Genomic DNA, 54,475 nt, shown 5'->3' on the forward strand with positions numbered 1-54,475 from the left:
CCCTTGGCGGCGAGCTCCTGCGCCAGCGCCATCGTGAAGCCGTGCATCCCGGCCTTGGCGGCCGAGTAGTTGGTCTGGCCGGCCTGGCCCTTGGCGCCGTTGACCGAGCTGATGTTGATGATCCGGCCCCAGCCCTTGTCCACCATGTCGCCCACGACCTGCTTGGTCACGTTGAACATGCTGTTGAGGTTGGTCTCGATCACCGAACTCCAGTCCTCCGGCGTCATCTTGAGGAACATGCGGTCACGCGTGATGCCCGCATTGTTGACCAGCACATCGATGCTGCCGTGCTCCGCCTTGGCCTTGGTGAAGGCCTCGACGGTGGACTGCCAGTCACCGACATTGCCGACCGAGGCATGGAACTCGTAGCCCTCGGCCTTCTGCTCGGCCAGCCATTTGGCGTGGTCGCGGGTGGGGCCGCAGCCGGCGATGACGGTGAACCCGTCCTTGGCCAGGCGCTGGCAGATGGCTGTTCCGATGCCCCCCATGCCCCCGGTGACGTATGCGACTTTTTTGCTCATGAAGATTTCCTTGATGTATGCGAGCCTGAACAGGCATTGTTCACTTTATAGAAGTTTCTAGCCAAGGCCCGATCAGGAAAACACTGAGCCTCGATTGCAACGGGGTGTCACAAGCCGTCCATATACTGCGCCCCCATGCTCTGTCACTTCGCGTATTCGCTTCCCCCCGAGGGGGTCAGCCCGCCTTGGGGCGGCCCTGCGGCGGCCTGATTCGATGTCATCCATCGAGTTGAGACGGATCGCCAAGTCGTGGGGCGAAAGCACGGCCCTGCACGCGGTGGACCTGCAGATCGAGCCGGGTTCGTTCTGCGTGCTCCTGGGCCCTTCGGGCTGCGGCAAGTCGACCACGCTGCGCATCGTCGCCGGGCTCGAGACCGCGACCGCCGGCCAGGTGCTGATCGACGGCCGCGATGTCACCGCGCTGCCGCCGTCCCGGCGCGGCATCGCGATGGTGTTCCAGAACTATGCGCTGTTTCCGCACCTGAGCGTGGCCGACAACATCAGTTTCGGCCTCTCGGTGCGCAAGACGCCGGCGGCGGAGAGCGCGCGCCGGCTGCGCGACGCCGCGGCGCTGCTGGGCCTCGAGGCGCTGCTGGAGCGCAGGCCCTCGCAGCTCTCGGGCGGCCAGCAGCAGCGGGTGGCCCTGGGCCGCGCGCTGGTGGCGCAGGCCAAGGTCTGCCTGATGGACGAGCCGCTGTCCAACCTCGACGCCCAGCTGCGCCAGGACATGCGCCGCGAACTGCGTGACCTGCAGCGCCAGCTCGGCCTCACGGTGGTCTACGTCACGCACGACCAGACCGAGGCGATGAGCATGGCCGACCAGGTGGTGCTCCTGAACCGGGGCCGAGTCGAACAATCGGGCATGCCGCGCGAGCTCTATGCGCGGCCGGCCACCACCTTCGCGGCCCGCTTCATCGGCACGCCGCCGATGAACCTGGTGGCGCTGGAGGCCGGCCGCATCGCCGGCAGCGACGTCGCCGCCGGCCTGCAGGCCGCCACGCTCGGCATCCGGCCCGAGGCCATCGCGCTCGATGCCGCAGGCATCCCGGCCACGGTGCAGAGCGTGGAGTACCTCGGCGCCGACCTGGTGCTGCGCTGCGCGGTGGGAAGCCAGGTGCTGCTGGTGCGCACCGCCGGACAGCACCGGGCGGAGCCGGGCGACCGGGTCGGCCTGCGCTGGGCGCCACAGGACGCGCATGGCTTCGATGCCGGCGGCAAGCGAATCGATTGAGCTTTCATCCAAAGGAAAAAACCACCATGCAACGGAAGACCTTCATCCAGACCCTGGCCCTGCCCCTGATGGCCGCCGGCGCCCTGCTCGCCGGCACCGCGAGCGTTCACGCGCAGGCGCCGGTGGAGCTCCAGTTCTACTACCCGGTGGCCGTGGGCGGCCCGATCGCGAAGACGATCGACGGCTTCGCGGCCGGCTTCATGAAGGAGAACCCGGGCGTGAAGGTGTCGCCGATCTATGCCGGCACCTACCAGGAGACCATCGTCAAGGCGCTGACCGCGCACAAGTCGGGCACGCCGCCGGTGACCTCGGTGCTGTTGTCGACCGACATGTTCACGCTGATCGACGAGGATGCGATCGTTCCCTTCGACGATTTCGTGAAAACCCCCGAAGACAAGGCCTGGCTCGCCGGTTTCTACAAGGCGTTCATGATGAACAGCCAGGCCGGCGGCAAGACCTGGGGCATCCCGTTCCAGCGCTCGACGGTGGTCATGTACTGGAACAAGGAACTGTTCAAGGAAGCCGGCCTCGACCCGAACAAGCCGCCGACGACCTGGGCCGAACTCAAGGAGGCGGCCACCAAGCTCACGAAGAAGGACGCCAGCGGCAAGGTCACGCAGTGGGGCGTGCAGATTCCCTCGAGCGGCTTCCCCTACTGGCTGTTCCAGACCCTGACCACGCCGAACGACACGATCCTCGCCAACGAGGCCGGCACCCAGGTCAAGCTCGACGATCCGAAGGTGATCGAGGCGCTGCAGTACTGGGTCGACCTCGGCAAGGCCGGCATCCACCCGCCGGGCGTGGTCGAGTGGGGCACGACGCCGAAGGACTTCTTCGAGAAGAAGGCCGCCATCATCTACACCACCACCGGCAACCTGACCAACATCAAGGCCAACGCCAAGTTCGACTTCGGCGTCGGCATGATTCCCGGGAACAAGCGCAAGGGCTCGCCCACCGGCGGCGGCAATTTCTACATCTTCAAGAAGTCGACGCCGGCGCAGCAGGACGCCGCGTTCAGGTTCGCCAAGTGGATCACCCAGCCCGAGCGTGCCGCGCAGTGGAGCATGGACACCGGCTACGTCGCGGTCTCCCCGGCCGCGTACGAGACCGACACGCTGCGCAAGTACGGCCGCGACTTCCCCGCCGCGCTGGTGGCGCGCGACCAGCTGCCGGTGTCGGTGGCCGAGTTCTCCACCCATGACAACCAGCGCGTGACCAAGGCCCTGAACGACGGCCTCCAGGCCGCGCTGACCGGCAGCAAGACGCCCGCCCAGGCGATGCAGGACGCGCAGCGCGAAGCCGATCGCATCCTGCGTTCGTTCAAGTAGGCCGGGGCGCCGGCCACGCCATGACGCACCCCGGCAACACCGCCTCGCGCAACGCCGTCCATGCGTGGCTGCTGCTGTTGCCGGCGTTGCTGCTGCTGGTCGCGTTCACGCACTGGCCGGCGGTGTCGACGCTGGTCGACAGCTTCTTCTCGACCCCCAAGGGCAAGCGCCCGAGCGTCTGGGTCGGGCTCGAGAACTACGCCGTCATGACCGGCGACCCGGTGTTCTGGAAGGCGGTGCGCAACAACCTCTGGTTCGCGGGCGCGACCATCCCGCTGTCGATCGCGCTGGCGCTGGTGATGGCGCTCTGGGTCAACGAGCGGATCGCGGGCCGCGCTTTCCTGCGCATGGCCTATTTCACGCCGACCGTGCTGCCGATGATCGCGGTGGCCAACATCTGGCTCTTCTTCTACACCCCGCAGTACGGCCTGCTCGAGCAGATCACCGGGGCGCTCGGCCTGCCCTCTCACAACTGGCTCGGCAGCCCCTCGACCGCGCTCGGCGCGGTGACGCTGGTCGCGATCTGGAAGGAAGCCGGCTTCTTCATGATCTTCTACCTGGCGGCGCTGCAGACGCTCAACCCGAGCCTGCGCGAGGCGGCGGCGATCGAGGGCGCCTCGCGCTGGTACTTCTTCCGCCGCGTGCAATGGCCGCTCCTGATGCCCACCACGCTGTTCGTGCTGGTCAACGCCTTCATCAACGCCTTCCGGATGGTCGACCACCTGTTCGTGCTGACGCGCGGGGGCCCGGACAATACCTCGATCCTGCTGCTCTATCACCTCTACGAGGTCGGATTCAGCTTCTGGGACACGGCCTACGCCTCGGCGATCACGGTGGTGCTGGTGGTGGTGCTGGCGGGCATCGCGCTGTTCCAGTTCTTCGTGCTCGACAGGAAGGTCCACTACAAATGAGCGCCGCCGCTCCGGCCCAGCGCCTCGCCTACAACGAGCCCACGCTGCTCGACACGCTGGCCGCCTGGTGGCTCGCGCTGCTGTGGATCCTGCCGCTGGCCTACGCGGTGTGGACCGCCTTCCATCCGGCCGAGTACTCGACCCGCTTCGCGCTGCTGGCGCCCCTCACGCTCGACAACTTCCGCCGCGCCTGGGAGGCGGCGCCCTTCGCGCGCTACTTCCTCAACACCACCCTGCTCGTCGCGATGGTGCTGGCGGTGCAGCTCGTGCTGGGCACGCTGGCGGCCTATGCCTTCGCGCGCTACGAATTCAGGGGCCGCGGCATCGCCTTCGCGCTGGTGCTGGTCCAGCTGATGATCATGCCGGACATCCTGCTGGTCGAGAACTACAAGACCATGGCCCGGCTCGGCCTGGTCGACACGCTGCTGGCCATCGGGCTGCCCTACTTCGCCTCGGCCTTCGCGATCTTCCTGCTGCGCCAGACCTTCATGGGCATCCCGAAGGAGCTCGACGAGGCCGCCCGGGTCGAGGGCGCCGGCGCCCTGCAGATCCTGTGGCGCGTCTACGTGCCGCTGGCCCGCCCGGTCTATACCGCATTCGCCCTGGTGTCAGTGAGCTTTCACTGGAACAATTTCCTCTGGCCGCTGATCATCACGAACAGCGTCAACGCGCGGCCGCTGACGGTCGGGCTGCAGGTGTTCTCCTCGGTCGACCAGGGGGTCGACTGGTCGGTGATCACCGCCGCCACCCTGATGACCTCGGCGCCGCTGCTGATCGCGTTCCTGCTCTTTCAGCGTCAGTTCGTGCAGAGCTTCATGAGGGCCGGCATCAAATGAAACTCGTGACCTGGAACACCCAATGGTGCTGCGGCCTCGACGGCGTCGTGAGCCCCCAGCGCATCGTCGATGGCGCGCGCGCGATGGGGGATTTCGACGTCCTGTGCCTCCAGGAGATCGCCTCGGGCTTCGGCGCCATGGCAGGCAGCCCCGGCGACCAGCCGGCCGAGCTGCAGGCGCTGCTGCCGGGCTTCCAGCTCTTCTTCGGCGCCGCGGTCCATGACTTCGATGCCGACGACGGCCGGCCGATGCGATTCGGCAACCTGATCGCCACGCGGCTGCCGGTGGCGCATGTGCAGCATCACGTCCTGCCCTGGCCGGCCGACCCGTCCGTGACCAGCATGCCGCGCATGTGCACCGTGGTCACGCTGACCAGCCCCGAACTGGGCCCGCTGCGCGTGATGACCACGCACCTGGAGTACTACTCGCCGGCGCAGCGGCTGGCGCAGGCGCGCGCCCTGCGCGCGTTGCACAAGGAGGCCTGCGAGCAGGCCGCGGCACCGCCTGTCGACGACTTCCCTGGCTCGCCGTTCCGGCCCAAGCGCCACACGCCGCAGGCCATCCTCTGCGGCGACTTCAACACGCCCGCGTCCGACCCGGCATATGACGCCATCCAGCAGCCTTTCACCGACCCCGCCCTGTCGGCCCAGGCACCCGCCTTGCGGTTCCAGGATGCCTGGCCGCTGGCCCACCCCGAGCGGCCGCACGACCCGACCTTCCGCCTCTTCGACCGCACCTACGGTCCCGATCCGATGGCCTGCGATTTCGTCTTCGTGAGCGATGAACTGGCGCCGCGGGTGCGCAGGGTCGAGGTCGATTTGCAGACCCGCGCCTCAGACCACCAACCCGTGCTCCTCGAAATAGATTGAGCTCGCCCCCAGGTTGCCCGCACTTCGTGTCGGGCGCCCACCCCCTACCGGGGGCGCCGCCCACGGCCCGGCAAAGCCGGTCCCGTGGCGGCCCACGAACAGGCACGCTGCGCGCGGCCGAGAGCCAACCTGGGGGTTAGCGTTCGATCGTCAGGGCGACACCCATGCCGCCGCCGATGCACAGCGAGGCAATGCCCTTCTTGGCGTTCTGGCGCTGCATCTCGTGCAGCAGCGTCACCAGGATGCGGCAGCCCGAGGCACCGATGGGGTGGCCGATGGCGATCGCACCGCCGTTCACGTTGACCTTGTTGACGTCCCAGCCCATCTCGCGATGCACCGCGCAGGCCTGGGCCGCGAAGGCCTCGTTGATCTCGAGCAGGTCGAGGTCCTGCGGCTTCCAGCCGGCGCGCTGCAGCGCCTTCTGCGAGGCCGGCACCGGACCCATGCCCATGAAGGCCGGATCGAGGCCGGTGCTGGCGTAGCTGGCGATGCGCCCGAGCGGCTTCAGGCCCAGGGCGGCCGCCTTCTTGGCGGTCATCACCATCACGGCGGCGGCGCCGTCGTTCAGGCCCGAGGCATTGCCCGCCGTCACGCCGCCGGCCTTGTCGAAGGCCGGGCGCAGGCCCGCGAGGCCCTCGGCGCTGCTCTTGCGGTTGATGAACTCGTCCTGGGCGAAAACCACCGGGTCGCCCTTCTTCTGCGGGATGTTGACCGCGACGATCTCGTCCTTGAACTTGCCGGCATCCTGCGCCGCGGCCGCCTTGGTCTGGCTGCCGAGCGCCAGTTCGTCCTGCGCGGCGCGGCTGATGTCGTACTTCTTGGCCACGTTCTCGGCCGTGATGCCCATGTGGTACTGGTTGTACACGTCCCACAGGCCGTCGACGATCATCGAGTCGACCAGCTTCCAGTCGCCCATGCGCTGGCCGTTGCGCGAGTTGGGCAGCACGTGCGGCGCCAGGCTCATACTCTCCTGCCCGCCCGCGATGACGATCTCGCTGTCGCCCGTGGCCACCGCCTGCGCCGCCAGCATCACCGCCTTCAGGCCCGAGCCGCAGACTGCGTTGATGGTCAGCGCCGGTGTCTCCTGGGTGATGCCGCTCTTCAGCAGCGCCTGGCGCGCCGGATTCTGGCCGCTGCCCGCGGCCAGCACCTGGCCCATGATGACCTCGCCGATCTGATCGCTGCCGACCTTGGCGCGCGCCAGCACTTCCCTGATCACGAGGGCGCCGAGTTCGGTCGCCGGGATGTTGGCCAGCGAACCGCCGAACTTGCCCACGGCGGTACGTGCGGCTGAAACGATGACGATGTCTTCCATGGTGTGTTCTCCAGTACTAAAGAATCACCCCCAGCCTCGCCCACTTCGTGTGGCTCTGACACCCCCTGAAGGGGGCGCACCCGGCGGCCCGGCAGAGCCGGTTCCTCGGGTGCCCCGGCCTCGGGTGTGTCGGTTTCATGCGATGCAGGTCGTGCAAAGGGTGGTGGGGGACTAACAAGAAAAGGAATCAGGCTTTCGCCTTGACGTAGCGGCCCGGCGCCGGCTCGCTCGCCTGGTAGGCGCTGCCTTTGCCATAGGCCTTGGGGGCAGGGATCTGCTTGCCCGCGTGGGTCTTGAGCCAGTCGGACCAGTCGGTCCACCAGCTGCCGGGATGCTCGGTGGCGCCGGCCAGCCATTCGGCCGGCGTCTTCGGCAGCTTGCCGTCGGCGCGGATCCAGTGGCTGCGCTTCTTCTTGGCCGGAGGATTGATCACGCCCGCGATGTGGCCCGAGGCGCCCATCACGAAGCGCTTCTTGCCGCTGAGCAGCTGCGTCGAGGCATAGGCGCCGCCGATCGGCACGATGTGGTCTTCGCGCGAGCCATAGATGTAGACCGGCGCCTCGATGGCCCCGAGGTCGACCTGCTCGCCGGCCACGGTCAGCGCGCCCGGCGCCGCCAGCTTGTTCTCGTGGTAGGTGTGGCGCAGATACCAGCAGTACATCGGCCCCGGCAGGTTCGTGGCGTCGCTGTTCCAGTAGAGCAGGTCGAACGGCGGCGGCGTCTCGCCCTTGAGATAGTTGCCCACCACGTAGTTCCAGACCAGGTCGTTCGGCCTGAGGAAGCTGAAGGTGGAGGCCAGCTCGCCGCCCTTCAGCAAGCCGCCCTGCCCCATCTGCATCTCGCGGAACTGCACGAAGTTCTCATCGATGAAGATGTCGAGCACCCCGGTGTCGGTGAAGTCGAGCAGGGTGGTCAGCAGCGTGACCGAGGCGGCGGGCTGTTCGCCGCGCGCCGCGAGCACGGCCAGCGCGGTGCTCAGGATGGTGCCGCCGACGCAAAAACCCAGGGTGTCGATCTGTCCGCCCTTCTTGTCCTGGCCGGTGATCTCCTGGGTCACGTGGATCGCCTTGATGGCGGCGTCCTCGATGTACTGGTCCCAGGTGTATTGCGCCATCGACGCATCGGGATTGCGCCAGCTGACCACGAACACGCGGTGCCCCTGCTCCACCGCGTAGCGGATCAGCGAGTTCTCGGGCTGCAGGTCGAGGATGTAGAACTTGTTGATGCACGGCGGGATCAACAGCAGCGGCCGTTCGTAGACCTTGGCTGTCAGCGGCTTGTATTCGAGCAACTGGAACAGCGCGTTCTCGAACACCACCGCGCCCTCGGTGGTGCCGACATTGCGGCCGACCTCGAAGGCGCTTTCATCGGTCATGCTGACATGGCCCTGCTGGAGGTCATGCAGCAGGTTCTGGATGCCCTTGGCAATGCTCTCGCCCTGGGTGTCGAGCGCCTTCTTCTGCGCCTCGGCATTGAAGGCGAGGTAGTTGCTGGGCGACGAGGCGGCCATCCATTGCTCGACCGCGAAGCGAAGGCGGGAGCGGGTCTTTTCGTCGGTCTCGACCGCTTCGGCCATGCCCAGCAGCGTGCGCGCGTTCAGCAGGTAGATCGCGGCCGAGAAGGACGAGACCGGGTTGCTGCCCCAGGCAGCGCCGGCGAAGCGCTTGTCGGCGTGGGCCTGGGCCGCGAAGCCGTTGTGCCAGAGCTCGGAGGCTTCGCTGACGTACTGCTCCTGCAGCAGGCGGAGCTTGTCGCCGGACATGGCGAACTTAGGGATATTCCAGGGCGCACCCGCCGGCCGGGTTCCCGAAGCGCCAAGCGCCTGGAAGGATTCGAGCGCCTTCTCCCAACCCTGCGTGAGCGCCTGCTGAAACGGCGCGAAAGTCTCGGCCCCGGCGGCCTGTGTGTGTTTCATGGTGTCTCCTGCTGCCTCGCCTCATAGGATCGGGTTTTGAGTATGCTGTATTCGCAGGGGCCCCACCAGTGCGGCCCGCCATTCCTTCCTGAAAACATCGTCTATGCACCTCGTCGTGATCGCCTGGCTCTATGTTGCACTGATGATGGCGGTCGCAGAGGCCACCAACACCACCGGAACCGTGCTCGGTGCGATCTTCACCTTTCTACTCTACGGCCTGCTGCCGGTGGCCCTGGTGGTTTACCTGATGGCCACCCCGGCACGGCGCCGCGCGATCAAGGCGCGCGAAGCGGCCGAGCGCGAGGCCGCGATGCAAGCCGCCAGGGCCGCTTCAGACCCGCCAGAGGCAGGCGGCGAAACGGCCGCTGACCCGGTCGCGACGGTGCGAGAAAAAACGTAACGGGTTGTGCACGGTGCACCAGGCCTCGCTGCTGTCGTTGCCGTGAAGCCGCGTGATGCCGGCCGCCTTCAGGCGCTGGCGCGCCAGCCCCGCGAGGTCGGCCATCCACTTGCCCGGCGTGCCGGCCGGCCGGAAGCACGCGCTGGCCGCTGGCGAGACGGCTTCGAAGGCGGCGCGGACCTCGTCGCCGACCTCGAAGGCGTCGGGTCCGATGCAGGGGCCGAGCCAGGCCATGAGTTCGGAAGCGCCGCCCTCGGCCTCGAAAGCCTCGACGCTGCGCTCGAGCACACCCGCCGCCAGCCCGCGCCAACCTGCGTGCGCGGCCGCCACGCGGCGGCCGCCTTCATCGGTGAACAGCACCGGCAGGCAGTCCGCGACCATGATCGTGCAGGCGATGCCGCGTTCCGTCGTCGTGCAGGCGTCGGCGCTGGCGCCGTCGACGCTCTGCGCATCGAGGGTCAGCACCTGGGTGCCGTGCACCTGCTCCAGGAACACCGGCTGCGCGCCAAGGGCATCCCGGAGGCAGGCCCGGTTGGCCTGAACCTTCTCGGGATCGTCGCCGACATGGCCGCCGAGGTTCAGCCCCTGGAAGCTGCCGACCGAAACGCCGCCCTCCCGCGTGGTGCATACCGCACGCACATTCGCGGGCGCTGGCCAGTCCGGCACGAGCCAATCGGGCATGCTCAGGCTTCCGCGTCGGGGCAGTTCGATGGCTGGGCGCGCTGGAAGGCGTCGAGCTGCATGCAGGCGTCGAACGCCGCCATCGTGCGCGGCAGGCCGCTGAAGTCGCAGTCGAAGCGCTTGCCATTGAAGATCTGCGGCACCAGGCAGCAGTCGGCGATGGTCGGCGTGCTGCCGTAGCAATAGGTGCCGACCGGATACTGGGCCAGTTGGCGTTCGAAGGCCAGCATGCCCTCGCGCACCCAGTGGCGGTACCAGGCGTTCTTGGCCTCGTCGTCCAGCTTCAGCTCCCGCACCAGGTACTTGAGCACGCGCAGGTTGTTGAGCGGATGGATCTCGCAGGCGATCGACTCCGCCAGCGCCCGCACATGGGCGCGGCCGACGGGATCGCTGGGCAGGAGCGCGGGCTCGGGCTGGATCTCGTCGAGGTATTCCATGATCGCCAGCGATTGCGTGAAGCGCTCGCCGTCGTCCTCGAGCAGCGGCACCAGATTGTCGGGCGAGATCGCGGCGAAGGGGCCGGTCTTGTGCTCCCCGCGGGCGATATGGACCGGGATGTAGTCGTAGGCCAGCCCCTTGATGTTGAGCGCGATACGCACGCGAAAGGAGGCGGAGGAACGGAAATAATTGTGCAGCTTCATCATCCGGCTAGCATAGCCGCGCCGCCCCGCGCAGGCCACCGCCGGGCAATTCGCCCGGTCGTCTGGCACACTGCTTTTTTCGCTGAAAAGGACGTTTCTCCCATGGCCTCCGAGTTTGTTTTCACCCCTCACCCGGTCGTATCGATCCCCGTCGTCGGCCAGGCCCCGCGCTTTCCGGTGCATCGCATCTACTGCGTCGGCCGCAACTACGAAGAGCATGCCAAGGAAATGGGCTTCACCGGCCGCGAACCGCCCTTCTTCTTCATGAAGCCGGCCGATGCCGTGGTGGTGGTCGAGGCCGGCAGCACCGGCACCATGGCCTACCCGACGCTGACCAAGAACCTGCACCACGAGATCGAGCTGGTCGCCGCGATCGGCACCGGCGGCAAGAACATCGCGGCAGCCGACGCCCACAAGCACATCTTCGGCTATGCCGTCGGCCTCGACATGACGCGCCGCGACCTGCAGAACGACATGAAGAAGCAGGGCCGCCCCTGGGACATCGGCAAGAGCTTCGAGCAGAGCGCACCGATCGGCCCGATCGTGCCGGCCGCGCAGGCGGGCGACATCGAGAAGGCCGAGATCTCGGTCCAGGTCGGTGGCGTCGACCGCCAGCGCAGCAACGTGAGCAAGCTGATCTGGAACCTGGCCGAAACCATCGAGCACCTGTCGGCCGCCTGGGAACTGCAGCCCGGCGACCTGATCTTCACGGGGACGCCCGAGGGCGTGGCCGCGGTGGTCGCGGGCGACACGCTGGTCGGCGAAATCACCGGCCTGCCCAAGCTGACCGTCCGGATCATCTAGACAATGATCCTGCGCGTCCCCATCAAGCATTGCAAGAACTGCGGCACCGCGGTCGTCTACCGCGTCCCGGACGACGGCGACACCAAGGAGCGCGCGGTCTGCCCGGCCTGCAACACGATCCACTACGAGAATCCGCTGAACGTGGTGGGGACCATCCCGGTCCTCGGCGATCGCGTGCTGCTGTGCAAGCGCAACATCGAGCCGCGCTGGGGCAAATGGACGCTGCCGGCCGGGTTCATGGAGCTCAACGAGTCGACCGAACAGGGCGCTGCGCGCGAGACCGACGAAGAGGCCGGCGCCGAGTACGAGATGGAAGGCCTGTTCGCGGTCATGAGCGTGGTGCGCGTCGGCCAGGTCCACCTGTTCTACCGTGCCCGGCTGCTGAGCGAGCGCTTCGATCCGGGCCACGAAACGATCGAGGCCCGGCTCTTCGCCGAGGACGAGATCCCCTGGGAAGAGATCGCGTTCCGCACCGTGCGGGAGGCGCTCACGCGCTACTTCGACGACCGGCGCCGCGGCAGCTTCGATCGCGTCCACACGGTGGACATCGTATGAATCGCAGGCTGCAGCGGCAGCTCGTTCTCGGCCTTGCCGTGGCGGCAACGGGCGCCGGGGCCGAACAGGTCGGCGAAGTCGACACCGCCTTCAAGCTGATCGGGCCGGACCACAAGATCGTGGTCGAGGCCTACGACGATCCGAAGGTGAACGGCGTCACCTGCTATGTCTCGCGCGCCAAGACCGGCGGCGTCTCCGGCGCGCTCGGCCTGGCCGAAGACAAGGCCGAAGCCTCGATCGCCTGCCGGCAGGTGGGACCGGCCGGCGTGATCCAGCCGCTGCCGCGGCGCGAGGAGGTCTTCAGCGAACGGCAGTCGATTCTCTTCAAGCGGCTGCGCGTCGTGCGCATCGTCGATGCCAGGCGCAATACGCTGGTCTACCTGGCCTATTCCGACCTGCTCATCGATGGCTCGCCGAAGAACAGCGTCACCGCCGTCCCGATCGATCGCGCCACACCGATCCCGCAGAAGTAGCGCGGGCGCCCCGGGTGAGCCGCAGCACCGGCTGCAACCCCTGGTCACGCCCGCTCCTTCGACGGCGTGCTAAAAATACGGTCCGGTCGCCGCGGCGGGGAACCCTTCGCGGCGATCACGTTCCAAAAAACAGCCATGCAAGCCCAGAACTCACTTTTTCGCGCCACCGCCATCGCGGCCGTCGCCATCGCGGCCGCCGCCCTGGCGGCCTGTTCGACCCCCAAGGGATCGGGTCCGACTTTCTACCCCTTGCCACCGTCGGGCCAGACGGCCCCGCCCACCGCAACGCCCGCACCGAAGCCCCAGGCCTTCTTCATCCGGCCGTCGAACGGCCGCACGCTCTCGGGATTCGACGGCACCCGCAACAAGGGCCTGGACATCGCGGGCAACCTGGGCGACCCGGTGCTCGCGGCGGCCGACGGACGCGTCGTCTACGTGGGCGGCGAACTGCGCGGCTACGGCAACATGGTGATCGTCCAGCACAACGACACTTTCCTGACCGCCTACGCCCACACCAAGACCATCCTGGTCAAGGAGAAGGAGGTGGTACGCCAAGGCCAGAAGATCGCCGAGATGGGCAACAGCGACGCCGACCGCGTGAAGCTGCATTTCGAGATCCGCAAACAGGGCGTGGCGGTCGATCCCGAGCCCTACCTGAACGGGACCTTGCGCTAGCGAGCGCCGCAGCGCGCTACGAATCGCGCTGCACCAGGTAATTCACACTGGCGCGCAGCCAATCCAGATCCGGACTCGGTGCCGCGCCGGCGAACGCGGACAGGTCGAACTCGTTCGCCGCGGCGTCGGCGAGCGCAACGGCCGACTGACGCGCCCATTCGATGCTGCCGGTGCCCGCCACGATGTCGTGCATCCGCAGCACTTCGCGCGGCAGGCGACGCTCGCGCGGGCGCGCAAGAAAGTTGCTCATCCAGTCGCGCTCGCCCCGGCTCGCGTGCGACAGCGCGTGCGTCAGCACCAGGGTGCGCTTGCCCTCGGACAGGTCGCCGTCGATCTCCTTGCCGTAGCGCTCCAGGCTCCCGCTCAGATTGAGAACGTCGTCCGTGATCTGGAAGGCCAGCCCCAACAGGTATCCGAAGCGATCGAAGCGACCGAGATTCGCATCCTCGGGATCGGCCACCAGCGCGCCGATCCGCAAGGGGTGGATGAAGCTGTACCACGCCGTCTTCTTCAGCGCCAGTCGCAGGTAGTCGTCGGACCCTACGGAAAGATCGTTGTCCCGCACCCAGCCCAGTTCGATGGCCTGTCCTTCCAGCGTCTCCATCAGCATGTGGTCGATCTCGTCCAGGATGCGCAACGCGCCGGCCGGCCCGAGAGACTCGCCGGTGCGGCGCAGCAGCCGCATGGCCAGCGCATTCATCGCATCGCCGGTGTTCACGGCGAGCGGAATGCCGGCCTGCCGGTGCATGGTGGGCACGCCGCGGCGGACCTCGCTGCCGTCCTCGATGTCGTCGTGCACGAGGAAGGCGTTGTGCAGCATCTCGATGCCGGCCGCGGCGGGCAGCGCGTTCTCGCTGCGCCCCCCCAGCGCGCGCGTGGTGGCGATGCACAGCGCCGGCCGCAGGCCCTTGCCGGCCCGCGCCATGAAGTCCTTCACGAGTCCATACAGGTGCTTCTGCGGTTCCCAGTCCGGCACCCCGGCCGCCAGCGTGTCGACGATCATGCCGCGATACCAGCCCAGCCGCTCGACGAAGCCGCCCGGGCCCACGATGTCGCCGACGCCGGGGACGTCGTCGGCGACGCCCAGCGCGTTGCCGAGCGGCGTGGGCACGTAGGCGGATCCGCGCCTGACGCTCTGATCGACTCCGTATCCCTCACCCAGGCCTTGCACCGCCTGGTCGACGGTGTCGAGTGCATCGGCGACGGGCGCCAGGAAGGGGCCCACGACCTCCATCAGCGGGCGCACCTGGTCGAGCAGCGGCGACGCGGCGCGCAGCGCCTGCGCCGCGACCTGGGTGAGCGATGCATCCCAGGGCAGTCCGGCCCGATGGCGGGCGGCGTCGTGAAGCCGCCATGGCGTCAGCAGTTCGACTTCCTGAAGCGGCCAGATTTCACAGCGCGGACCATCGAAGGCCGCAGCGTCCAGCAGCGCGTTCACCGCGCGCCGCGCCGCCTCGTTGGCGCCTTCCATCGTCGCCAGGTCGGTGTGCGTGCGCACGTAGTCGGACGCTAGGAACAGGTTCGCAAGGCCGGTGGCCGCGGTCGGCCGCAGCTTCCAGGTATCGACCAGATTCACCAGCAGCGGCTCGGCGTTCGCGAGGAAGCCGGGACGCGTCGGGTCGGCGGCCGTGTCCGAATCCAGGAACCAGGAGTGGAGGTCTTCGTCGCGCAGGATTTCCTGCTCGGTGTTGAGCGAGCGCTTGAGCTGCCGCCAGGTTTCGCGAGCGACCTCCTCGCGCGAGCACTGCATGGCCGGCCGGCCGTCCGGGCCGGGCGTCGTCCAGTCGGAGACGTCGACCGAGATGATGTCCTTCACGTGCCCGCACGCGAGCATCGTCGGCACCACGCTGCGCCAGAAAGGGAATTGGGAGATGCTGGTCAGGGCCCACTCGGTGTCGATGTGGATCACGTGGCCATGCACCTCGGGCACGTCGCGGTACAGGTAGTACTGCACGCCGTTCATCCATTCGACGTTCGGTGCCAGCGTGCGCAGGTTGGCGAGCGAGGGATCCGCGGCCAGCAGGTCGGCGTTCACCAGCGCCGCCATGCGTTCCAGCGGCACGGCGGCGATGTAGTGGTCGCCGTGCACGACGGTGCGCACGCCCCGCTCGAGCACCACGACGCCGCTCACCTTGTTGCCGGCGCACAGGATCTGCTCGACCTCGGCGTTGAAGCGGTACTGCACGCCGCTCGCCTGGAGCCAGCTCAGCCAGGGGTCGACCCAGATCAGGTTCGTCGGGCCGTCCAGCACCCGATCGGCCGATCCGCCGGCCGGGTTGACGATCGTCAGCATGAGCTGCGTGAAGATGTCGCCGATGGTCCGAGCGCTGGCGCGCCGGGCCTTGGCCGCCACCAGCGAGCGCGTGATCCCGTCGCCGAGGAACTTCTGATAGGCCGCGGAGCGCTGCTCCGCGCCGATGAACTCCCACCAGCTGATGCCCTCGTACTCGTCGAGTCGCCGCTGTTCGCACGAGGTCATGATCTGCCAGATCCGTGAGCCGAAGAATGCCAGGTCGTCGGGCGTGAGCCCGGTCATCGGGCCGAAGGCGAGCAGGATGTCGCGCAGCACCGTTCCCGCATCGCCGGGAGTTTGCGGAAAGTTCGCCGGCACCACGAAGGTCGGCTGGTCATACTGCGTGAAACCCACGCGCGTGGTGGCCACCAGATGATCGGCCACCGGACGGCCGTCGAACGACGGGATGCGCCGCATGGTGTCGACCACGTGCTTGTAGAAGCCCGGGAAGAAGCGGAAGCCATGTTCGCCGGGCAAGCGATGCTCGATGTCCGCCACGCCCCTGTCGGCCAGCTCATGCCCGGCCCCGCCGTCGTCGTTGTCGCTCACCGGGATGCTGCGTGCCTTGCCGCCCGCGATGTCGCGGCGTTCGAGGACCACGACCTCGAAGCCGCGCTCGATCAGCTCGTGGGCGGCACTCATGCCGGCCACGCCGCCGCCGAGGATGATGACCTTCTCGGGCTTCATGTCTTCGTTTTGCCGGGCCCTTGCTCGTTCGATTCCGGAGGAAGCTGCGCTTCTTTGGACGCGCCACCTTTGTTGGGCTCCTGTTCTTCGTTGGGCTCCTGTTCTTCGTTGGGCTCCTGTGCTTCGTTGGGCTCCTGGATTCCGCCACGGATCCTGATCACGCGGATCGCTTCCTTCTCCTTGATGCGCAGGACGATCTTCTCGTACACGCGGAAGACAAACTCGGGCTCGGGCGTCACTTGCAGGAAGCTCAGGGACACATCGGTGGCGACGACGAGTTCGACCGGCTCCGCACCGAGCGCCACGACGATCCCCGCGCGATTGGGAAGCGTCGACGACCGCAGCAGCGGACCGCCGCCGAGGAACGGAATGATGCGGTCCTGCGGCAGCACGAGGGACCCGGCGTTGGGCGACTGCACGGCGGTGAAGAACGCATGGTCGAACACCACGGCGAAAGGACCGAAATGGCCGGCTTTCTCGAGCTCGCCGATGCAATCCGACACCGCCCTCACGAGCAGTCCGCCCAGCAGCTCCGGGTCCTGGGCGTCGTCGAATTCATGGGTCTTGCCGTCCGCCAGACCCTGGCTCGCCTGGCCGCCCATGATCTTCGCGACCGCCAGTTCCGGCGGCGGCTTCTGGTCCGGGCCCTTGAGTCCGTTGAACACCACGTGGTCCTCGAGCCGCGCGAGCACGTTGGCGGCCCTTCGGAACAATTGCAGCGCGCTGGCCATGTCCGGATCGGCCATCTGGGCGCCTCGCAGATACACCCTCACCTGCAGCGTGGCCAACTGGACCGTCGACTTGTCATCGATCGACAGCCTTGGATGGCCCTGCTTGCCGTAGGCGATCTTGTCGATCGACACATAGTCGGTGCTCGGTGGCAGCGGACCGACCAGGGGAAGGAAGCTCGCGCCCACCCGCGCCCGGGCCGCCTCCTCCTGGATCACCTTGCGCACCCGCGCCCACTGCTCGTCCGTCCATGGCACCTGCTGGTTGTTATCTGTCATCTCAGCTCCTTGTGTATTGCCTTCAAGAATTCAGGGGCGGCTGGCTTTCGAGGCGCGGCGCATAGATGTCGCACTCGACGCGCAGTTCGTTCATCACCACGCGCCCGAAGCCGAAGCACTGCAAAAGATTGATCCATTGCCAGCGCGGGTCGGCGGTGACATAGGTCGGCGTGGCGAAGAAGGCCGGAGCGCCGGTGTAGACCCCGCGCACCACATCGGCGTAGCCCTTCTGGCCGATATCGAAGACGCCGCCCGACTGCTCGAGCAGGAGCGCGCCGTCCGGCGTCTCGTAGGTGATCTTGATGTCGACCTCGCCGACGCCGTCCGGACGGATGCACATCCAGTCGCCGCCCTCGGGGCGAACGCGTCCCTTGAGCCGTGGCCCGTGCGCTTCGCCATGGACGACGAAGAAATTGATGCGATAGCCCTGAGGCGTGTGCCCGAGCACCTCGGCGCGCAGTTGGACCGTCAGAGCGCCCAGGAATTCAAGGCCGTAGCCGAAACGCGGCGTGCCGGCCGTGCAGTACGCCGGAAACGCAGACGCCGGGGCTGGCCCGGACGCCGCCGATGCTGGCATGCGCGGTGGCGCGGCGTCGACAGCGGCGGCGGTCACCGACCTCCAGCCGCCGTCCTCGGGCGCTTCGGCGATCAATTGCCCCGCCCGCCGCAACTGCGCCCGATAGTCCAGGCGCTGCCCCGGCCTCAGCGCAGGCAGGTATGCGATGAAGGACTGGGTACCGGCACCCCCCATCGCGGGCGCGGCATGGACGAGTTGCACGCGCCCTGCGTCGATGCGCAATTCCAGATCGACCACGTTGCTGGGGTGCCACGAGGTCGCGGTGATGACGACCATCGAACGCACGCCGGGCGCGATCTCTCCCGCCGGTGCCGGCACGGCCGCCGTTCCCAGCCGCAACTGGCACGGCACGCGCAGGGGCGCGTCGCGAAACTCGCTCATGCAATCTCCTCCTCGCTTGCCCGCGGGCTCTTACACAAGAATGTCTCTGAGATCCCGTTCGACCCATTCCTCGAGCGAGCGCGCCTTTTGCCGGCGCGCTTTCGCCATCGCATTGCGCAGCGAAGCCTCGGCGCCCGCCGCATCGCCGCGGCGGAACTGGATGGCGGCCCGCAGGCGATCGATCTCCGGCTCCCACATCCGCTCGTTGCGGGCGTTGGCTTCGACCTGCGCCGCGTCGAGCAGCTGCCAGGCCCGTTCGTCGTCATGCATCAGCATGAAGGCCTTGGCGCACATGGCGTTCATCGGCACCAGCGTCAGGCGTGACCCGGTCCCCATGAACTCCTCGAGCCCGTGCTCGATCTGCGAGCGCGCCTGCGCCTCATGACCCTGCACCGCCAATGCCGCCCCGCGATACGTCAGCGCCACCGCGTGCCAGAGGACGAAGCCCTCGTCCTTCGACAAGGTGCACAACTCGTCAGCCACTTGCAGTTGCTCGGCGACCTCCATGTCGTGCCAGCCGAAACAGAGCCCGCTGTGCAATTGAAAGGCCAGCGCGGCGGCCCGGCTCGGCGTATGCCCGAGTTCGCGCCCCAGGCGAACCATCCGCTCCCGCTCCTCGCGCGCCTCGTCGACCTGCCCCAGCATCCACAGCGCGGTGGCACGTGCGGTGCGCACCGCGACCGACGAGGACAGCTGGAATGTCGCGGCCAGTTGGCGTTCCTGCTCGAGATCGAACAACGCCAGGCCGGCATCGGCCTCCTGAACCGCCTGTTCGAATTCGCCGCGGTACAGGTGCGTGTAGGCGGTGGCATGACGGCCGGTGATCCGGATCATCGGGGCCGCCGTGGCCTCGGCCATCGCAAGCACCGCCTTGGCGGTGGTCGCCGCCTCGTCCATTTCGCCGCGCAGGAAATAGTAGGTCCAGAGGCCCCAGACAGGCGGATAGATCTTGTCGAACCGACTCAGTCGCGTGGCCAGCTCGCGGGCCCGCTCGCACGCGTGGCGCACATCGTTGGCGCCCCAGCCCTGGACGGTCATGAGGACCGGCGCGATCTCGTTTTGCAGATCGAGCTCGCACTCCAGCCAGCGCGACTCCTCGGGCATGCGCGAGACGCTGCCGATGGCGCGCTGAAAATGCGCCGCGGCCTCGCGCATGGCCGTGCGCGCCAGCGCCCTCTGCCCGGCCTTGCGCCAGAACTCGACGGCCTGCTCGTCATTGCCGGCAGCCGACACATGGTGGGCGATCAGCTCCGGCTGCTCCGCAACGATGTCCGGGAAGTGCTCCTGCAGCACGGCCGCGATACGCGCGTGACAAGCCTGGCGCGTGCGCCGCAACAGCGATTCATAGGCCGCATCGCGAACCAGCGCATGCTTGAAGACATACAGCGCGCTGGCGCCCGAGCCCGTCTTCCACACCAGTCCCGCATCGATGATTCGTTCCAGATCTTCGCAGAGCGCTTGTTCGTCGCGCCCGCTCATCAACTGGATCAGCGAATGGGAGAACTCCCGGCCGATCGTCGCGCCGAGCTGCGCCGTCGCCCGGGCGTCGCCCAGCCGATCGATGCGCGCCATCAGGGAGGCATCGATGCTCGCCGGAATGAGGCCACTGCGGAATGGGCTGGTGAGTTCCCAGGACAACTCGTGCTCTTCCACCACCCTGCCCTCGATGACGGAGCGCACCATCTCCTCCACGAACAGCGGCACGCCGTCGCAGCGCTGCGCGATCTCCCGCAACACTTCGCCCGGAACCCGCTTGCCGTGGGCCACGTTGCGAACGACCGACTCCACCTCGTCGTCGTCGAGGCGCGACACATCGATCAGCGGAGTCGCATCGCCCGACGGCCATGCGGGCTGGAACTCCGGGCGGGCGGTAAACAGTCCCAGCAACGGAAGCTCCCGCACGGACGATACGAACAGCCGCAAGAACTCGATCGTCGAGGGATCCGCCCAGTGCAGGTCTTCTGCGATCAGGATGGTCGGACTCCTGGAAGCGAGTGCATGCAGGACGTCAACGAGGATCGCGAGGGTCCGGACACGTTGCCGCACCGGCGATATCTCCAGCGCGGGATAGCGCTCCCCCGACGGAATGGACAGCAGCGCGGCCATCAGCGGCGGCGCGTCGGGTGCATCGACGCCGAGTTCGGCCAGCCGCGCCTCGAGGCAGTCGAGGCGCTCGTCGGCCGCCAGCGCGCGATCCAGCCCGAGCCGGTGCACCAACAGATTGGTCACGGGCAGGAAGGCGCTGTTCTGGGCATAGGGCGTGCAGGAAGCGGCAAGCACGACGATGTCGTCGTCCGCGAACTGACGCGTGAACTCCGCCACGAGTCGCGACTTGCCGATGCCCGGCTCGCCGCGGAGGGTGACGAAACGTGCGGAACCCGCCTGTGCCGCCGCCCAGTGCGACGCCAGCAGGGCATGCTCGCGCCCTCGGCCGACGTAGGGCGTGCGCATGTCGACCCGCCCCAGGCCCGACTCGAGGCCGCCGGCCTGGGTGACGCGCCAAAGCCGCACGGCGGTGGCGACGCCCTTGAGCTCGTGTTCGCCTCGCGGCTCACCATGGAAGTGCTCATGGGCGATGCGCCACGTGGCTTCGGTGACCCACAGCGTGTCGGGCTCCGCCGCGGCCTGCACGCGCGACGCGATGTTGGGCGCGTCGCCCATCGCGACGTTCTCCCGGCGGGCGCCCGTGCCCACCGGGCTGACCACGACACGCCCGGTGTCCGCCCCGGCGCGAATCTGGAGCCGCGCACCCGGGGGCCGCGCTGCGGCGTGGTTCAGCTGCTCCATCCCCTGCAGGATGTCGAGCCCGCAGGTGACGGCCCGCCGGGCATCGTCTTCGTGCGCACGGGGGAAGCCGAAATAGATCTGGACGCCGTCGCCCAGGAACTGGGAGATGTAGCCACCGCTGCGCTCGGCCGCTTCCTGGCAGACGCGCTGAAAGTCGGCGAGCAGTTCATGCAGGTCTTCGGGATCGAGCGTCTGGGAGAGAGCGGTCGAACCCACGACATCGCACATGAGCACCGTGATCTGCCGCCGCTCGCCGTCCACCCGCTGGGCGAAGTCCAAAAGCATGCCGCACCCGCCGCAAAAGCGTGCGCTTTCCGAGTTCGCAAAAGCGCACGAGGGGCAGTTCAACGTCCGCTCCCCGGCAACAAGTCGGCCCGCTGTCGCTCTTGCCAGACCTCGGTCTCCTGCGCGAGCAACGCATACGCCCGCGCGACGAGATCGCGCGGATCGGCTTGGAGGGCATCGGGAACAGCCACAGCGGCGCCGGCCTGTTCACGCAGATCGCGAGCCGACGCGCAGGCAGATTCATGCACGACGGGCGAGCGGGAGAACGGCATACCGCCTCGGGAGTCCCTCCCTACTTGTCGCAGGAGGTGCATGGCCGGACTTTACCGAAGATTACCGTCTGATACCAGTTCTATGCAGAATTTAGTACTCGATAGTCATCGGCAACGGTGTGAGGCGGGTTGACGTCCGCACCGATTTCAGGCAGAGCGACTCTACAGGTTCTCCTCGCCAGCGATCTGCTGCAGGCTCTCGTAGATGAGCCGGCGCGGCACGACCTTCCGCCCCAAGGCCGCCTCGATGGCCGCCACGGCCCGCATGGCCAGGAGCGAGTGCCCGCCGAGATCGAAGAAGTTGTCGGCGCGGCCGATCTGCTCGACGCCGAGCAGCGCCGACCAGATGCCGGCGACGACCTGCTCGCCGTGCGTTGCCGGCGCCACGAAGCTGCGGCCATCGGCCAGCACGACATCGATGACGGGGGCCGGCAGCGAAGCGCGGTCGACCTTGCCGTTCGGCAGCATCGGCATCGCATCGAGCGCCACGAAATGCTGCGGAATCATGTACTGGGGCAGGCGATTGCGCAGGTGCTCGCGCAGCGTCAGGGGCGTCGGCGACACGCCGCCGCGTGCCACGCAGTAGGCCACCAGCCGCACGTCGTCTTCGCTTTCGGCTCGCGTCACGACCACGCAATGAAGCACCTCGGGATGGTCGAGCAGCGCCGACTCGATCTCGCCCATCTCGATGCGGTGGCCGCGCAGCTTGACCTGGTGATCGGTGCGACCCAGGTGCTCGAGCTGCCCGTCGTGGCGCCAGCGGCCGAGGTCGCCGGTGCGGTAGAGCCGCGCTCCTGGATCGTCGCTGAACGGATCGGGCAGGAAGCGCTCGGCCGTGAGGGCGTCACGGCGGAAGTAGCCGAGGGCGACGCCGGCGCCGCCGACGTAGAGCTCGCCCGGCACGCCGATCGGGCACACATGGCCGTGCGCGTCGAGCACCCAGACCGTGGTGTTGTCGATCGGCCGCCCGATGGCGATGCCGGCGCGAGGCGATTCGACCTTCCAGGCCGTGGTCCAGACGGTGGTCTCGACAGGGCCATAGATGTTCCAGAGTTCGGCGCAGCGTTCCATCAGCTGTTCCGCCAGGTTCGGCGGCAGCGACTCGCCGCCGACCAGCGCGCGGAAGCCGGGCGCCCCGCTCCAGCCGCTTTCGATCAACGCGCGCCACGCCGAAGGCGTGGCCTGCAGCAGCGTCACGCCGTGCCGTTCGAGCAGCGCGCGCAGCGCGGCCGGCATGTGCACTTGCCGCTGCGAGGCGATGACCACCTTCGCCCGCACCACCAGCGGCAGCAGCAGGTCGAGCACCGAAGGGTCGAAGGACGGGCTGGTGATCGCCAGCACGCAGTCTTGCGACGCCAGTCCCGGCAGCTTCGCCATGCCGGCCAGGAAATTGACCACGCAGCGGTGCGGCACGCCCACGCCCTTGGGCTGGCCGGTGGAGCCCGAGGTGTAGATCATGTAGGCCTCGTCGGCCGGCGTGGCATCGAGCGCCGGCCGCGGCTCGAGCGCGTCGCCCGGGCTGCCGGCCGTCAGGTGCTCGTCGTCCACCCGCAGCATCGGCAGGTCCAGCCCGTCGAGGATGGCCATTGCGCTGCGTTGCGTGAGCACGGCGGACAGCTGCGCATCGGCCGCCATGAAGCGCAGCCGCTCACCGGATAGTCCGGGTCGAGCGGCACGTAGGCCGCACCGGCCTTCATCACCGCCAACTGCGCGATGAGCATCGCGGGGCTGCGCTCGATGCACAGGCCGACGCGCTGGCCGCGCGCAATGCCGCGCGCGCGCAGCACCCGCGCCAGCATGTTGGAACGGACTTCAATATCGCCGTAGCTGAGCGCTTCTTCACTTTCGGCGTCGATGACGGCCACGCGCGTTCGGATCTCGGACGCGCCCAGCGCCAGGTAGCGGTGCACCAGTTGCTGCGCGGACCGCGGCGTCCCGGTGCCATTCCAGTCGTGGCGCAAGAGGCTCATCTGCGCCGGCGACAGCATCCCGTGCTCCGACAAGCGGCGCTCGGGCTGCGCGAGCAGCCGCTCGACCAGCGCCAGGTAGTTCTCGAGCATGCGCGCAGCACTCGCCGCGCCGTAGAGATCGGTCGCGTACTCGAGGTGGATGCGCTGTGAGAACTCGGTATCGATGTGCATCGACAAGTCGAACTGCGCGGTCGTGCGCTCGAAATCGAATTCGTCGACCTCCAGGCCGAACAGTTCCGGCTTGCCGACCGGCGCGTTCAGCACGTTGAAGAGCACGCGCACCGCGCCCTCGGGACGCAGCGTGCGGTCGTGTCCCAGCGCGTCGATGAGTTCGTCGAAGGGCGCCTCCTGGTGCGCATAGGCCTCGAGGGCATTCCGGCGCACGCGGTGCACGAGCTGCGTGAAACTGGGGTCACCCGCGAGGTCGGTGCGCATCACCAGCGTGTTGACCAGCGTGCCGACCAACTGCTCCGCGGCGGCGCGATGCTGGTTCGCGATCGGCACGCCAATGGCGACGTCATCGCTGCGGGCTTGCCGCGACAGCATCAGCGCGAAGGCCGACAGGTAGATCACGAAGGGCGTGACGGCCTCGCGGCCACCGAATTCGCGCATGGCTTCGCGCAGCCGCAGCGGCAGGTCGGCCGAGACGCGCGCGCCCTTGAAGCTGGCCTTGGCCGGAGGCGGGAAATCGGTAGGCAGCTCGAGTTCAGACATCCCGCGCAGGCGTTCGAGCCAGTACGCCAGATGCGGGCGCCGCGCCTCGACCGATTCGGGCCGGCGCTGCCAGGCGGCGTAGTCGGCATAGTCGATCGCGCGGGGCGTCGATTCCGGCTTGCGTCCGGCCGCCAGGGCGCCGTATGCCGCCAGCGTCTCGCGCATGAGCAGCGCGCCGGCCCAGTTGTCGGTGATGGCGTGGTGCAGCAGCCAGAAGAGCACGTGCTCGCGCTCGCCAAGCCGGATGAGAGTCGGCCGGTGCAGTGGCGCCTGCGAGATATCGAAGGGTTGCGCAAGGCGATGCGCCAGCAGCGCGCGCGCCTGCTCGTTGCGCTCGCGGCCTGGCAAATGGCTCAGGTCGACAAAGTCGATCGGCACCGAGAGCCTCGGCACGATCCATTGCATGGGCTCGTCCTGCCCCATCACGAAAGCCGTGCGCAAGCCTTCGTGCCGCTCGATCATGAGGTCGAGCGCCTGTTGGCACAGGGCCGGGTCGAGCGTGCCGCGCAGCCGCAGCGCGATCGGCACGCTATAGGCCGTCGATGCCGGGTCGAAGTTCTGGATCACCCACATGCGGCGCTGCGAAAGCGAGGCCGGCAGCGGCTTGTCGCGCGCCACGCGCGCCATGCCACCCTCGTGCGAGGCGACGGCCCCTCCGCTCGATGCGCCCTGCCGTTGCACCTGCGCTGCCATCGCGGCGACGTTCGCGTGCTCGAACAGTTCGGCGAGCGGCAGCACCACATCGAAGCGCGCCTGGATGCGAGAGCGCACCTGCGTCATCCGCAACGAGTTGCCGCCGAGTTCGAAGAAGCTCTCGTGCACGCCGAAGGCGCGTGTGCCGAGCACCTCGCGCCAGATCTCCCAGATGGCCTGCTCGCGCTCGTCGCGCGGAATCACGGTACCGGGCCGCGCCCCGGGACCGGCCTGCGCATCGGATGCCGTCTGTGCACGATCGAGACAGCCCGGCCCGGTGCGCTGGCGCTCGCGTGCTACTTCTTGGCAGCAGCAGGCTCGATCGACAGCGCTACCGCCTCGGTATAGACCGCATGGACCTGATCACCCACCTTGATCATCTTGAGCTGCTCGGGATCGCGCACGATGAGGTCAACCTCGTACTCCGTCCCGCGCAGCGTGATCATGTGGGTCTTTCGGTTGACGACCACCACGTTGGCAGTGACCTCGACCTTTTCCCCCATCGCACCGCCCGGGCGTTGGCCTGCCGCCGCCCTGTCGTCGCTCTTGGTCTCGGTTCTGCTGCGCAGTTCCTTGCCGTCCTTCATCAGCGTCAGCGTCAGCGCTTGCGTGTAGCGAACGCTGACCTTGTCACCGACCTTGAGCTGCTCGAAATTGCGCGCATCGGGACCGACCTCGAGGGCAACCAGCTTGCCGTGAGAATCCTTGATCGTGACATGACGTTTCTGCAGATCGATCGCGTCGACCACACCGGTGGCCCTGACGACTTCCGTGATGGTTCCCGTGCCGGGTGTCGTCGAGGCCGAGACCTCATGGCCAGGTTTGTCCTTCGAGATTGCGGGCTGCAGCAGCGTGCCCAGCAGCGCCGTCGCTGCAAGCGAAACCAGGATGTTCATGAGCCTATCCCCTTGGTTGATTGAGACTGCTGCTCAGCATGTACCCGGGCCGGTCTCCCCAGATTGACGGATATCAATCGTGCCCGGTCTTTGAGTTTGATTGCCCAGGTGCTGGCGCGCCGGGCCTCGACCGAAGGCCGGGCGGATTGACCGTCAGCGCCCCATCCGACTGTCGTAGCTACGCGAAACGCGATCGATCAGCGCCGGATCGCGCGAACCGGTGGCGTCGAACTGCACGCGCACGCTGCCATCCGCCTGTTGGCGCACGCTGGCGGTCACAGTGCCCCCACCGATGCGCCCGACGATGGTGCCGCTGCTGCGGTCCTCGACGCTGATGGCCAGGCCCTGGTCGCGCATGGCACCGGCCGCCGCGCCGAAGGAGCGGTCGAAGCTGGCCGGGGCCGACGTCGCAACGGGATAGCCGTAGTACGCGCAGCCCGAGACGGCCAACACGGCGGCGCAACTCGCCGCCCGCGCCAGGCGCATCAGGTGGACGGCCCCACGCCGCTGCGTGCCGCGTCCGTCGACCTGCTTTCCGTCATCCATCGTGAAGCTCTTCATGCTGTCGCTGCATCGGTTGGCCCACTACTGCGCCCCGCCCTTCTCGGCCTGAGCCTTGATCATCTGTTGCAGGATCGCCATCAACGCGGCACCGGTCAGGCCGAACATCAACACCCCGTTCGCTGCCTCGAGCGGGCCCAGCAGTTTCCAGGGCTTGGTCATCACCACATCACCGTAGCCCAGCGAACTGAAGTTCACTGCAGAGTGGTACACCGCCTCGTACAACTCGCTGAACTCGCCCAGCAGCATGAACAGCAATCCCCAGATCATGATCTGGAGGAAGTTGCCCAGGATCAGCACGACCATCACGACCAGGAGCGAGCGAATCTGGACGAAGGGCCCTGCGATGATGGCCTCGCGGTGCGATTGGTGGGAGTAGTAGCGAACGCTCCAGAACGTGAAAGTTGCCTGCAGCACCAGGCACAGCAGGATGGTCGGCAGCCCGATCGCCAGATTGATCAGCATGGTGCGAATCCTCCGTTCAGCCTGGTCTGAAGAACAGCGCGTCGGATCTGGCGGCTCGCCAGTGTTCCAGCGCCCACACCGTCGCCCAGGCATAGAGCGCCACGGCGACGAACAAGGCGACGCGCATCGCCGATGCCTTGAGCACATCCTTGCCGCCGGCGCTGTCCTCGATGGCCGGCCCCAGCAGGAGCAGCATGGTCACCAGGGACTGGAGCCAGAAGGATGGCGGCAAGGCACTGGGCCGGACCCGGAACAGCCGCGCCCCGGCCCACAGCGCGGCCGCGGCCATCCACAGCATCAGCATCCACAGGTTGGGGCGCAGCGAAAGGCCGAACCAGAGGCATCCGGCGATCGCTGCGCCCATGAGCGTGGATCCCACGAGCTCCTGTCCGGCGGACCGGGTGTTCGTGGCGCCGGCCTGCTGCCCCAGGGCCACCGACTTCATGATCGCTGCGACGTAGAAGGAGGGGTTGGTCAGCGCCAGCACGAAGACCGGCATGACGACCACGACGGCGCGCAAGGCGGTCCAGCTCGCCGACTCCCGGGTGGGGACCTGCGGTGCAGCCCTTTCGCCGGCGGGCACGGGGAGATCGGGGAAGAGAGCGTGCGAAGCGCCGCTGACCAGCACGCCGATGCAAAGCCCCACCGCGAGGGTCACGCCGATCTGGAATGCGAGGGCCTGCTCCACCACCCCGATGACCGGAATCAAGGTGATGGCCATCACCACGATCGTCGTCAGCGGATTGGCCTTGCGCGCGCCTGAATAGAACACCGTGTAGAGCAACGCCCCTGTCAGCAGCACGCCGGCCAGCGCGTAGTTCTCGAGCACCGGGACCACCAGCACACCGGCCATCATCAGGGCGGCCACGACGAGGGCGAAGGCGATGCCCTTGAAGAGCGGGATCGGCGGACCCGGCTTGCACAGGATCAGCACGGCCACCACGCAGACCGCGTAGGGCGCCTTCAGCGCCAGGCCGTAGGCGACCAGCACCGCGAGACCCAGGCCGATGGCCAGCCGCAGCACGGCCTTGTCGGCCCGGCCCATGCGGCGCCGCCTAGTAGACATAGGACAGCATGCTCATCATGTGGATGAAGGCCGTTCCCAGCCAGTTCATCAGTCCATGATCGCCGGTGTAGACCAGCACCTCGGCCYGTCCCCCGACCCGCGCGGCGCGCAGCTGCTCACGCTCGGACGGATCGAATTCGATCGCCACCGGAAAGCGCTGCGCCTGCCGCAGCCAATCGCGGCTGTTGTCGATCGTCGGCAGCGTCCCGGGCTGCGCCGGCTGCCCGCTGGCGACCCCGCTGCCGACGCTGCGCACCCGGCCCTTCAGGACCTTGCCCGGCATGACATCGAGCACGATCGCCACCGCGTCGCCGGGCTCGATGTTGCCAAGGTTGTTCTCGGTCATGTCGGCGCTGATCCAGAGGTCGTGCATGGTGACCAGCGTCAAGAGCGGCGCGCCAGCCTGCACGAACTGGCCGACGTCGGTGCGCAGGTCGGTCACGAGGCCGTCGGCGGGTGCGATCACTTCCGTGCGCTGCATGTCCAGCTCGGCCTTTTCGACGGCCGAGCGGGCACTGATCAGTTGCGCGTTCTTGTCGCCGCTGTCGCCCGCGGCTTCCCGGGCGCGGATCAGGTCCACCCTGGCGGCCTGCTCCTGGCTGAGTGCCTTGACCCGGCTGGCCTGCGCGCTCTGGACTCGGCGGATGGAAATCGCACCTGGATCTTCCGCGAAGATCTGCTCCAGTCGCGTGGCATCCTGCTGGGCATAGACATAGTTGGCCGCGGCCGCCCGCAGCGAGGCCTGGGCTGCGTCCACCGAAGCCACCGACGCATTGACCGAGCGCCGAACCGACTCGTAGTCGGAACGGCTGCGTTGCAGTGCGATCCGGTATTGCTCGGGGTCGATCGCGAAGAGCTGCTGTCCGTGCTGCACGCTGTCGTTGTTCTTGACGTGCACCTTCAGCACCCGGCCCGACACCTCCGCCGCCACCGGCACCACGAAGGCCTGCACCCGGGCCTGCGACGTATAGGGCGTCAGGCGATCCGACACGAAGTACCAGGCCAGGCTGGCGACGATGAGCACCAACACGACGATCGCGCCGATGCGGGCGCCCTTGCCGGTCTCCGGCGGCGGCTGCGTGGGCTGCGTGGCGGCTTCGCTCATGGTCTTGTCCCCTCCGGAGTGGGCAGCTCATCGGCTCCGGGCGGCGGCAGCGGGACTGCCAGCAGCCCCTTCCAGTCGCTGCGCCGGCCCATGGTCTCCTGCGTCGCAGCGTCGAGCACCGGCCGGCTGCGGGCCGCCTCCCAACCGCCACCCATGGCCTTGTAGATGGCGATCAGGCTCTGCGACTGGCTGCCGCGGCTGGCGACCAGCTGGTCCTGCTCGCTGAAGAGCGTCCGCTGCGAGTCGAGCACGCGCTGGAAGTCGATCAAGCCTTCGTTGTACTGCCTGTCGGCGATTTCCAGCGAACGCTGCGCGGCCTTCACCGCGTCGGCCAGCAGCACGATCTGCTCGCCGGTCTTGGCAAAGCCGACCGACGCATCATCGATCTCGCGGGCGGCCCGCAGCACCGTGTCCTGGTACTGCTCATAGAACTGCTGGAACCTCGCGTCCTGCAGCAGCACGGTGTTGGTCAGCCGTCCATGGTCGAACACGTTCCACACCAGGCTGGGTCCGATGGCCCCGCTCAAGACCTGTGACGATCCCGAGACCGACGTGGCCGACAGGCCCAACGAGCCCAGCAGCGAGATGGAGGGATAGAGATCTGCCACGCTCACACCGATCAGGGCGGACTGCGCCGCCAGCTGCATTTCCGCCGCCCGCACATCCGGACGGCGTCGCAGCAGTTCGGCCGGCAGGTCGACGATGACATCCAGGCCGGCCTCCGGGATCCGCCCCTTCCCCTCGTCCATCTCGGGCAAGGGGCCCGGGGGGCGGGCCAGCAGGATGCTCAATGCGTTCTGGGTCTGGCGCAGGACGATCTCCAGCTGGGGCACGGTCGAGAGGGTGCCCAGGTACTGGGCCTTGGCCTGCTGGACGTCCAGCTCGGACTCGTTGCCGCTCTTGAAATGCAGCTCCGTGATCTGCAGGCTGCGCCTTTGCAGCTCGGCGTTCTCGCGCGAGATCCGCAGCCGCAGTTCCACCGTGCGGATCGAGCTGTACAGGCCGGCGACCTGGGCCGCCATCAGCACCTGCATGTCGTCGTATTGGGCGATGCTGGCGAGATAGGCGGCGTCCGCCGACTCGATGCTGCGCCTGAACTTGCCCCAGAAGTCGAGCTCCCAGCTCACCCTCAGCGCGGCATTGGCAGTCACGGCACTGGTGTCGCGCCCGCCTGAACGCTGCTCGCCCACGCCGAGCACCTCGCCGGTCGCCTGCTGCACCTGCGGATAGCGCGTGCTGTCGGCGATGCCGAGCTGGGCCCGTGCCTCCATGATGCGCATACCGGCGATCCGCACGCTGGGATTGACGCGCTGCGCCTCGGCGACGAGCTGGTCGAGCACAGGGTCGTCGAAGTTGCGCCACCACGCCTGCAGCAAGCCATTGCGCGGGCGCCGCGGATCGGCGGCGAGGGCTTCGAGCGAACCGCCCGACCAACCGGACAGCCAGGGCACCCGTGGCCGTTCGAAATCGGGGCCCACCGTGGTGCACCCCCCGAGCATCGCGGCCGCGCCGGCCAAGGCCATCACTCGCACCCTCGATCCCTTCGAAGGCATCGTGCGCATCGGTTCAGGATACGGTCGGCAATTCGCTCTCGATCTCGATCTCGACGACATCCGGATCGGTCGCCACCCACCGCATGAGGATCTGATAGCCCAGGCTCAGCGCGGTGGCGCCCACGAACATGCCCAGGATCCCGGCGCCTGCCAGGCCGCCCAACGCACCAATCAGGACGATCGGCATGGGGGCATCCACCCCCCGGCCCAGCAAGAGCGGCTTCAGGACGTTGTCGAGCATGCCGGCGACCAGCAGGAGCACGCTATGGATCACGGCCGGCACGGTGTCGTACGTCCCGCTCAGCCAGATGTAGGCGATGACCGGCACGGTGACCAGGAGCGCGGGCACCTGCGCAATGCCCAGGATCAGCACGACGATCGCCAGCACGCCGGCAAAGGGAATACCGGCAATGATCAGAAAGATGCCCACGACCATGGCCTGAATGAAGGCCACGCCGACCACGCCCAGGGCCACCGCGCGAATGGTCTGGGTCGCCAGTTCGGCGAACTCCACGCCCCGCCGGGTGCCCGCGATGCGTCCGAGGATCGACTTCGCGGCTTCGCTGCCCGACTGTCCGAAGGCCATGATGATGCCCGCGATGATGAAGGAGAACACGAAAAGCAGCACCGACCCCGCCATGCTGGCCACCATCTCCAGCGCCTTGGTGGCCAGTTCCCCGAGTTGCGGCTGCAGCTTCTTGACCACCGATGGCAAGTCCTTGTTGGCCAGCGACCAGAAGCTGCTCACTTGCTTGCCAACGACGGGCCACTCCGCCACGCCGGGCGGCGGGGGAGGAATCTTCAACTCGTTGTCGCGCACGGTGACGACGGTCTCGTGGACCGAATCGCCCAACGAGCCCAGCACCACGGCCGTGGGCCCCACGATCAGCGTGATGCCGCCCAGCACCAGCAACGTGGCCGCCAACCCCTGTTTTCCACCCAGCCTGCTGGCCAGCGCCTGATGGCCCGGGTACATCGTCACCGCCAGGATCAGTGCCCAGGCCATCATGGAGATGAAGGGCGAGAAGATCCGGTAACACAGCAGGGTCAGGGCCAGTACCAGACCGGCCCGGATGAGCACATCCATGAGCTTCCTGGACATCCGTGTTTCGCGTACGAGATCGGGCTGGGAGAGCGTTGCCATGGGGTCGGCCTTCGAAAGTAGACGACGGAGCCATTGTCCTGCGGTGCCTTCTCTCCGACTTGACAATTCTCAAGCGCGCGGCACTCAGCACATTTAGATTTATCGCCACTCGTGCGGATGTGGCAGGATGCTGGCCCCGGGACACTCGACTCCGTATGCAACTCGGTGATTTGCCTGTAGGCGCGCGACACGAACATGTGCGCTGGACGTTGGTCGCGGTGGCAAGCATTGCCTTCGCCTTTCTTGGCGCCTGGTTGTTGCAAAGCGCGATTCCGCGCCACATCGTTCTCGCGTCCGGCCTGCGAGACGGCATGTACCACCAGTACGCGCAGCGCTACAAGGAAATCCTGGCACGCGACGGCGTGATGGTCGAGGAACGCATCACGGGCGGCGCGGACGAAAACGAGCGCTTGCTGCAGGATCCCAACTCCGGCGTGGACGTGGCCTTCGTGCATGGCGGCGTGGTGCGCCCGACCGAGCATGGGACGCTGGTCATGCTTGCCGCCCTGTACTACGAACCGCTGTGGGTCTTCCATCGTGACAGCGTCGTACACCAGAACCTCGATGAACTTCGCCACAAGCGGCTCGCAGTGGGCTCATTGGGCAGCGGCGTGCGCGCGTTCATGGAGCCCTTGCTCGCGGCGAACGACATCACCCGCTTGAACTCCGACCTAGTGCCGCTAGTCAATCTGGAGGCCCTGCGCGCGTTGCAGGCGGGACAGGTCGACGCCGCATTCCTGATCGGGCCCGCGCAGTTTCCGGCGATCTGGCAGGCCTTGCACGACCCGGACTTGAAGCTGATGAGCCTGGCCCGCGCAGAAGCCTATCCGCGCAAGTTCCCCTACATCACGAAGCTGACCTTGCCACCGGGAACGATCGATCTCGCGCGGCACATTCCGGAGCAGGAGGTGAAGCTGATCGGCACCAAGGCGATGCTGGTCTCGCGCGACGGCTTGTCGCCGGCGATCGTCAACCTGCTCCTCGAAGCCGCGCGCGAATTGCACGGGAACCAGGGCTATTTCGAGGCGGACGACGAGTTTCCAAACACGGCAATGGTGGACCTGCCCGTGTCGGCCGATGCGAATCGCCACCACCGCTTCGGGCCCAGCGTACTCCACCGCTATCTGCCGTTCACCGTCGCGGCCTATCTCGAACGCCTGGTCGTGCTGCTGGTGCCCGTGCTGTTCGTGATCGTTCCCTTGACCAACTTTCTGCCGCGACTGTTCCGCTGGCGCATACGGTCGCGCATCTACCGCTGGTACGGAGAGTTGGCACTGCTCGAACGCGATGTCCGAACACGCACCGGCGCCTTGCCCGTCGAGCAATGGCTGGCCGACCTGGGCCGCATCGAGCAGGCTGCCACGCGGATCCGCGCCCCATTGAGCTATGCCAGCGAAGCCTACACGCTGCGCGAGCACATCGGCTTGGTTCGCCAGGCCGTGATGGCCAAGTCACAAGGCGTTGACGCGAACACGGATGGCGATCCAGGAAATGCCAAGACTGAATCTGAGCGGCATGTTCTTCAGTCCCGCACCGAGCCTGTCCAGGAAGGCCCGTCGCCAGATACGAGTGCATGAACCTTTTAGTGTTCACTTTTGCATTTCGCGTCTAAACTGCCGAGTCGTACGGGCCAGAGCTTGAGTCACCAGTCAGGTCGACGTTATTGCACTGTCAGGTGGCGAATTGTCTTCTCGTACGGACTCGTCGGTGTCTTGTGCGAATTGATATGGAGCCACTAACATGAAAATTGCCATAGCCGCGTTGGTCATCGCAGTCTCCGGGTGCGCCAGCCAACGAACATCATCACCACCACCACCATCGTCAGCCGTTCGTCCCATCGGCCAAAGCCAGCTCGCCCCGATGGCGGCCGCTACATGCGTCGCGCAGAAATGGGCGACGAGTGCCGGGCAGACGGTCTATATGCAGTACGTGTACGCGAACGACACGGCATTCGATGTCTTCGTTCCAGGCCAGCAGCCACCCGACGGCTCGGCCGCCATGGTTCGCCCAGCCGCCAGTGGACCCGGTTCGATGGTGAGTTTCCGCGGCCCCGAAACCGCTGCGACGGGCGCCGTCGGCCAGTGCTCCTGAGAGCCGAGAGCCGCCCTCACCAACGCCACCGGCCCGGTGGCCTCGGACCAGCGCTTCCGCCGCAGGCGGAGGCGCTACCAGGTCATTCAGATTCTGGACAAGAAGTAGGCATCGCCGGGCCGGGTCAGGCCGTGCACTTCGAGGACTTGCCTGTGTGGCTCGGCGGCTTGAGGGTGCTCGTCCTGGGCGCTGTCCATGCGCCTGCAGCCGGAGCGGCCGCGTTCTCGAAAACACGGACAACGACGCTCCGGCAGCCGGCGTCCGAGATCGATGCCCGCGCACAGCCGCTTTGAGGCGACCGGCGATCCGTCAGTACTTGATATCCCGCTTGTCCTGGCGACCGTCTTGCTTGGTGTCCCGCTTGTCCTGCCTGCACTGGCTGTTGCTCTTCTGGTTTTCGGCTCGGCAGTCGACCTTTCCCGAGCGCGCGTCCTGTTTGGCACCCTGGTTCACGTCCCTGCCTTGCTGGCGCTGCTGCGACTGATCGGTGGCCAGGGCAGCGCCCGATAGCATCAGGAGGCCGGCTGCCGCCAGCATCCCGCCCGTCCGGCTCCAAAGTCCGTGTCTCGATTCGACCATTTGCATTCTCCTTTTCGCTTGGTTGAAAGCGGGAAGCATGGAAAAGCGAACTTCCATTGCTGGAAATTCATGATGGCACCAATCGCCACCGAAGAGAACAAATTCCATGCATCAGCATGCTTGGGGGCAGTTTTCGCCCAACCACCTGTCACGCCGAGCGTCTAGGCCGTACCACGGATCTACGCGGCAGAAACTGCCGCCCCAGTGGCGGCGGCCTGTGTGTTCTGGAGGCATTCTTTACTCCAGTCCATCCTTCTTCATTTCGGCCAGCGCCCAGCCCTTGTGCGAAGTGAAGAAGAACAGCCGCCACTTGCCGCCCTCGAAGCGCCAGCGGCTGAAGCTCGGATCGCTCACGTCCTCACGCTTGTACTTGCCATCGGTCTTGGGAGGGATGAGGGCGACCTGGCGCAACGCTACGCTGGCGGTGCCGTCGGGCATCATGCGCACTCGCTTGGCCTCCCATTGGAGGTCGGTGTTCTTCACGTCGTATTCGAAGGTGGTCTGCACCGCCTTCTTGCCCTTCATGCGTTCGTAGTAGTCCTGCGCTTGAGTGAACCAGACGTCCTCCGTCATCAACGCCAGCCACGCTTTCACGTCGTGCCGGTTCCAGGCCTTCTCGAACTGAGCGATCGAGTCGCGCAGTGCAGCCTCGGTGCCGGCGGCCTCCTTGGCCTTCTTGGGTTGTGCGCCCGCGCCCTGCCCGAGCACCGTCCCCACGACGGCCAAACCGATCAAGAGGACGCGTCGCTTGTCCATGTGGTGCCCCGCCCGAAGTGGAAGAGTTCACGATGAGCGCCGAAGCGGAAAACGTCAATAGCTCGAAGGAGCTCAACGCCGAACTACACCGCTGAAACGAAAAAGCCCTGGCCGTTTCCGGTCAGGGCAAAAGGTCGGTGGTCGACCTTGGAGAAAGGGTGCATGCCCATTAGGTCCACCAACTGCGCCGGAGTTCCAGAAACTGGAAAGCCGCCCAAACGGGCGCGGTCGGGTTTGTCAAAGACCCGCGAATTGGCCAAACGCAAAGACAAACGGGTCACGCCTTGTGAGCGTAAACCGTTGATCTGACTAACGTTTTGGGTCGGTGTGAAAGGATTTCGAACCTTCGACCCCTTGCACCCATGAGGGGGCAGTTTTCGCCCAACCGCTTGTCAAGCCGAGCTTTTTCGCGCCCACCCTTGACAAACGAGGCGGCCGAAAAATCGCCGTCCCGAGCACGCATCCCCCTCGGAGCGAGGCGCGTTTGTCAGGCCGCCCCAGGGACAATCGCCTCGATGATTCGCTCCCTCACACTTCTCCTCCTACTCGCCCTCCCCCTCGCCGTTTCCGCCGCGCCGCGCACTTGCTTGGTGGTCGGCGTTTCCGACGGCGACACGCTCAAGGCCCGCTGCGGCCAGCCCGGCAGCTATGAGGAGATCAAGGTTCGGCTGAACGGGATCGACACCCCCGAAAGACGCCAGCCCTTCGGCGAGCGCGCCAAGCAGGCAATGTCCGACCTGGTCTACATGAAGGACGTCGACCTCGACTGCATCAAGACCGATCGCTACGGTCGCAGCGTGTGCAAGGTGATGGTGACGCCCGCCTCGGCGCCGCGCGGGCCCAGGACGCTCGATGCCGGCCTCGCCATGGTCACGGTCGGGATGGCCTGGTGGTACAGGGACTACTCTCGCGAGCAGACCGCCCAGGAGCGCGGGCAATACGAGTTCGCCGAAACGGAGGCCAAGGCGAAGCACGTCGGGCTCTGGCGCGATGCCGAACCGGTACCGCCTTGGGACTGGCGAAAGGCCCAGCGCGGCGACTGATCAGGGTTCTCCCCGAGGCCCGTGGACAGACCTGTGGAAAACCGCATGCGAAACCTCGGGGATCGACTCCAGATGGGGCCTCCGACGCGATGCCCAAAAAACAGGCACTGTGGCGACCAGACCATTTCGCCTACCTAGATCGGTCCGGCGTCGAACACCTCGACCGGTGCCAGCCGCAGGTGTTGCCGCGCCTCGGGTGGCGCGGACTCCCTTGTTGATCCCCTCGGGAGCCAACCAGTCGGTCGCCGACTCGGCCGGGTTGTAGATGTGGGCGCGATCGACTATCACTGACCAAGGGCATGACCCAATGCCTGGCGTTGCTCGCGCGGCACTCGCCCGCATCGCACTTCCACGGTGCCGCAAAAAGAGGCAGAACATCATGCTTTTCATTGGCCATTGGCGCGTTCTTTCCGGCAATCGCAATGCCGTCATCGAGCGCTTCGCGAAGACGGGTGGGCAGGCCCCACAGGGCGTCAAAATGCTCGGGCGCTGGCACGACGTGGCGAACGGCACGGGATTCAGCATCAGTGAGGCGGACGACGCCTCCGCGATGGCGCGTTGGGCTCTGGAGTGGTCCGATCTGATGGAATTGGAAATACACCCGGCCCTGAACGACGAGCAACTGGGTGCCGTGCTAGCCGGTCTGCAACGCAAGTAGCTCGTTCCCCAGATGCGCAGGCGAGTGGCGAACGCTCGCAGGCCCCGCACCAGCTCCGCCTAGTGCGGTCTTTTTCATGTGAGGCTGTGCGCCTGCTGATCAGGAGTGGGCGCGCGGCATGCGGGTACTCGACCACAAGATGGGGCGGACCCGCCTCGGCCTCTGCGTGTCAGTCCCGGGATCGGCCACGACATTGAGCGCCCCGCTGGAGCCCGCGCCGGCGCGCCGCCGTCCATTCTGGCGATTCTGGTGAACCCGCTTGCCTCCCGTCCGCGGGTCTGCCTCGCCGGGCCCGATGTGTTCGCCCAGATGCTGATTTGCACCAGGAATCACCGGCGCGAGCGTGTCGCGCGCTCGGCATGGAGGCGCTGATCCCCCGCTTGGGCGGGCTTTTTCATGGTGTCGCGACGCCTTCGCCAGAGGTCACGCCAGTCCGGCATGCGAGGGATCGGCCCGAAACACCTCAACGCCCGGCGGCCGAGCACCGTGACCATGTGGACGCACGCAGGCTGAGGTTGGCCCGTTGCGGCTGCGGGGAAGCTGCAGATGATGTAGCCGGCGTGGTGAAGAACCTTGAGTTCCTGCTGAACTCTCGGGTTGACGATCTCAAGAGGCATCTCCGCATCGGCGAGCGCCTGAAGCAATTCCATCGACATGACAGATCTCCCCAATCTTGCTGAAGTCGGGCGGACGGCCGCCGGCTTCGAGACTGCCTAGACCGCCCAGACAACCGAGGCTGTTTCGAGGACCAGTGCCGGCGACCGTCCGATTCTCTGAACACTACCGGCCGAGATGCTCCCGTACCGCCTCGGACGAGGTCCCTACCGCTGCCACCGCAAGGCGGAGCTCGGCCTCGGTCACGTCATAGGCCGCGGTCCAGTACCGCACGTCGTGGTCTTCGTTCACATTGATCTCGGCCCGGTCTTGAGGGCCGCGGTTGCTCAGGTCGTCGGCCATACGTCGCTCCTTTTTTCGTGGAAGCACAGCGTGCGGCTTCAGCAGGTCGGGGCAGGTAAGACAACGCTGCATCTGTCTGCGGGAGAGAGTCGCGCGCCCGAGATCCAGCGGGTGGCAGACCCCATTGAGACACGCTTTCGCAGGGTATTGCCTGGGAGTACCCTGTCCGTGCCGGAGACGGTGCGAGTACGTCCAGCGAACGCAACGTCACCGACGCGCTAGAGGTTCTCAGGAGGCCGCTGAAGAAGGTTTGGATCGTCGCCTCAAGGTTTGGCTTGAGGAGTATCACAACCGTCCCCGCCCCATGGGCGACGCTCACATTCCCTACGACTCGTGACTGGACCAGGCGGATATTCAAATGGGGCCATATCGCGCGCCGAGCGACGAACCTCGCTAGAGCGCGCACACTGGTCGCTGTCTGTCTTGCCGCGAAAGGTCTGTATGCCCCCGGGCGGGGGAGATGCGCATGTCTCTTTTCTTGGAAGCCGCCGAAGCCTTGGTTGCCGACTATCTAAACGGACGCAGCATGCCGGAGGCTGCTCACAAAGCCGCAGTGCAAGCGGCCCGAACGCGGCTACTCAACGGACAGGTGCCCATCCTTGATGAGACGCTGTCCAGCTATATTGACAGCGCGGTGAATGAACCGATTGCGAAGAGCTACAACGATCCGGCGTCTGAATAGCCCCCTGTCACTCCGATTCAGGATTCCTAGTGGTCGCGAGGCTGTAGTCCGTCGGCGTATCGCTCACAAGTGGCGCGTCCCCAGAATGAAGTACGAGCATTGCGTCAGTGACCCTTATGGTGTGGCATCTGCACCAGAGACCGCAGACACCAACGACACCGGTGTTTCGCCCTCAAGACAACGGCCTGCGTCCCGGCCGCACAAAACGCCCCAGGGCTCACGCTCTGCCAGGATCCCCGCAAGGGGGAAATGCCGCCCAAAGAACCCGACCCGCGCAAGCTTGGCGGGTTTTTCGTTCAGCGCCACGCGCATCCGTCTGACAGTGCTGCACACCGGAAGATGTGCAATGATCTACGACCCATCAAAAAAGGGGGGGCGTCATGAAATCCCACCGAAGCGCCTCGGATGTGGCACTGATTTGGGTCATCGTGTTTGTGCTTCTCGTGTCCGTCGGCGCTCTGGCCTTCAAGTTCTTGACTGAAGAGGATCCTGATGGGGTCTTTGGTACGAGGCCCGCTACGACCCAAGTGGCCGCACAGAACAGATCCACCGGGACATCGAGCAGCTAAGACGATGGCGGACTGCCGCCGAGTCGCGCCAGTTCCTCGCGCCCTTTTTGTGTGATCTCGGCGACGATCGCCGGTCCTTGTACGGTGGTGCCGTCCGGATCTCGATACGGGAGAGGAACTGCTGCTTCCACTAGGCCGGCCGCCTTTCGTTCGCCATCAACCCCAAGAGTGAGTACAACTTGCGGGAACCAATTTTCCTGATTGACGCCTTGCTGCACCACGAGGACGTGAAAGTCACGAAGCGGGTCTACCGTCGCAGGGTGCCGTCTTCCAAGCCGCTGCCCTCGGCGATCGGAGGGCGCGACGCGGCCTGAAAAGGCCCGGGTTTGTCAGACGACCCAAGAATTTGTCAGTCGCAAAGACAAACGGGTCACGCCTTGTGAGCGTAACCCGTTGATCTATCTGACGATTTTGGTCGGTGTGAAAGGATTCGAACCTTCGACCCCTTGCACCCCATGCAAGTGCGCTACCAGGCTGCGCCACACACCGAAGCTCTCGATTATAGCCGCTCGAAATCAGTGATTCGAGCCGAGCAGCTCGCGAATTTCGGTGAGTTCGCGCCGCAGGTGGAGCAGTTGCGACAGATCGACCGTACGGCGGACCGGTTCGTGCGTCTCCAGGTCGTCCTGCACCGCGGCGTCGAACTCCTCCTGGTCGATCTCGATCGCCTCCATGCCCTCGAGCGGGACCTCGCCGGACTTGCGGCGTTCGCGCTCGGACTGGACGAGCTCCTGCAGCTTGTTGCGCGCGCCGCTGATCGTGAAGCCCTGGTCGTAGAGCAGGTCGCGGATGCGGCGAATCATGAGCACCTCGTGGTGCTGGTAGTAACGTCGGTTGCCGCGCCGCTTCATCGGGCGCAGTTGCGTGAACTCCTGCTCCCAGTAGCGCAGCACGTGCGGCTTGACGCCGCACAACTCCCCCACCTCACCAATTGTGAAGTAGCGTTTGACGGGAATCGGCGGGAGGGTTTTCTCCATTGAAATCAAGACAGTGCGAGCGAAACCTCATAGGTTACTCCACCGGCGCTCCGAGTACCAATGTTATTCGGAGCCCAGGCTCCATTCGACCTCTCGCGGGGCCGTATCGTCGATGCTTCCGTGGATCTGTTCTTTCAGCTTGGCGCTCGCGTGAAAGGTCGCGACGCGCCGCTCGCCGATCGGAATCGCCTCGCCGGTGCGCGGATTGCGGCCCGGCCGCGGCGCCTTGACGCGGATCTGGAAGTTGCCGAAGCCCGAGATCTTGACGTCCGTGCCTTCGATCAGGCTGTTGACGATCAGGTCGAAAAAAGCCTCGACCATGTCCTTGGACTCGCGCTTGTTCAGGCCGATCTGCTCGAACAGCAGGTCGGCCAGGTGCGCCTTGGTGAGCGCCGGCGTTTCGAGGGCCTCGAGCGTGAAGTCCATGGCGTTCATACCCGCAGACGGGCGCCGAGACCGGCGCCGAGTTGATCGATGATCTTGCGCACCGCCGCTTCGACCAGTTCGTCGGTCAGCGCGCTGTCGCTGTTGAAGCTGAGCCGCACGGCCATGCTCTTCTCCCCGGCCGCGAGGCCGCCGGCGGCCACCGTGCCGTCGCGGGCGACTGCCGGACGATAGATGTCGAACAGCGCAAGCTCGCGCAGCAGGCTGGCGTCGGAAGCGGCGCGGATGGCACCCATCAGCGCATCGTGCGTGACCGACTCGGCCACCACCACCGCTATGTCGCGCTCGACCGGCTGCTGCTTGGGCACCGGCTGCGCCACCGGCAGCGGTCGGGCGATGACCGCATCGAGCTCCAGTTCGAACAGCAGCGGGGCCTGCGCGAAGTCCCATTTCTGGCGCCAGCGCGGATGCAGTTCCCCGACCACGCCAATCGCACGGCCGTCGAGCAGCACGCGCGCCGCGCGCCCCGGGTGCAACGCCGGATGTTCGACGGTTTCGAAGGTCGGCACGCGCGGTGCGAGCAGGGCCTCTACATCGCCCTTGAGGTCGAAGAAGTCGACGCGTTCGGCCTTGCCTTCCCAGCGCCCGTCTTCGGCATCGCCCCAGGCCAGTCCGGCCACCCGCATCGGCTGGTGGATGCCCTTGACCGTGCTGTCGGTGGTCGTGACCGCGGCGTCGCGCAGGAACACGCGGCCGAGCTCGAACACGCGCACCTGTGTCGCCTTGCGGTCGAGATTGAACTTGAGCACCTGCAGCAGCGAACCGACGAGCGAGGAGCGCATCACGCTCATCTGGCTCGCGATCGGGTTCAGCAACTTGATCGGATCGGCGTTGCCGGCGAGTTCCTGCTCCCAGTGGGCCTCGACGAAGCTGAAGTTGATGGTCTCCTGGTAACCCAGCGCGGCCAGCCGCTGGCGCACCGCGAAGCGGCTGCGCTCGGCCTCGGGCCGCAGGCGCGCGGTGATCGGCGCCATCGGCGGCGTGGTCGGCAGGTTCTGGTAGCCGACAAGGCGTGCCACCTCCTCGATCAGGTCTTCCTCGATCAGCAGGTCGAAGCGGTACGGCGGCGGCGTGACGACCAGCGTACCGTCTCCCTCCTCCACCGGCAGCGACAGGCGGCGCAGTGCAGCGGCGCAGTCGGCCTGCGTGAGCGGCATGCCGATCACGCGCGCCGCACGGGCCACGCGCAGCGTCACGGGCTTGCGCTCGGGCAAGCGCAAGCGCTGGTCATCCATTGCGCCGGCCTGGCCGCCGCAGATCTCGATCACCAGCTGAGTGATGCGTTCGATGATCTCGACGGTGCGGCTCGGGTCCACGCCCCGCTCGAAACGATGCCCCGCATCGGTCGAAAAATTGAAGCGGCGCGAACGGCCCTGGATGCTCTCGGCCCACCAGAACGCGGCCTCGATGTAGATGTTTCGCGTGTCGTCGGACACCGCCGTGGCGTCGCCGCCCATGATGCCGGCCAGCGACTCGATCTCGCGGTCGTCGGCAATCACGCCGACCTTCTCGTCGACCGTGACCGTGTTGCCATTGAGCAGCTTCAGCTGCTCGCCCGGCCGGCCCCAGCGCACCGTGAGGCCGCCATGGATCTTGTCGAGATCGAAGATGTGGGTCGGCTGGCCATACTCGAACATCACGTAGTTCGAGATGTCGACCAGCGGCGTGACGCTGCGCTGGCCGCAGCGGGCCAGCCGATCGACCATCCAGGCCGGCGTTGCGGCCTTCGTGTCGACGCCGCGCACGATGCGGCCGGAGAAACGGCCGCACAGCTCGGGCGCCTCGACCTTCACGGACAGCTTGTCCGAGAAAGCCGCCGCCACCGGCGCAATGACGGGTTTCTTGAGCGGAGCGCCGGTCAGCGCCGAGAGTTCGCGCGCGATGCCGTAGACGCTCAGGCCATGCGCCAGGTTCGGCGTCAGCTTGAGGGTCAGCAGCGAGTCGTCGAGCTTCAGCACCTCGCGGACGTCGGCACCCACGGGTGCATCGGCGGCGAGCTCGAGCAGGCCGCCGTGGTCTTCGCTGAGCTTGAGCTCGCGCGCCGAGCACAGCATGCCCTGGCTTTCGACGCCGCGCAGCTGGCCCAGCTTGATCAGGAAGGGCTTGCCGTCTTCGCCGGGCGGCAGCTCGGCGCCGACCAGCGCCAGCGGCACCTTGATGCCGACGCGCGCGTTCGGCGCACCGCACACGATGTTGAGCAAGGCACCCTGCCCGGCATCGACCTGGCACACGCGCAGGCGATCGGCATTCGGGTGCTGGGCGGCTTCCTTGATCTCGCCGACCACGACCTGGCTGAACGGCGGCGCCACCGGCCGGCGCTCCTCGACCTCGAAGCCGCCCATCGTGAGCGTCTCGGCCAGGGCTTCGCTGCTGAGCTGCGGGTCGCAGAATTCGCGCAACCAGGACTCGGGGAATTGCATCTCGTCGATCTCGTCGTTGTCGTTTATTGAAACTGGCTGAGGAAGCGCAGGTCGCCGTCGAAGAACAGGCGCAGGTCGTTGACGCCGTAGCGCAGCATCGTGAGCCTGTCCGGGCCCATGCCGAAGGCGAAGCCGATGTAGCGCTCGGGGTCCAGCCCCATGTTGCGCACCACATTGGGATGCACCTGCCCCGAGCCCGCGACCTCGAGCCAGCGGCCGGCCAGCGGTCCGCTCTGGAACTGGATGTCGATCTCTGCGCTCGGCTCGGTGAACGGGAAGAAGCTCGGCCTGAAGCGCAGCACCAGGTCGTCGCTTTCGAAGAAGGTGCGGCAGAAGTCGGTGAAGACGACCTTCAAGTCCTTGAAGCTCACGTTCTCGCCCAGCCACAGGCCTTCGCACTGGTGAAACATCGGCGAGTGCGTGGCGTCGCTGTCGACGCGGTAGGTCCGGCCCGGCGCAATCACGCGGATCTCGGGCGCCTTGACCGTCCCGGTGGTGTCGGCTGCCGCGGCCTCGAATTGCGCGGCGTACTTCTTCACGTGCTGGTTCGCGTAGCGGACCTGCATCGGGCTGGTGTGCGGGCGCAGGTTGTAGGGCACGCCGTCCTCGCCGTCGATGTCGACGTAGAAGGTGTCCTGCATCGAACGCGCCGGATGGTTCGGCGGGTTGTTGAGCGAGGTGAAGCTGTGCCAGTCGCTCTCGATCTCGGGGCCGTCGGCGACGTCGAAGCCCATGCTCGAGAAGATGGCCTCGATGCGCTCCAGCGTGCGGCTCACCGGATGCAGTCCGCCGGCCACTCGGCGGCGGCCCGGCAGCGTGACGTCGAGTGCCTCGGCCCGCAACTGCACGGCCAGTTCCTCGTCGGCGAGTTGCTGGCGGCGCTCGGTGAGCGCAGCCTCGATGGCCTGTTTGGCGACATTGATCTGGGCGCCGCGCGACTTCTTCTCGTCGACGCTGAGCGCCGCCATGCCCTTCATCAGCTCGGTGATGCGGCCCGACTTGCCGAGAAACAGCGCCTTCGCGTTCTCGAGTTCGGCCGGGGCTTTCGCTGTGGCGAAGGCGGCGCGTGCGGTGTCGACCAGGGAGTCCAACTCGTTCATGGAGAAAATCTTCGAGATGAAAAAGGAAACGGGGCTGGAGCCACGATGAAAAAAGGGCTGGAGCCCTTTCAAGCGCCAGCCCTTGACGTGGGCGCAGGCCGCCGTCCGGAGACGGGCCGCCTGCTGTGCAGGATCAAGCAGCCAGCTTGGCCTTGACCTGCTCCACGATGCCGGCAAAAGCGGCCTTGTCGTGCACGGCGATATCGGCAAGCATCTTGCGGTCGATCTCGATTCCGGCCTTGCGGATGCCGTTGGCGAACTGGCTGTAGGTCAGGCCCAGTTCACGCGAGGCGGCGTTGATACGCGCGATCCACAGTTGACGGAACACGCGCTTCTTGGTGCGGCGGTCACGGTAGGCGTATTGGCCTGCCTTCATCACCGCCTGCTTGGCGATGCGGAAGACATTGCCGCGGCGACCGCGGAAACCCTTGGCGAGTGCGAGAACCTTCTTGTGGCGGGCGCGAGCCGTTACACCACGTTTGACGCGAGGCATGTGTGTACTCCTTGTTCGTCTGGGTTAAATGCCGCTGCCGGGCAACATGGCGGCCATCGAAACCATGTTGGTTTCGTGAACTGCCGTGGCACCGCGCAGGTGGCGCTTGTTCTTGGTGGTCTTCTTGGTCAGGATGTGACGCTTGAAGGCTTGACCGCGCTTGACGGTGCCACCGGGACGAACGCGGAAACGTTTTTTCGCGCTGCTCTTGGTCTTCATTTTGGGCATGTGAATGCTCCTTTAGTTTGTGCTCGTGAGGCGCCGCGGAAATTCCACGGGCTTGTTGGCCCCGAGACACTTCTTTATCCCGCCCCTGCCCGCCCCTTTCGAGAGCGCTCAGGGGCGAAATCCCTGCAAAAATTTCGACTCGCGTCGACTCAAGCCGTTGCGGGCGCCGCAACCGGCGTCGCCGCTGCGTCGGCAGCCGGCTTGGCCGCTCCGCCTGGCTTCTTGCGGCCCGGTGCGATCATCATGATCATCTGCCGGCCTTCGAGCTTCGGGAACTGCTCCACGAGGATCAGGTCGCCGAGTTCGTCGCGAATCCGCTGCAACAGCGCCAGACCGAGTTCCTGGTGGGTGATTTCACGACCGCGGAACCGCAGCGTGATCTTGCACTTGTCACCTTCTTCCAGGAAGCGCCGGATGTTGCGCATCTTGATGTTGTAGTCACCATCATCGGTACCGGGGCGGAACTTGATTTCCTTGACCTCGATGACCTTCTGCTTCGACTTCGCCTCGGCCGCCTTCTTCTGCTCGTGGTACTTGAACTTGCCGTACTCGATCAGCCGGCAGACGGGCGGATTGGCCGCCGCGACAACTTCGACCAGGTCGACGTCTTGTTCACCGGCCAGGCGCAAGGCCTCGGCAAGACTCACAACACCCAATGGCTCGTTCTCGGGCCCGATCAGGCGGACTTCCGGGGCCATGATTTCCCGGTTCAGGCGGTGTTGGCGTTCCTCGCGGTGGCGGCGGTCGCGAAATGCAGTAGCGATGGTCAGAATCCTTCAAACAACTTGCTACAAAATCTGTAGCGAACGCCGGGGAGTCCACGCCCACAAGCAGCCCGATCGACTGAATCGGCCTTTGAATCCATTCAAATTCAAAGCTTGTGTTGGATGTCGTGAGCGATCTTTTGGGAGAACGCCTCCACCGACATGGCACCGAGGTCAACATTGCCCCGGGCGCGCACTGCGACGGCACCTGCTTCCTTTTCCTTGTCGCCTACGACGAGGATGAAAGGAAGCTTTTGCAACGAATGCTTCCGTATTTTATACGTAATCTTCTCGTTGTGCAGGTCGAGCGAAACTCTAAGCCCTTGATCCTGCAGCGTTTTGGCAACTTCCGCGGCGTAATCGGCCTGGTTTTCGCTGATATTGAGCACCACCACCTGCACCGGAGCGAGCCATGCGGGCAACGCGCCGGCATGGTGTTCGATGAGCATGCCGATGAAGCGCTCGAGGCTGCCGACGATCGCGCGATGCAGCATCACCGGGTAGGCGCGGCCGCTCGTTTCCGTCACGTATTCGCCGCCCAGGCGCTCGGCGGTGTTGAAGTCGACCTGGATCGTGCCGCACTGCCACTGGCGGCCGATCGCGTCGCGCAGCGTGTACTCGATCTTCGGGCCGTAGAAGGCACCCTCGCCCGGCGTGATGATGAAGTCCACGCCCGAGCGGCGCAGCGCCTCCATGACCGCGTGCTCGGCCTTGTCCCACAGCTCGTCGGAGCCGACCCGGTTGTCCGGCCGCGTTGCCACCTTGTAGAGGATGTCCGTGAAGCCGAAGTCGGCGTAGACCTTCTGCAGCTGTGCCGTGTAGGCCACGCACTCATCGAGGATCTGGTCTTCCGTGCAGAACACATGGCCGTCGTCCTGCGTGAAACCGCGCACGCGCATGATGCCGTGCAGCGCACCGCTCGGCTCATTGCGGTGGCACTGGCCGAATTCGCCATAGCGCAACGGCAGGTCGCGGTAGCTGCGCAAGTCGGACTTGAAGATCAGCACGTGGCCCGGGCAGTTCATCGGCTTCAGGGCGTACTCGCGCTTCTCCGACTCCGTCGTGAACATGTTCTCGCGGTAGTTCTGCCAGTGGCCCGTCTTCTCCCACAGGCTCTTGTCGAGGATCTGCGGACCCTTGACCTCCTGGTAGCCCGTGTCGCGGTAGATGCGGCGCATGTACTGCTCGACCTGCTGCCAGATCGACCAGCCCTTCGGGTGCCAGAACACCAGGCCCGGCGCGGCCTCATCCATGTGGAACAGGTCGAGTTCCTTGCCGAGCCGGCGGTGGTCGCGCTTCTCGGCCTCCTCGATGCGGCGGATGTAATCCTCGAGCTGCTTCTTGTCGGCCCAGGCCGTGCCGTAAATGCGCTGCAGCTGCTCGTTCTTGGCGTCGCCGCGCCAGTAGGCGCCGGCCAGCTTCGTCAGCTTGAAAACCTTCAGGAAGCGCGTGTTCGGCACGTGCGGGCCGCGGCACATGTCGACGTACTCCTGGTGGTAGTACAGCCCCATCGCCTTCTCGTCGGGCATGTCCTCGACCAGGCGCAGCTTGTAGTCCTCGCCGCGTGACTTGAAGACGTCGATGACCTCGTCGCGCGGCGTCATCTTCTTGACCACGTCGTAGTCCTGCGCGATCAGCTCGCGCATGCGGGCTTCGATCGCGGCCATGTCCTCGGGCGTGAACGGGCGCTCGTAGGAGATGTCGTAGTAGAAACCTTCGTCGATCACCGGGCCGATCACCATCTTGGCCGTCGGGTAGAGCTGCTTCACCGCGTGGCCGACCAGGTGGGCCGTCGAGTGGCGGATGATCTCCAGGCCCTCGTCGTCCTTGGGCGTGATGATCTGCAGCTTGGCGGAACGGTCGATGAGGTCGCTGGCATCGACCAGCCGGCCGTCGACCTTGCCGGCCACCGTCATCTTGGCCAGGCCGGGGCCGATGGAGCGGGCCACCTCGGCCACGGAAACCGGGCCGGGAAACTCGCGCTGCGAGTTGTCGGGAAGCGTGATCTGGATCATGGAAGAAACCTCGGCGAGAAACAAAAAAGCGCGGTCAGGGGACCGCGCTTGGCTTGGTGATGCGCTGGAAGGTGTCCAGCATGCGCGGCCTACCGGCCTTTTCCTTCAGGGAAAAGACCGCTCGTTGCATGCGGTGTAGTTCGCGGTGTCATAACCAGGGTGCCTTTCTCGCTCTTGTTGGTACGGAGTCTGAGCCGGCGATTCTATCCGCTGCGGCGTCAGCTCGCCGCGGCGGCGTTCTTCAGGCCCAGCACCTCGATCGGCTCGATCGACGGCGGCTTGGCGAACAGCTCCGGCGCCTTCGCCATCAAGGCCTGGGCGATCGGCCCGGAGAGGTGGGCCTGGCGGCCGGCTTCGTCCTCGAAGGCATCGAAGATACCGAAGGTGCCCGGCGTCAGGCGCAGTGCGAACCAGATCGGCGTGGTCTTCTCTTCGCGCGCCATCGCCAGACCGGCTTCGAGGAACTGCTGGACCTCGGCTTCCTTGCCCGGCTTGGCCTCGAGGCGGGCGAACAGTGCGTACTTGATCATGTGGATCTCCGGTGAATGCGGTGGCGCGAGATTGCGACGACCGTGGGTCACTCTAGGCCGGGCCGCGGATTTGCTCTATTGGCATTTTTGACATCTTTGCTATCGTTATTGCCATGAGAGTCAACATCCTCGCACTCGATGGCGTGTTCGATACCGGCCTGGCGACGGTGCAGGACGTCTTCGGCACCGCCAACGAACTCGCCGGCATGCTCGGCTTCGCGCAGCCGCCCTTCGACGTCGCGCTGGTCGGGATGCGAAGAACGGTGCGGACCTCGCAGGGACTCGGCGTTCCGGTGCAACCCGCCGACCGGATGCGCACGCCGGACTGGACCGTGATCCCGGCGATCGGCGAGAAGATGCCCGAGGGGCTCCAGCTCGCGCTGCAGCGCCGCGACATCGCGGACGCCACGGCGTCGCTGCGCGACGAGTCGGCGCGCGGCGTCCGGATCGCCGCGGCCTGCATCGGCACCTTCGTGCTGGCCGAATCGGGGCTGCTCGACGGCCAGAGCGCCACCACCACCTGGTGGCTGTCGACCCTGTTCCGACAGCGCTACCCCGCGGTCCGGCTCGAGGAGTCCCGCATGCTGGTGAGTTCGGGCGCCTTCCTCACCGCGGGCGCGGCGCTGAGCCATGTCGACATGGCGCTGCTGCTGGTGCGCCAGGCCAGTCCCGAACTGGCTTCGCTGGTGGCGAAGTACCTGATCGTCGATTCGCGCCCCTCGCAGTCCGCCTACGTGATCACCGACCACCTGAGCCATTCGGACCCGACCGTCGAACGCTTCGAACGCTGGGCGCGCGGCCGGCTGGCCGAGGGCTTCTCGCTCGACGAGGCGGCGCTCGCCGCTGGCACCAGCAAGCGCACGCTGGCGCGCCGGCTGCAGCAGGTGCTCGGCAAGACGCCCCTGTCGTATTTCCAGGACCTGCGGGTCGAGCGTGCCGTGCATCTGCTGAAGACCAGCGACAGGAGCCTGGAGCAGATCGCGACGCTGGTGGGCTATGCCGAAGGCGTCACGCTGCGCGCGCTGCTGCGCCAGCGCCTGGGCCGGGGCGTGCGCGACCTGCGCGTGGCCGACTGAGCCCACCGGGAAGCGTGGACGAAAAAAATCCCCGCGTGAGAGGCTCACGCGGGGATATGAATCAGAGACCCTCGGGTCTCAGTGGAACTGTTCTTCCTCGGTCGAGCCGGTCAGCGCCTTGACGCTCGACGAGCCGCCCTGGATCACCGTGGTGACGTCGTCGAAGTAGCCGGCGCCGACTTCCTGCTGGTGCGACACGAAGGTGTAGCCCTTGTCACGCGCAGCGAACTCGGGTTCCTGCACCATGTTGACGTAGTGCTTCATGCCTTCGCCGTTGGCATAGGCATGCGCGAACTGGAAGGTGTTGTACCAGTTGATGTGGATGCCCGCGAGCGTGATGAACTGGTACTTGTAGCCCAGCGCCGAGAGGTCTTCCTGGAACGATGCGATCTGCTTGTCGTCGAGGTTCTTCTTCCAGTTGAACGATGGCGAGCAGTTGTAGGAGAGCAGCTTGCCCGGGCAGGCCGCGTGAACGGCTTGCGCGAATTCACGGGCGAAGCCGATGTCCGGCACACCGGTTTCGCACCAGACGAGATCGGCATACGGCGCGTAGGCGACGCCACGGCTGATGGCCTGCTCGAGGCCGTTCTTGACGCGGTAGAAGCCTTCCTGCGTGCGCTCGCCGGTGAGGAAGGGCTTGTCGTTCGCGTCATGGTCGGAGGTGATCAGGTTCGCGGCTTCGGCATCGGTACGAGCCAGCACGATGGTCGACACGCCCATCACGTCGGCCGCGAAACGCGCGGAGATCAGCTTCTCGCATGCCTCGTGCGTCGGCACGAGCACCTTGCCGCCCATATGGCCGCACTTCTTCACCGCGGCGAGCTGGTCTTCGAAATGCACGCCTGCGGCGCCCGCGGCGATCATGTTCTTCATCAGCTCGAAGGCGTTGAGCACGCCGCCAAAGCCCGCTTCCGCGTCGGCCACGATCGGCAGGAAGTAGTCGATGAATTCCTTGTCGCCGGGGTTGACGCCGCGGCCCCACTGGATCTCGTCGGCGCGCTTGAAGGTGTTGTTGATGCGGCGGACCATCGTCGGCACCGAGTCGTAGGCGTAGAGCGACTGGTCCGGATACATGGTTTCGGACGTGTTGCCGTCGGCGGCGACCTGCCAGCCCGACAGGTACACGGCCTCGAGGCCGGCCTTGGCCTGCTGCATCGCCTGGCCGGCGCTGATCGCGCCGAAGGCATTCACGTAGCCCTTCTTGGCGCCGCCGTTGATCTTCTCCCACAGCTTCTCGGCACCGCGACGGGCCAGCGTGTGCTCGATCGGCAGCGAGCCACGCAGGCGCACGACGTCGGCGGCGCTGTAGCCGCGCTTGACGCCCTTCCAGCGCGGATTGGTCGCCCAATCCTTTTCGAGGGCGGCAATCTGCTGTTCGCGGCTCAATTGTTCTGTGAGGGTCTGGGGCATGGTCACTCCGAGGGTTGATTGAGAGGTGGCGCTGTCGCGTCGTGGGAGTTACTGTAAGTCAGGCGGCGACTCTTATGTCTTATAGAAGACATATTTTTGAGCCAATGAAATCAATAACTTACGACGATTTTTCTCAATGCGAAATTATTTTTCTTGTATTGAGAAATTTTATTGCGGCGCAGCAGCCCGCAATTTCACAATGCGAAGCGAGTTTTTCGCGCGTGAAAACCGACATGCCGATCCAGGTCAATCGCGGCGAAACCAGTCGCCGCTGGCGATCGGCGCACGGCCGGCGATGCGACCGGGATGGATCTCGTAGACCAGGCAGGCAAGCTGCGCCTCGGCCACGCGCACCCGCACTTCGCGCTTGATGTATTCGCCCGTGTCGTCGAGCTTCACATCTTCCAGCAGATCCAGCTGCGCTTCGAGCGCCGGCGTGATCCGGTAGATCTCGCCCCGCACCCTGCCCTCGCCGCCCAGCACCGCGCCCGGATAGGCGCCGAGGTCGTACAGCGTGCCGGCGATCACTCCATCGGCGACCCGTTCGGGCGGCGGCGCGAAGCGGGCAATGTCGTTGCTGCCGCCGGCGCGCAGGGTCCCGTAGACGAAGACATGGCGGGGCGCCGCGGCGGCGGCGGCATGGGAATCGGGCATCATCGAATCAATCCTCGGAACGGCACCCGTCTATTGAACACCGCATCCCACGCATCCGGCCGCCTCGTGGCCTATGGCTGCCTCGCGTTGAGCATGTCGCTGGTCGGCAGCTATGTCGCCCTCTCCAAACCGCTGGTGGCCGCCTTTCCGGTGCTGCTGCTGGCTTGGCTGCGCTTCGGCATCGCGGCGCTGGCGATGCCGCACTGGCTGCGGCGGCCGGCCGGCGAGCCATCGATGACCGCTCGCACACGCGGGCTCGTGTTCCTCGAATCCTTCCTCGGCAACTTCCTGTTCTCGATCTGCATGCTGTTCGGCGTGAGCCTGACGAGTGCCGTGTCGGCCGGCGTGATCATGGCGTCGATCCCGGCAGTGGTGGCGATCGGCAGCCGGGTGTTCCTGCGCGAAAGCATCACGACGCGCGTCGCGCTGGCAATCGCCTGCGCCGCGCTCGGCATCGGGCTGCTCGCGCTGGCGCCGGCGCCGGCGGCCGCGCATGCCGACGCCGGGGCCGGCGCCTCGATGCCCTGGCTGGRCAACCTGCTGGTGTTCTGCGCGGTGCTCTGCGAGGCCGCCTACGCGGTGATCGGCAAGTCGCTGACCGGCCGGCTCGGGCCCAAGCGCATCTCCTCGCTGATCAATCTCTGGGGCTTCGTGCTGTCGACGCCCTTCGGCATCTGGTTCGCGCTGCGCTTCGACTTCAGCTCGGTGTCCATCGGCATCTGGACCCTGCTGCTGGTCTACGCGCTGGCCGCGAGCATCTGGACGGTGTGGCTCTGGATGACCGGTCTCAAGAGCGTGCCCGCCTCGCAGGCGGGCGTGTTCACCGTGATGCTGCCGGTGAGCGCCGCGATGGTCGGTGTGCTGGTGCTCGGCGAGGGACTGGCGGCTGCGCAAGTGGTCGCTTTTGCGCTCGCGCTGCTCGGCGTGGTACTCGCGACATGGCCTTCGCGCCGCAGCTGAAGCCTCTCGCTGGAGAAAGCCACTGCTTTCTCCCCTCTGAAAAAACAACAGCCCCCAATGAAAAAGTCGCTTTTTCCCTTGGAAACGCGTTTCTTCTCCTTTAGCATCCGCAATGCCGATGGAGACACTGCTTTTCATTGGTGAAAGTGTCCAACCAAAAAAGGAAATCAACCATGGCAACTGCAAAGAAGGCTCCGGCCAAGAAAGCTCCTGCGAAAAAGGCCGCTCCGGCCAAGAAGGCGGCTGCACCGGCAAAGAAGGCTGCTCCTGCGAAGAAGGCAGCGCCCGCCAAGAAGGCCGCTCCGGCCAAGAAGGCTGCTCCCGCGAAGAAGGCTGCTGCTCCCGCCAAGAAGCGCACCCCCAACGCTGCGTTCATGAAGGCCCTGACCCCCAGCCCGGCGCTCGCCGCTGTGGTCGGTTCGACGCCTCTGCCGCGCACCGCTGTCGTGAGCAAGCTGTGGGACTACATCAAGAAGAACAACCTTCAGGACAAGGCCAACAAGCGCAACATCAACGCCGACGCCAAGCTGAAGGAAATCTTCGGCAAGGCGCAAGTGTCGATGTTCGAACTGGCCTCGCTGATCGGCAAGCACGTCAAGTAAGCCTGCAAGCGCCTCGCGCGCTTGCCTCGGAAAAGCCGGCACCTGCCGGCTTTTTTTTGCCTTTTGCCTTTTCTCAGCGGCCGGCGGCCTGCGCCTCGGCCGCCTTCGTGATCGCACTCAGCGTGCCGCGGGTGGTGATCACTTCGGGGTCGAGCGGGATCTCGATCAGCGTGCCGGTCTCGGCCGCCAGCGCGCGCAGCAGCGCGCCTTCGAACCGGGAGGTCTCGGTCACGCGTTCGGCGGCATAGCCGTAGGCCTGGGCCAGCGCGCAGAAGTCCGGGTTGCGCAGCGCGGTGCCGCTCACCTTGTTCGGGTACTCGCGCTCCTGGTGCATGCGGATGGTGCCGAACATGCCGTTGTTGAGCAGCACGACGATGCTCTTGCCGCCATGCTGCGAGGCAGTGGCAAGCTCCTGCCCATTCATCAGGAAGTCGCCGTCGCCCGCGATCGTGAAGGCGACGCGCCCGGTCGCGATGTTGGCCGCGATGCCCGCCGGCACGCCGTACCCCATCGCGCCGCTGGTGGGCGCGAGTTGCGTCTTGTGGCCCTTGGCGAGGCCGTGGTAGCGGAAGTAGCGGTGCACCCAGCTCGCGAAGTTGCCCGCGCCGTTGGTGATCGCCGCATCGGGCGGCAGGTGCTTCTGCAGCAGCCGGACCACTTCCACCATGTCGACGGCACCGCGCGGCGAGTCGGCGGGCAGGCCGGCCAGCGGCTGCGGCTCCAGGTTCGCGAGGTAGTCGGCATGGGCCGCCGCGGTCCAGGCCTCCCATGGCAACTCGGTCGGTGCGCTCAGCACCTCGAGGCTGCGCGCGGCCGAGGCCATGCCGACGTTGATCGCCAGGTCGGCCTGGTAGACGCGATTCAGTTCCTCGGCGCTGGCGTGCATGTGCACCAGCGTCTGTTTCGCCTTCGGCGCTTCGAGCAGCGTGTAGCCGCCGGTGGTCATCTCGCCCAGGCGCGGGCCGATCGCGAGGATCAGGTCGCTCTGCCGGACGCGCTCGGCCAGTTTCGGGTTGATCGCGATGCCGACGTCGCCGGCGTAGAGCGGATGGTGGTTGTCGAAAGTGTCCTGGAAGCGAAAGGCGTTCGCCACCGGCAGTCTCCAGTTCTCGGCGAAGCGCTGCAGCGCCTGCGCCGCCTGCGGGGTCCAGCCGCCTCCGCCGGCGATCACCAGGGGCCGCTGCGATTTCAGCAGCAGTTCGCGCAAGGTTCGCAGTGCGCCGGGGTCGCTCCACGCCGCCACCGGCTCGACACGCTGGAGTGGCCGGGCGGAGGTCATCGTGCGCAGCATGTCCTCGGGCAGCACCAGCACCACCGGGCCCGGGCGGCCGTTCATCGCGGTGGCGAAGGCACGCGCCACGTATTCGGGAATGCGGTCGGCATCGTCGATGCGCTCCACGCGCTTCGCGAATCCCTTGGTGCTGGGCCCGAAGAAGCTCGCATAGTCGACCTCCTGGAAGGCCTCGCGGTCGCGGAAGTCGCTGCCGACATCGCCGACGAACAGCACCATCGGCGTGGAATCCTGGAAGGCGTTGTGCACGCCGATCGATGCATTGGTGGCGCCGGGACCGCGGGTCACGAAGCACACGCCGGGCCGATTGCTCAGCTTGCCGTGCGCCTCGGCCATGAAGGCCGCCCCGCCCTCCTGGCGGTTGACGATGAAGCGAATGCGATCGCCGTAGACATGAAATCCGTCGAGCACCGCAAGAAAACTCTCTCCTGGGACACCGAAGGCCAGTTCGACGCCTTGCTCGATCAGGCACTCGACAATCAGGTGGCCGGCAGGTTGGGATGAACGCATGGATGCTCTTTCTTTCTCGCTGCTGCAATGGGGGTGTGCGCGAATTATCCGCGTG

The 54,475-nt window shown here is 66.4% G+C and carries 54 protein-coding genes, 1 tRNA gene and 1 pseudogene (1 of these 56 cut by a window edge); 20 read left to right on the forward strand and 36 right to left on the reverse strand.

Features of this window, described 5'->3' with window-relative positions:
* A protein-coding gene (gene phbB / locus AC1D2O_RS05855) for an acetoacetyl-CoA reductase (RefSeq protein WP_478092316.1) crosses the window boundary here: on the reverse strand, window positions 1-521 show its 5' portion. The gene continues 217 nt to the left of window position 1, outside the view; 521 of the gene's 738 nt are visible here — the first part of the coding sequence; it begins with the start codon at window positions 519-521; the stop codon falls past the left edge of the window.
* Window positions 522-735: 214 nt separating this feature from the next.
* On the opposite strand from phbB, the gene AC1D2O_RS05860 reads away from it, so the two are divergent.
* From AC1D2O_RS05860 to AC1D2O_RS05880, 5 genes are read left to right on the forward strand one after another with little or no spacing between them, the layout of a single operon-like run.
* Window positions 736-1,752, forward strand: coding sequence for an ABC transporter ATP-binding protein (locus tag AC1D2O_RS05860; RefSeq protein ID WP_478092318.1), 1,017 nt, complete (start codon window positions 736-738; stop codon window positions 1,750-1,752).
* Window positions 1,753-1,778: 26 nt separating this feature from the next.
* Entirely contained in the window at window positions 1,779-3,080 is a 1,302-nt protein-coding gene (locus AC1D2O_RS05865; protein ID WP_478156476.1) for an ABC transporter substrate-binding protein, read from the forward strand.
* A 20-nt stretch (window positions 3,081-3,100) separates the two neighbouring features.
* Complete coding sequence (locus tag AC1D2O_RS05870) at window positions 3,101-3,991, forward strand: carbohydrate ABC transporter permease (RefSeq protein WP_478094617.1); 891 nt, start codon at window positions 3,101-3,103, stop codon at window positions 3,989-3,991.
* Complete coding sequence (locus AC1D2O_RS05875; RefSeq protein WP_478094615.1) at window positions 3,988-4,827, forward strand: carbohydrate ABC transporter permease; 840 nt, start codon at window positions 3,988-3,990, stop codon at window positions 4,825-4,827. The genes AC1D2O_RS05870 and AC1D2O_RS05875 overlap by 4 nt, the downstream gene beginning before the upstream one ends.
* Entirely contained in the window at window positions 4,824-5,696 is an 873-nt protein-coding gene (locus AC1D2O_RS05880) for an endonuclease/exonuclease/phosphatase family protein (protein ID WP_478156478.1), read from the forward strand. The genes AC1D2O_RS05875 and AC1D2O_RS05880 overlap by 4 nt, the downstream gene beginning before the upstream one ends.
* Before the next feature lie 136 nt (window positions 5,697-5,832).
* On the opposite strand, the gene AC1D2O_RS05885 is transcribed toward AC1D2O_RS05880, so the two are convergent.
* A complete protein-coding gene (locus AC1D2O_RS05885; RefSeq protein ID WP_478093810.1) occupies window positions 5,833-7,011 on the reverse strand; it encodes an acetyl-CoA C-acetyltransferase in 1,179 nt (392 codons plus the stop codon).
* 187 nt (window positions 7,012-7,198) lie between these two features.
* Window positions 7,199-8,926, reverse strand: coding sequence for a class I poly(R)-hydroxyalkanoic acid synthase (gene phaC / locus AC1D2O_RS05890; RefSeq protein WP_478093812.1), 1,728 nt, complete (start codon window positions 8,924-8,926; stop codon window positions 7,199-7,201).
* Window positions 8,927-9,029: 103 nt separating this feature from the next.
* Between phaC and AC1D2O_RS05895 the strand changes: the two genes are divergently transcribed.
* Complete coding sequence (locus AC1D2O_RS05895; RefSeq protein WP_478093813.1) at window positions 9,030-9,326, forward strand: hypothetical protein; 297 nt, start codon at window positions 9,030-9,032, stop codon at window positions 9,324-9,326.
* Here AC1D2O_RS05895 and pgeF read toward each other — a convergent pair.
* Window positions 9,258-10,007, reverse strand: a complete 750-nt coding sequence (gene pgeF, locus AC1D2O_RS05900; RefSeq protein WP_478156480.1) for a peptidoglycan editing factor PgeF — start codon at window positions 10,005-10,007, stop codon at window positions 9,258-9,260. The two genes, AC1D2O_RS05895 and pgeF, sit on opposite strands and share 69 nt — an antisense overlap.
* A gap of 2 nt (window positions 10,008-10,009) precedes the next feature.
* On the reverse strand, window positions 10,010-10,648 hold the full coding sequence (gene maiA / locus AC1D2O_RS05905) for a maleylacetoacetate isomerase (RefSeq protein ID WP_478094313.1): 639 nt from the start codon (window positions 10,646-10,648) through the stop codon (window positions 10,010-10,012).
* 102 nt (window positions 10,649-10,750) lie between these two features.
* Between maiA and AC1D2O_RS05910 the strand changes: the two genes are divergently transcribed.
* The 4 genes from AC1D2O_RS05910 to AC1D2O_RS05925 all read left to right on the forward strand — a co-directional run bounded on the left by AC1D2O_RS05910 (window position 10,751) and on the right by AC1D2O_RS05925 (window position 13,155).
* Complete coding sequence (locus tag AC1D2O_RS05910) at window positions 10,751-11,452, forward strand: fumarylacetoacetate hydrolase family protein (protein ID WP_478156482.1); 702 nt, start codon at window positions 10,751-10,753, stop codon at window positions 11,450-11,452.
* Between the two features lie 3 nt (window positions 11,453-11,455).
* Window positions 11,456-12,007 carry an NUDIX hydrolase gene (locus AC1D2O_RS05915; protein ID WP_478156484.1) on the forward strand — a complete coding sequence of 184 codons (552 nt, stop codon included), beginning with the start codon at window positions 11,456-11,458 and terminating at the stop codon, window positions 12,005-12,007.
* The gene (locus AC1D2O_RS05920; protein WP_478156485.1) at window positions 12,004-12,480 is read left to right on the forward strand and encodes a CreA family protein; all 477 of its coding nucleotides are present in this window, start codon (window positions 12,004-12,006) and stop codon (window positions 12,478-12,480) included. Before AC1D2O_RS05915 ends, AC1D2O_RS05920 begins: the two co-directional genes overlap by 4 nt.
* A 135-nt stretch (window positions 12,481-12,615) precedes the next feature.
* A complete protein-coding gene (locus AC1D2O_RS05925; protein WP_478092912.1) occupies window positions 12,616-13,155 on the forward strand; it encodes a murein hydrolase activator EnvC family protein in 540 nt (179 codons plus the stop codon).
* A 16-nt stretch (window positions 13,156-13,171) separates the two neighbouring features.
* Here AC1D2O_RS05925 and AC1D2O_RS05930 read toward each other — a convergent pair whose 3' ends face one another.
* The 14 genes and pseudogenes from AC1D2O_RS05930 to AC1D2O_RS05995 form a co-directional block, all read right to left on the reverse strand.
* Entirely contained in the window at window positions 13,172-16,135 is a 2,964-nt protein-coding gene (locus tag AC1D2O_RS05930) for an FAD-dependent oxidoreductase (protein WP_478156487.1), read from the reverse strand.
* A complete protein-coding gene (locus tag AC1D2O_RS05935; protein WP_478092916.1) occupies window positions 16,132-17,142 on the reverse strand; it encodes an encapsulin in 1,011 nt (336 codons plus the stop codon). Before AC1D2O_RS05935 ends, AC1D2O_RS05930 begins: the two co-directional genes overlap by 4 nt.
* A 22-nt stretch (window positions 17,143-17,164) precedes the next feature.
* On the reverse strand, window positions 17,165-18,100 hold the full coding sequence (locus AC1D2O_RS05940) for a DUF3237 domain-containing protein (RefSeq protein WP_478092918.1): 936 nt from the start codon (window positions 18,098-18,100) through the stop codon (window positions 17,165-17,167).
* A 30-nt stretch (window positions 18,101-18,130) separates the two neighbouring features.
* Entirely contained in the window at window positions 18,131-21,172 is a 3,042-nt protein-coding gene (locus tag AC1D2O_RS05945; protein ID WP_478156489.1) for an AAA family ATPase, read from the reverse strand.
* A 59-nt stretch (window positions 21,173-21,231) separates the two neighbouring features.
* Window positions 21,232-21,444, reverse strand: coding sequence for a hypothetical protein (locus AC1D2O_RS05950; RefSeq protein ID WP_478091503.1), 213 nt, complete (start codon window positions 21,442-21,444; stop codon window positions 21,232-21,234).
* Window positions 21,445-21,606: 162 nt separating this feature from the next.
* Window positions 21,607-21,918, reverse strand: coding sequence for a phosphopantetheine-binding protein (locus AC1D2O_RS05955; RefSeq protein ID WP_478156595.1), 312 nt, complete (start codon window positions 21,916-21,918; stop codon window positions 21,607-21,609).
* Between the two features lie 32 nt (window positions 21,919-21,950).
* Window positions 21,951-25,025, reverse strand: a pseudogene (locus AC1D2O_RS05960) (amino acid adenylation domain-containing protein); the annotation flags it as partial.
* A 92-nt stretch (window positions 25,026-25,117) separates the two neighbouring features.
* Window positions 25,118-25,717, reverse strand: a complete 600-nt coding sequence (locus AC1D2O_RS05965) for a hypothetical protein (RefSeq protein WP_478091505.1) — start codon at window positions 25,715-25,717, stop codon at window positions 25,118-25,120.
* A gap of 153 nt (window positions 25,718-25,870) precedes the next feature.
* Complete coding sequence (locus tag AC1D2O_RS05970) at window positions 25,871-26,203, reverse strand: hypothetical protein (RefSeq protein ID WP_478091510.1); 333 nt, start codon at window positions 26,201-26,203, stop codon at window positions 25,871-25,873.
* Window positions 26,204-26,302: 99 nt separating this feature from the next.
* Window positions 26,303-26,743, reverse strand: coding sequence for an ion channel (locus AC1D2O_RS05975; protein WP_478156491.1), 441 nt, complete (start codon window positions 26,741-26,743; stop codon window positions 26,303-26,305).
* A 16-nt stretch (window positions 26,744-26,759) separates the two neighbouring features.
* Window positions 26,760-27,788: a DUF2955 domain-containing protein gene (locus tag AC1D2O_RS05980; protein WP_478094262.1), complete on the reverse strand. Its 1,029-nt coding sequence runs from the start codon at window positions 27,786-27,788 to the stop codon at window positions 26,760-26,762.
* Window positions 27,789-27,798: 10 nt separating this feature from the next.
* A complete protein-coding gene (locus AC1D2O_RS05985; protein ID WP_478156493.1) occupies window positions 27,799-28,914 on the reverse strand; it encodes an HlyD family secretion protein in 1,116 nt (371 codons plus the stop codon).
* Window positions 28,911-30,467, reverse strand: a complete 1,557-nt coding sequence (locus AC1D2O_RS05990) for an efflux transporter outer membrane subunit (protein ID WP_478156495.1) — start codon at window positions 30,465-30,467, stop codon at window positions 28,911-28,913. The genes AC1D2O_RS05985 and AC1D2O_RS05990 overlap by 4 nt, the downstream gene beginning before the upstream one ends.
* Window positions 30,468-30,480: 13 nt before the next feature.
* Window positions 30,481-31,611 carry an AI-2E family transporter gene (locus AC1D2O_RS05995; RefSeq protein WP_478094273.1) on the reverse strand — a complete coding sequence of 377 codons (1,131 nt, stop codon included), beginning with the start codon at window positions 31,609-31,611 and terminating at the stop codon, window positions 30,481-30,483.
* Between the two features lie 59 nt (window positions 31,612-31,670).
* Here AC1D2O_RS05995 and AC1D2O_RS06000 point away from each other — a divergent pair, with 59 nt between their 5' ends.
* Both AC1D2O_RS06000 and AC1D2O_RS06005 read left to right on the forward strand, forming a co-directional pair.
* The gene (locus tag AC1D2O_RS06000; RefSeq protein WP_478156497.1) at window positions 31,671-33,188 is read left to right on the forward strand and encodes a TAXI family TRAP transporter solute-binding subunit; all 1,518 of its coding nucleotides are present in this window, start codon (window positions 31,671-31,673) and stop codon (window positions 33,186-33,188) included.
* Window positions 33,189-33,351: 163 nt separating this feature from the next.
* On the forward strand, window positions 33,352-33,702 hold the full coding sequence (locus AC1D2O_RS06005) for a hypothetical protein (RefSeq protein WP_477650278.1): 351 nt from the start codon (window positions 33,352-33,354) through the stop codon (window positions 33,700-33,702).
* A gap of 309 nt (window positions 33,703-34,011) precedes the next feature.
* Here AC1D2O_RS06005 and AC1D2O_RS06010 read toward each other — a convergent pair whose 3' ends face one another.
* The gene (locus AC1D2O_RS06010) at window positions 34,012-34,389 is read right to left on the reverse strand and encodes a hypothetical protein (protein WP_477650277.1); all 378 of its coding nucleotides are present in this window, start codon (window positions 34,387-34,389) and stop codon (window positions 34,012-34,014) included.
* A 129-nt stretch (window positions 34,390-34,518) separates the two neighbouring features.
* A complete protein-coding gene (locus AC1D2O_RS06015) occupies window positions 34,519-35,037 on the reverse strand; it encodes a nuclear transport factor 2 family protein (protein ID WP_477650276.1) in 519 nt (172 codons plus the stop codon).
* 515 nt (window positions 35,038-35,552) lie between these two features.
* On the opposite strand from AC1D2O_RS06015, the gene AC1D2O_RS06020 reads away from it, so the two are divergent.
* Both AC1D2O_RS06020 and AC1D2O_RS06025 read left to right on the forward strand, forming a co-directional pair.
* Complete coding sequence (locus tag AC1D2O_RS06020; protein WP_477650275.1) at window positions 35,553-36,080, forward strand: thermonuclease family protein; 528 nt, start codon at window positions 35,553-35,555, stop codon at window positions 36,078-36,080.
* A gap of 379 nt (window positions 36,081-36,459) precedes the next feature.
* On the forward strand, window positions 36,460-36,738 hold the full coding sequence (locus tag AC1D2O_RS06025) for a DUF3303 domain-containing protein (RefSeq protein WP_477650274.1): 279 nt from the start codon (window positions 36,460-36,462) through the stop codon (window positions 36,736-36,738).
* Window positions 36,739-37,067: 329 nt separating this feature from the next.
* Here the strand turns inward: AC1D2O_RS06025 and AC1D2O_RS06030 are convergent, their stop codons facing one another.
* The gene (locus AC1D2O_RS06030) at window positions 37,068-37,394 is read right to left on the reverse strand and encodes a hypothetical protein (protein ID WP_477650273.1); all 327 of its coding nucleotides are present in this window, start codon (window positions 37,392-37,394) and stop codon (window positions 37,068-37,070) included.
* Between the two features lie 124 nt (window positions 37,395-37,518).
* On the reverse strand, window positions 37,519-37,695 hold the full coding sequence (locus tag AC1D2O_RS06035) for a DUF3606 domain-containing protein (RefSeq protein ID WP_477650272.1): 177 nt from the start codon (window positions 37,693-37,695) through the stop codon (window positions 37,519-37,521).
* A gap of 466 nt (window positions 37,696-38,161) precedes the next feature.
* Between AC1D2O_RS06035 and AC1D2O_RS06040 the strand changes: the two genes are divergently transcribed.
* The gene (locus tag AC1D2O_RS06040) at window positions 38,162-38,377 is read left to right on the forward strand and encodes a hypothetical protein (protein WP_477650271.1); all 216 of its coding nucleotides are present in this window, start codon (window positions 38,162-38,164) and stop codon (window positions 38,375-38,377) included.
* A gap of 748 nt (window positions 38,378-39,125) precedes the next feature.
* Window positions 39,126-39,260: a hypothetical protein gene (locus AC1D2O_RS06045; RefSeq protein WP_478156500.1), complete on the forward strand. Its 135-nt coding sequence runs from the start codon at window positions 39,126-39,128 to the stop codon at window positions 39,258-39,260.
* A gap of 98 nt (window positions 39,261-39,358) precedes the next feature.
* Here AC1D2O_RS06045 and AC1D2O_RS06050 read toward each other — a convergent pair.
* The 8 genes from AC1D2O_RS06050 to infC all read right to left on the reverse strand — a co-directional run bounded on the left by AC1D2O_RS06050 (window position 39,359) and on the right by infC (window position 45,306).
* Window positions 39,359-39,435, reverse strand: a tRNA-Pro gene (locus AC1D2O_RS06050).
* A gap of 26 nt (window positions 39,436-39,461) precedes the next feature.
* Complete coding sequence (locus tag AC1D2O_RS06055; RefSeq protein WP_442282332.1) at window positions 39,462-39,923, reverse strand: MerR family transcriptional regulator; 462 nt, start codon at window positions 39,921-39,923, stop codon at window positions 39,462-39,464.
* 63 nt (window positions 39,924-39,986) lie between these two features.
* The gene (locus AC1D2O_RS06060; protein WP_442282333.1) at window positions 39,987-40,358 is read right to left on the reverse strand and encodes an integration host factor subunit alpha; all 372 of its coding nucleotides are present in this window, start codon (window positions 40,356-40,358) and stop codon (window positions 39,987-39,989) included.
* On the reverse strand, window positions 40,355-42,787 hold the full coding sequence (gene pheT / locus AC1D2O_RS06065) for a phenylalanine--tRNA ligase subunit beta (protein WP_478156502.1): 2,433 nt from the start codon (window positions 42,785-42,787) through the stop codon (window positions 40,355-40,357). Before pheT ends, AC1D2O_RS06060 begins: the two co-directional genes overlap by 4 nt.
* Before the next feature lie 23 nt (window positions 42,788-42,810).
* A complete protein-coding gene (pheS, locus tag AC1D2O_RS06070; protein ID WP_478087016.1) occupies window positions 42,811-43,887 on the reverse strand; it encodes a phenylalanine--tRNA ligase subunit alpha in 1,077 nt (358 codons plus the stop codon).
* A gap of 133 nt (window positions 43,888-44,020) precedes the next feature.
* On the reverse strand, window positions 44,021-44,380 hold the full coding sequence (gene rplT / locus AC1D2O_RS06075; RefSeq protein WP_012747009.1) for a 50S ribosomal protein L20: 360 nt from the start codon (window positions 44,378-44,380) through the stop codon (window positions 44,021-44,023).
* A gap of 24 nt (window positions 44,381-44,404) precedes the next feature.
* Window positions 44,405-44,608 (reverse strand): 50S ribosomal protein L35, encoded by a 204-nt coding sequence (gene rpmI / locus AC1D2O_RS06080; protein ID WP_028253491.1) that lies wholly within the window; start codon window positions 44,606-44,608, stop codon window positions 44,405-44,407.
* Window positions 44,609-44,757: 149 nt separating this feature from the next.
* On the reverse strand, window positions 44,758-45,306 hold the full coding sequence (gene infC / locus AC1D2O_RS06085) for a translation initiation factor IF-3 (protein ID WP_478156504.1): 549 nt from the start codon (window positions 45,304-45,306) through the stop codon (window positions 44,758-44,760).
* Between infC and AC1D2O_RS06090 the strand changes: the two genes are divergently transcribed.
* Window positions 45,217-45,411: a hypothetical protein gene (locus AC1D2O_RS06090; protein WP_478087063.1), complete on the forward strand. Its 195-nt coding sequence runs from the start codon at window positions 45,217-45,219 to the stop codon at window positions 45,409-45,411. The genes infC and AC1D2O_RS06090 overlap by 90 nt on opposite strands.
* A 68-nt stretch (window positions 45,412-45,479) precedes the next feature.
* Here the strand turns inward: AC1D2O_RS06090 and thrS are convergent, their stop codons facing one another.
* Both thrS and AC1D2O_RS06100 read right to left on the reverse strand, forming a co-directional pair.
* Window positions 45,480-47,387 carry a threonine--tRNA ligase gene (thrS, locus tag AC1D2O_RS06095; RefSeq protein ID WP_478087021.1) on the reverse strand — a complete coding sequence of 636 codons (1,908 nt, stop codon included), beginning with the start codon at window positions 47,385-47,387 and terminating at the stop codon, window positions 45,480-45,482.
* A gap of 218 nt (window positions 47,388-47,605) precedes the next feature.
* A complete protein-coding gene (locus AC1D2O_RS06100; RefSeq protein ID WP_478087022.1) occupies window positions 47,606-47,917 on the reverse strand; it encodes a putative quinol monooxygenase in 312 nt (103 codons plus the stop codon).
* Between the two features lie 113 nt (window positions 47,918-48,030).
* Here AC1D2O_RS06100 and AC1D2O_RS06105 point away from each other — a divergent pair, with 113 nt between their 5' ends.
* Entirely contained in the window at window positions 48,031-48,993 is a 963-nt protein-coding gene (locus AC1D2O_RS06105; RefSeq protein ID WP_478087024.1) for a GlxA family transcriptional regulator, read from the forward strand.
* A gap of 78 nt (window positions 48,994-49,071) precedes the next feature.
* Here the strand turns inward: AC1D2O_RS06105 and aceA are convergent, their stop codons facing one another.
* Entirely contained in the window at window positions 49,072-50,403 is a 1,332-nt protein-coding gene (aceA, locus tag AC1D2O_RS06110) for an isocitrate lyase (RefSeq protein ID WP_478156505.1), read from the reverse strand.
* A 246-nt stretch (window positions 50,404-50,649) separates the two neighbouring features.
* On the reverse strand, window positions 50,650-51,057 hold the full coding sequence (locus tag AC1D2O_RS06115) for a gamma-glutamylcyclotransferase family protein (protein WP_478087057.1): 408 nt from the start codon (window positions 51,055-51,057) through the stop codon (window positions 50,650-50,652).
* Between the two features lie 33 nt (window positions 51,058-51,090).
* Between AC1D2O_RS06115 and AC1D2O_RS06120 the strand changes: the two genes are divergently transcribed.
* Together AC1D2O_RS06120 and AC1D2O_RS06125 are read left to right on the forward strand one after the other, a co-directional pair.
* Window positions 51,091-52,017, forward strand: a complete 927-nt coding sequence (locus AC1D2O_RS06120) for a DMT family transporter (protein WP_478156507.1) — start codon at window positions 51,091-51,093, stop codon at window positions 52,015-52,017.
* Window positions 52,018-52,190: 173 nt separating this feature from the next.
* Window positions 52,191-52,619: an SWIB/MDM2 domain-containing protein gene (locus tag AC1D2O_RS06125; protein WP_478087059.1), complete on the forward strand. Its 429-nt coding sequence runs from the start codon at window positions 52,191-52,193 to the stop codon at window positions 52,617-52,619.
* Between the two features lie 73 nt (window positions 52,620-52,692).
* On the opposite strand, the gene AC1D2O_RS06130 is transcribed toward AC1D2O_RS06125, so the two are convergent.
* Entirely contained in the window at window positions 52,693-54,420 is a 1,728-nt protein-coding gene (locus AC1D2O_RS06130; protein ID WP_478087030.1) for a thiamine pyrophosphate-binding protein, read from the reverse strand.
* Window positions 54,421-54,475 lie beyond the last annotated feature (55 nt).

It is taken from the genome of Variovorax sp. P1_G12 (assembly GCF_056405555.1).

Excerpts from the sequence above, each read along its gene's own strand:
- AC1D2O_RS05935 (WP_478092916.1), bottom strand. The coding sequence starts at position 17,142 with ATGACAGATAACAACCAGCAGGTGCCATGGACGGACGAGCAGTGGGCG.
- pheT (WP_478156502.1), bottom strand. The coding sequence starts at position 42,787 with ATGCAATTCCCCGAGTCCTGGTTGCGCGAATTCTGCGACCCGCAGCTC.
- AC1D2O_RS05870 (WP_478094617.1), top strand. The coding sequence starts at position 3,101 with ATGACGCACCCCGGCAACACCGCCTCGCGCAACGCCGTCCATGCGTGG.
- AC1D2O_RS06115 (WP_478087057.1), bottom strand. The coding sequence starts at position 51,057 with ATGCCCGATTCCCATGCCGCCGCCGCCGCGGCGCCCCGCCATGTCTTC.
- AC1D2O_RS05980 (WP_478094262.1), bottom strand. The coding sequence starts at position 27,788 with ATGGGCCGGGCCGACAAGGCCGTGCTGCGGCTGGCCATCGGCCTGGGT.
- AC1D2O_RS06130 (WP_478087030.1), bottom strand. The coding sequence starts at position 54,420 with ATGCGTTCATCCCAACCTGCCGGCCACCTGATTGTCGAGTGCCTGATC.
- infC (WP_478156504.1), bottom strand. The coding sequence starts at position 45,306 with ATGGCCCCGGAAGTCCGCCTGATCGGGCCCGAGAACGAGCCATTGGGT.
- AC1D2O_RS05885 (WP_478093810.1), bottom strand. The coding sequence starts at position 7,011 with ATGGAAGACATCGTCATCGTTTCAGCCGCACGTACCGCCGTGGGCAAG.
- AC1D2O_RS05990 (WP_478156495.1), bottom strand. The coding sequence starts at position 30,467 with ATGCCTTCGAAGGGATCGAGGGTGCGAGTGATGGCCTTGGCCGGCGCG.
- AC1D2O_RS05955 (WP_478156595.1), bottom strand. The coding sequence starts at position 21,918 with ATGCCGATGCTGCCGAACGGCAAGGTCGACCGCGCTTCGCTGCCGGCC.
- AC1D2O_RS05950 (WP_478091503.1), bottom strand. The coding sequence starts at position 21,444 with ATGCCGTTCTCCCGCTCGCCCGTCGTGCATGAATCTGCCTGCGCGTCG.
- AC1D2O_RS06105 (WP_478087024.1), top strand. The coding sequence starts at position 48,031 with ATGAGAGTCAACATCCTCGCACTCGATGGCGTGTTCGATACCGGCCTG.
- AC1D2O_RS05930 (WP_478156487.1), bottom strand. The coding sequence starts at position 16,135 with ATGAAGCCCGAGAAGGTCATCATCCTCGGCGGCGGCGTGGCCGGCATG.
- AC1D2O_RS05875 (WP_478094615.1), top strand. The coding sequence starts at position 3,988 with ATGAGCGCCGCCGCTCCGGCCCAGCGCCTCGCCTACAACGAGCCCACG.
- AC1D2O_RS05925 (WP_478092912.1), top strand. The coding sequence starts at position 12,616 with ATGCAAGCCCAGAACTCACTTTTTCGCGCCACCGCCATCGCGGCCGTC.
- AC1D2O_RS05920 (WP_478156485.1), top strand. The coding sequence starts at position 12,004 with ATGAATCGCAGGCTGCAGCGGCAGCTCGTTCTCGGCCTTGCCGTGGCG.
- AC1D2O_RS05910 (WP_478156482.1), top strand. The coding sequence starts at position 10,751 with ATGGCCTCCGAGTTTGTTTTCACCCCTCACCCGGTCGTATCGATCCCC.
- AC1D2O_RS06035 (WP_477650272.1), bottom strand. The coding sequence starts at position 37,695 with ATGGCCGACGACCTGAGCAACCGCGGCCCTCAAGACCGGGCCGAGATC.
- AC1D2O_RS06125 (WP_478087059.1), top strand. The coding sequence starts at position 52,191 with ATGGCAACTGCAAAGAAGGCTCCGGCCAAGAAAGCTCCTGCGAAAAAG.
- rpmI (WP_028253491.1), bottom strand. The coding sequence starts at position 44,608 with ATGCCCAAAATGAAGACCAAGAGCAGCGCGAAAAAACGTTTCCGCGTT.
- AC1D2O_RS05945 (WP_478156489.1), bottom strand. The coding sequence starts at position 21,172 with ATGCTTTTGGACTTCGCCCAGCGGGTGGACGGCGAGCGGCGGCAGATC.
- pheS (WP_478087016.1), bottom strand. The coding sequence starts at position 43,887 with ATGAACGAGTTGGACTCCCTGGTCGACACCGCACGCGCCGCCTTCGCC.
- AC1D2O_RS06015 (WP_477650276.1), bottom strand. The coding sequence starts at position 35,037 with ATGGACAAGCGACGCGTCCTCTTGATCGGTTTGGCCGTCGTGGGGACG.
- thrS (WP_478087021.1), bottom strand. The coding sequence starts at position 47,387 with ATGATCCAGATCACGCTTCCCGACAACTCGCAGCGCGAGTTTCCCGGC.
- AC1D2O_RS05940 (WP_478092918.1), bottom strand. The coding sequence starts at position 18,100 with ATGAGCGAGTTTCGCGACGCGCCCCTGCGCGTGCCGTGCCAGTTGCGG.
- pgeF (WP_478156480.1), bottom strand. The coding sequence starts at position 10,007 with ATGCCCGATTGGCTCGTGCCGGACTGGCCAGCGCCCGCGAATGTGCGT.
- AC1D2O_RS06055 (WP_442282332.1), bottom strand. The coding sequence starts at position 39,923 with ATGGAGAAAACCCTCCCGCCGATTCCCGTCAAACGCTACTTCACAATT.
- AC1D2O_RS06005 (WP_477650278.1), top strand. The coding sequence starts at position 33,352 with ATGAAAATTGCCATAGCCGCGTTGGTCATCGCAGTCTCCGGGTGCGCC.
- AC1D2O_RS06040 (WP_477650271.1), top strand. The coding sequence starts at position 38,162 with ATGTCTCTTTTCTTGGAAGCCGCCGAAGCCTTGGTTGCCGACTATCTA.
- AC1D2O_RS06020 (WP_477650275.1), top strand. The coding sequence starts at position 35,553 with ATGATTCGCTCCCTCACACTTCTCCTCCTACTCGCCCTCCCCCTCGCC.
- AC1D2O_RS05965 (WP_478091505.1), bottom strand. The coding sequence starts at position 25,717 with ATGAACATCCTGGTTTCGCTTGCAGCGACGGCGCTGCTGGGCACGCTG.
- AC1D2O_RS06100 (WP_478087022.1), bottom strand. The coding sequence starts at position 47,917 with ATGATCAAGTACGCACTGTTCGCCCGCCTCGAGGCCAAGCCGGGCAAG.
- phaC (WP_478093812.1), bottom strand. The coding sequence starts at position 8,926 with ATGAAACACACACAGGCCGCCGGGGCCGAGACTTTCGCGCCGTTTCAG.
- AC1D2O_RS05880 (WP_478156478.1), top strand. The coding sequence starts at position 4,824 with ATGAAACTCGTGACCTGGAACACCCAATGGTGCTGCGGCCTCGACGGC.
- aceA (WP_478156505.1), bottom strand. The coding sequence starts at position 50,403 with ATGCCCCAGACCCTCACAGAACAATTGAGCCGCGAACAGCAGATTGCC.
- rplT (WP_012747009.1), bottom strand. The coding sequence starts at position 44,380 with ATGCCTCGCGTCAAACGTGGTGTAACGGCTCGCGCCCGCCACAAGAAG.
- AC1D2O_RS05860 (WP_478092318.1), top strand. The coding sequence starts at position 736 with ATGTCATCCATCGAGTTGAGACGGATCGCCAAGTCGTGGGGCGAAAGC.
- AC1D2O_RS06010 (WP_477650277.1), bottom strand. The coding sequence starts at position 34,389 with ATGGAATTTGTTCTCTTCGGTGGCGATTGGTGCCATCATGAATTTCCA.
- AC1D2O_RS05975 (WP_478156491.1), bottom strand. The coding sequence starts at position 26,743 with ATGCTGATCAATCTGGCGATCGGGCTGCCGACCATCCTGCTGTGCCTG.
- AC1D2O_RS06060 (WP_442282333.1), bottom strand. The coding sequence starts at position 40,358 with ATGAACGCCATGGACTTCACGCTCGAGGCCCTCGAAACGCCGGCGCTC.
- AC1D2O_RS06025 (WP_477650274.1), top strand. The coding sequence starts at position 36,460 with ATGCTTTTCATTGGCCATTGGCGCGTTCTTTCCGGCAATCGCAATGCC.
- AC1D2O_RS06030 (WP_477650273.1), bottom strand. The coding sequence starts at position 37,394 with ATGTCGATGGAATTGCTTCAGGCGCTCGCCGATGCGGAGATGCCTCTT.
- AC1D2O_RS05995 (WP_478094273.1), bottom strand. The coding sequence starts at position 31,611 with ATGGCAACGCTCTCCCAGCCCGATCTCGTACGCGAAACACGGATGTCC.
- AC1D2O_RS05915 (WP_478156484.1), top strand. The coding sequence starts at position 11,456 with ATGATCCTGCGCGTCCCCATCAAGCATTGCAAGAACTGCGGCACCGCG.
- maiA (WP_478094313.1), bottom strand. The coding sequence starts at position 10,648 with ATGAAGCTGCACAATTATTTCCGTTCCTCCGCCTCCTTTCGCGTGCGT.
- AC1D2O_RS05865 (WP_478156476.1), top strand. The coding sequence starts at position 1,779 with ATGCAACGGAAGACCTTCATCCAGACCCTGGCCCTGCCCCTGATGGCC.
- AC1D2O_RS05970 (WP_478091510.1), bottom strand. The coding sequence starts at position 26,203 with ATGCGCCTGGCGCGGGCGGCGAGTTGCGCCGCCGTGTTGGCCGTCTCG.
- AC1D2O_RS05895 (WP_478093813.1), top strand. The coding sequence starts at position 9,030 with ATGCACCTCGTCGTGATCGCCTGGCTCTATGTTGCACTGATGATGGCG.